This window comes from Anaerolinea thermolimosa (assembly GCF_001050195.2).
In the GTDB taxonomy this organism is placed as follows: domain Bacteria; phylum Chloroflexota; class Anaerolineae; order Anaerolineales; family Anaerolineaceae; genus Anaerolinea; species Anaerolinea thermolimosa.
On record NZ_DF967965.1, the window covers coordinates 3,350,892 to 3,408,562 of the forward strand.

50 protein-coding genes and 1 pseudogene (1 of these 51 only partly in view) are annotated in these 57,671 nt (G+C 60.4%); 19 read left to right on the forward strand and 32 right to left on the reverse strand.

The annotated features are described in order from the left end of the window. From ATHL_RS15040 to hutU, 3 genes are all read right to left on the reverse strand, one after another. The coding region (locus tag ATHL_RS15040; protein ID WP_201797992.1) for a hypothetical protein at window positions 1-461 on the reverse strand (461 nt) is incomplete at its 3' end. Beyond that, a complete protein-coding gene (locus tag ATHL_RS15045) occupies window positions 458-853 on the reverse strand; it encodes a hypothetical protein (RefSeq protein ID WP_062195566.1) in 396 nt (131 codons plus the stop codon). The genes ATHL_RS15040 and ATHL_RS15045, both read right to left, overlap by 4 nt. A 1-nt stretch (window position 854) precedes the next feature. Continuing rightward, window positions 855-2,513, reverse strand: a complete 1,659-nt coding sequence (hutU, locus tag ATHL_RS15050; protein ID WP_062195568.1) for a urocanate hydratase — start codon at window positions 2,511-2,513, stop codon at window positions 855-857. A gap of 109 nt (window positions 2,514-2,622) precedes the next feature. Between hutU and ATHL_RS15055 the strand changes: the two genes are divergently transcribed. Beyond that, window positions 2,623-5,037, forward strand: coding sequence for an endonuclease MutS2 (locus tag ATHL_RS15055; RefSeq protein WP_062195569.1), 2,415 nt, complete (start codon window positions 2,623-2,625; stop codon window positions 5,035-5,037). Between the two features lie 197 nt (window positions 5,038-5,234). Here the strand turns inward: ATHL_RS15055 and ATHL_RS15060 are convergent, their stop codons facing one another. From ATHL_RS15060 to ATHL_RS15100, 9 genes are all read right to left on the reverse strand, one after another. Continuing rightward, entirely contained in the window at window positions 5,235-8,741 is a 3,507-nt protein-coding gene (locus ATHL_RS15060; RefSeq protein WP_062195571.1) for an ATP-binding protein, read from the reverse strand. A 2-nt stretch (window positions 8,742-8,743) separates the two neighbouring features. Further along, window positions 8,744-10,483, reverse strand: a complete 1,740-nt coding sequence (gene recN, locus ATHL_RS15065) for a DNA repair protein RecN (protein WP_062195572.1) — start codon at window positions 10,481-10,483, stop codon at window positions 8,744-8,746. 7 nt (window positions 10,484-10,490) lie between these two features. After that, window positions 10,491-11,033 carry a B-box zinc finger protein gene (locus tag ATHL_RS19180; protein WP_062195574.1) on the reverse strand — a complete coding sequence of 181 codons (543 nt, stop codon included), beginning with the start codon at window positions 11,031-11,033 and terminating at the stop codon, window positions 10,491-10,493. After that, window positions 11,033-11,905: an NAD(+)/NADH kinase gene (locus ATHL_RS15075; protein WP_062195576.1), complete on the reverse strand. Its 873-nt coding sequence runs from the start codon at window positions 11,903-11,905 to the stop codon at window positions 11,033-11,035. Before ATHL_RS15075 ends, ATHL_RS19180 begins: the two co-directional genes overlap by 1 nt. 129 nt (window positions 11,906-12,034) lie before the next feature. Then, window positions 12,035-13,060: an ABC transporter ATP-binding protein gene (locus ATHL_RS15080; protein ID WP_062195578.1), complete on the reverse strand. Its 1,026-nt coding sequence runs from the start codon at window positions 13,058-13,060 to the stop codon at window positions 12,035-12,037. Beyond that, the gene (locus ATHL_RS15085; protein WP_201797993.1) at window positions 13,057-14,073 is read right to left on the reverse strand and encodes an ABC transporter ATP-binding protein; all 1,017 of its coding nucleotides are present in this window, start codon (window positions 14,071-14,073) and stop codon (window positions 13,057-13,059) included. The genes ATHL_RS15080 and ATHL_RS15085 overlap by 4 nt, the downstream gene beginning before the upstream one ends. Before the next feature lie 2 nt (window positions 14,074-14,075). Further along, a complete protein-coding gene (locus ATHL_RS15090; protein WP_062195579.1) occupies window positions 14,076-15,332 on the reverse strand; it encodes an ABC transporter permease subunit in 1,257 nt (418 codons plus the stop codon). Between the two features lie 23 nt (window positions 15,333-15,355). Then, on the reverse strand, window positions 15,356-16,378 hold the full coding sequence (locus ATHL_RS15095; protein ID WP_062195581.1) for an ABC transporter permease: 1,023 nt from the start codon (window positions 16,376-16,378) through the stop codon (window positions 15,356-15,358). A 146-nt stretch (window positions 16,379-16,524) separates the two neighbouring features. Next, the gene (locus ATHL_RS15100) at window positions 16,525-18,231 is read right to left on the reverse strand and encodes an ABC transporter substrate-binding protein (RefSeq protein WP_062195583.1); all 1,707 of its coding nucleotides are present in this window, start codon (window positions 18,229-18,231) and stop codon (window positions 16,525-16,527) included. 498 nt (window positions 18,232-18,729) lie between these two features. Between ATHL_RS15100 and ATHL_RS15105 the strand changes: the two genes are divergently transcribed. The 11 genes from ATHL_RS15105 (at window position 18,730) to ATHL_RS15155 (ending at window position 30,777) form a co-directional block, all read left to right on the forward strand. After that, window positions 18,730-19,761, forward strand: a complete 1,032-nt coding sequence (locus tag ATHL_RS15105) for a Gfo/Idh/MocA family oxidoreductase (protein ID WP_062195585.1) — start codon at window positions 18,730-18,732, stop codon at window positions 19,759-19,761. Then, the gene (locus tag ATHL_RS15110; protein ID WP_062195586.1) at window positions 19,758-20,831 is read left to right on the forward strand and encodes a zinc-dependent dehydrogenase; all 1,074 of its coding nucleotides are present in this window, start codon (window positions 19,758-19,760) and stop codon (window positions 20,829-20,831) included. The genes ATHL_RS15105 and ATHL_RS15110 overlap by 4 nt, the downstream gene beginning before the upstream one ends. After that, on the forward strand, window positions 20,828-21,442 hold the full coding sequence (locus tag ATHL_RS15115; RefSeq protein WP_084001549.1) for a glucose-6-phosphate isomerase family protein: 615 nt from the start codon (window positions 20,828-20,830) through the stop codon (window positions 21,440-21,442). Before ATHL_RS15110 ends, ATHL_RS15115 begins: the two co-directional genes overlap by 4 nt. After that, window positions 21,442-22,410 carry a phosphoglycerate dehydrogenase gene (locus ATHL_RS15120; protein ID WP_062195588.1) on the forward strand — a complete coding sequence of 323 codons (969 nt, stop codon included), beginning with the start codon at window positions 21,442-21,444 and terminating at the stop codon, window positions 22,408-22,410. Before ATHL_RS15115 ends, ATHL_RS15120 begins: the two co-directional genes overlap by 1 nt. 41 nt (window positions 22,411-22,451) lie before the next feature. Then, window positions 22,452-23,450: a shikimate dehydrogenase family protein gene (locus ATHL_RS15125; protein ID WP_062195590.1), complete on the forward strand. Its 999-nt coding sequence runs from the start codon at window positions 22,452-22,454 to the stop codon at window positions 23,448-23,450. 15 nt (window positions 23,451-23,465) lie between these two features. After that, window positions 23,466-25,001, forward strand: a complete 1,536-nt coding sequence (locus ATHL_RS15130) for a xylulokinase (RefSeq protein ID WP_062195591.1) — start codon at window positions 23,466-23,468, stop codon at window positions 24,999-25,001. A 66-nt stretch (window positions 25,002-25,067) separates the two neighbouring features. Beyond that, window positions 25,068-25,826, forward strand: a complete 759-nt coding sequence (locus ATHL_RS15135) for a GntR family transcriptional regulator (RefSeq protein WP_062195593.1) — start codon at window positions 25,068-25,070, stop codon at window positions 25,824-25,826. Between the two features lie 237 nt (window positions 25,827-26,063). Next, window positions 26,064-26,855, forward strand: a complete 792-nt coding sequence (locus tag ATHL_RS15140; protein WP_062195595.1) for a Yip1 family protein — start codon at window positions 26,064-26,066, stop codon at window positions 26,853-26,855. Window positions 26,856-26,865: 10 nt separating this feature from the next. Next, window positions 26,866-27,588 (forward strand): ABC transporter ATP-binding protein, encoded by a 723-nt coding sequence (locus ATHL_RS15145; protein WP_062195597.1) that lies wholly within the window; start codon window positions 26,866-26,868, stop codon window positions 27,586-27,588. Window positions 27,589-27,606: 18 nt separating this feature from the next. After that, window positions 27,607-29,445, forward strand: coding sequence for a COG1361 S-layer family protein (locus ATHL_RS15150; RefSeq protein WP_062195598.1), 1,839 nt, complete (start codon window positions 27,607-27,609; stop codon window positions 29,443-29,445). A 9-nt stretch (window positions 29,446-29,454) separates the two neighbouring features. Beyond that, a complete protein-coding gene (locus ATHL_RS15155) occupies window positions 29,455-30,777 on the forward strand; it encodes an ABC transporter permease (RefSeq protein WP_062195600.1) in 1,323 nt (440 codons plus the stop codon). 81 nt (window positions 30,778-30,858) lie between these two features. Here ATHL_RS15155 and ATHL_RS15160 read toward each other — a convergent pair whose 3' ends face one another. Genes ATHL_RS15160 through ATHL_RS15170 form a run of 3 tightly spaced genes read right to left on the reverse strand, consistent with a single transcriptional unit; the run spans window position 30,859 to window position 32,715 of the window. Then, entirely contained in the window at window positions 30,859-31,410 is a 552-nt protein-coding gene (locus tag ATHL_RS15160; RefSeq protein WP_062195602.1) for a phosphoribosyltransferase family protein, read from the reverse strand. 48 nt (window positions 31,411-31,458) lie between these two features. After that, entirely contained in the window at window positions 31,459-31,707 is a 249-nt protein-coding gene (locus ATHL_RS15165; protein WP_062195603.1) for a GIY-YIG nuclease family protein, read from the reverse strand. 3 nt (window positions 31,708-31,710) lie between these two features. Then, window positions 31,711-32,715 carry a prephenate dehydrogenase gene (locus tag ATHL_RS15170; RefSeq protein WP_062195605.1) on the reverse strand — a complete coding sequence of 335 codons (1,005 nt, stop codon included), beginning with the start codon at window positions 32,713-32,715 and terminating at the stop codon, window positions 31,711-31,713. Window positions 32,716-32,904: 189 nt separating this feature from the next. Between ATHL_RS15170 and ATHL_RS15175 the strand changes: the two genes are divergently transcribed. The 6 genes from ATHL_RS15175 to ATHL_RS15200 all read left to right on the forward strand — a co-directional run bounded on the left by ATHL_RS15175 (window position 32,905) and on the right by ATHL_RS15200 (window position 40,835). Continuing rightward, window positions 32,905-33,531, forward strand: a complete 627-nt coding sequence (locus ATHL_RS15175; protein WP_062195607.1) for an NfeD family protein — start codon at window positions 32,905-32,907, stop codon at window positions 33,529-33,531. Window positions 33,532-33,533: 2 nt separating this feature from the next. After that, window positions 33,534-34,448 carry an SPFH domain-containing protein gene (locus tag ATHL_RS15180; protein ID WP_062195608.1) on the forward strand — a complete coding sequence of 305 codons (915 nt, stop codon included), beginning with the start codon at window positions 33,534-33,536 and terminating at the stop codon, window positions 34,446-34,448. 18 nt (window positions 34,449-34,466) lie between these two features. Next, a complete protein-coding gene (locus ATHL_RS15185) occupies window positions 34,467-34,931 on the forward strand; it encodes a GNAT family N-acetyltransferase (RefSeq protein WP_062195609.1) in 465 nt (154 codons plus the stop codon). Window positions 34,932-35,074: 143 nt separating this feature from the next. Next, entirely contained in the window at window positions 35,075-35,302 is a 228-nt protein-coding gene (locus tag ATHL_RS15190; RefSeq protein WP_062195610.1) for an SWIM zinc finger family protein, read from the forward strand. Window positions 35,303-35,526: 224 nt separating this feature from the next. Next, window positions 35,527-37,863 (forward strand): putative bifunctional diguanylate cyclase/phosphodiesterase, encoded by a 2,337-nt coding sequence (locus tag ATHL_RS15195; protein ID WP_062195611.1) that lies wholly within the window; start codon window positions 35,527-35,529, stop codon window positions 37,861-37,863. Window positions 37,864-38,009: 146 nt separating this feature from the next. Further along, a complete protein-coding gene (locus ATHL_RS15200) occupies window positions 38,010-40,835 on the forward strand; it encodes an FAD-binding and (Fe-S)-binding domain-containing protein (protein ID WP_062195612.1) in 2,826 nt (941 codons plus the stop codon). Between the two features lie 3 nt (window positions 40,836-40,838). Here the strand turns inward: ATHL_RS15200 and ATHL_RS15205 are convergent, their stop codons facing one another. Then, a complete protein-coding gene (locus tag ATHL_RS15205; protein ID WP_062195614.1) occupies window positions 40,839-41,162 on the reverse strand; it encodes an MGMT family protein in 324 nt (107 codons plus the stop codon). 154 nt (window positions 41,163-41,316) lie between these two features. On the opposite strand from ATHL_RS15205, the gene mscL reads away from it, so the two are divergent. Beyond that, window positions 41,317-41,763, forward strand: coding sequence for a large conductance mechanosensitive channel protein MscL (gene mscL / locus ATHL_RS15210; protein WP_062195616.1), 447 nt, complete (start codon window positions 41,317-41,319; stop codon window positions 41,761-41,763). 19 nt (window positions 41,764-41,782) lie between these two features. On the opposite strand, the gene ATHL_RS15215 is transcribed toward mscL, so the two are convergent. From ATHL_RS15215 to murI, 16 genes and pseudogenes are all read right to left on the reverse strand, one after another. Further along, the gene (locus tag ATHL_RS15215; RefSeq protein WP_062195618.1) at window positions 41,783-43,630 is read right to left on the reverse strand and encodes a histidine kinase N-terminal 7TM domain-containing diguanylate cyclase; all 1,848 of its coding nucleotides are present in this window, start codon (window positions 43,628-43,630) and stop codon (window positions 41,783-41,785) included. Window positions 43,631-43,766: 136 nt separating this feature from the next. Next, window positions 43,767-44,342, reverse strand: a complete 576-nt coding sequence (locus ATHL_RS15220) for a ribonuclease HI family protein (protein WP_062195619.1) — start codon at window positions 44,340-44,342, stop codon at window positions 43,767-43,769. A gap of 228 nt (window positions 44,343-44,570) precedes the next feature. Next, window positions 44,571-45,275, reverse strand: coding sequence for a cyclase family protein (locus ATHL_RS15225; protein ID WP_062195621.1), 705 nt, complete (start codon window positions 45,273-45,275; stop codon window positions 44,571-44,573). A gap of 16 nt (window positions 45,276-45,291) precedes the next feature. After that, window positions 45,292-46,902, reverse strand: a complete 1,611-nt coding sequence (locus ATHL_RS15230) for an L-lactate permease (protein WP_062195622.1) — start codon at window positions 46,900-46,902, stop codon at window positions 45,292-45,294. 8 nt (window positions 46,903-46,910) lie between these two features. Next, window positions 46,911-47,828: a radical SAM protein gene (locus ATHL_RS15235; RefSeq protein WP_062195624.1), complete on the reverse strand. Its 918-nt coding sequence runs from the start codon at window positions 47,826-47,828 to the stop codon at window positions 46,911-46,913. A gap of 63 nt (window positions 47,829-47,891) precedes the next feature. Continuing rightward, window positions 47,892-48,743, reverse strand: coding sequence for a DegV family protein (locus ATHL_RS15240; protein WP_062195625.1), 852 nt, complete (start codon window positions 48,741-48,743; stop codon window positions 47,892-47,894). A gap of 33 nt (window positions 48,744-48,776) precedes the next feature. Then, window positions 48,777-49,634, reverse strand: a complete 858-nt coding sequence (locus ATHL_RS15245) for a DegV family protein (protein ID WP_062195627.1) — start codon at window positions 49,632-49,634, stop codon at window positions 48,777-48,779. Window positions 49,635-49,795: 161 nt separating this feature from the next. Next, window positions 49,796-51,082 (reverse strand): Glu/Leu/Phe/Val family dehydrogenase, encoded by a 1,287-nt coding sequence (locus ATHL_RS15250; protein ID WP_062195629.1) that lies wholly within the window; start codon window positions 51,080-51,082, stop codon window positions 49,796-49,798. Window positions 51,083-51,327: 245 nt separating this feature from the next. After that, a complete protein-coding gene (locus ATHL_RS15255; RefSeq protein ID WP_062195630.1) occupies window positions 51,328-53,040 on the reverse strand; it encodes a tetratricopeptide repeat protein in 1,713 nt (570 codons plus the stop codon). Between the two features lie 4 nt (window positions 53,041-53,044). Next, window positions 53,045-53,884, reverse strand: coding sequence for a dihydropteroate synthase (gene folP / locus ATHL_RS19775; protein ID WP_174233941.1), 840 nt, complete (start codon window positions 53,882-53,884; stop codon window positions 53,045-53,047). A gap of 123 nt (window positions 53,885-54,007) precedes the next feature. Beyond that, window positions 54,008-54,391: pseudogene (folK, locus tag ATHL_RS19780) on the reverse strand (2-amino-4-hydroxy-6-hydroxymethyldihydropteridine diphosphokinase); the annotation flags it as partial. A 3-nt stretch (window positions 54,392-54,394) separates the two neighbouring features. Further along, window positions 54,395-55,021 (reverse strand): hypothetical protein, encoded by a 627-nt coding sequence (locus ATHL_RS15265; RefSeq protein WP_062195632.1) that lies wholly within the window; start codon window positions 55,019-55,021, stop codon window positions 54,395-54,397. An 8-nt stretch (window positions 55,022-55,029) separates the two neighbouring features. Beyond that, window positions 55,030-56,061, reverse strand: coding sequence for a homoserine dehydrogenase (locus ATHL_RS15270; protein WP_062195634.1), 1,032 nt, complete (start codon window positions 56,059-56,061; stop codon window positions 55,030-55,032). A gap of 43 nt (window positions 56,062-56,104) precedes the next feature. Next, window positions 56,105-56,824 (reverse strand): SCO1664 family protein, encoded by a 720-nt coding sequence (locus ATHL_RS15275; protein WP_062195636.1) that lies wholly within the window; start codon window positions 56,822-56,824, stop codon window positions 56,105-56,107. An 89-nt stretch (window positions 56,825-56,913) separates the two neighbouring features. Next, window positions 56,914-57,471 carry a DUF3090 domain-containing protein gene (locus tag ATHL_RS15280; RefSeq protein WP_062195637.1) on the reverse strand — a complete coding sequence of 186 codons (558 nt, stop codon included), beginning with the start codon at window positions 57,469-57,471 and terminating at the stop codon, window positions 56,914-56,916. 31 nt (window positions 57,472-57,502) lie between these two features. Beyond that, a protein-coding gene (gene murI / locus ATHL_RS15285) for a glutamate racemase (protein ID WP_236822378.1) crosses the window boundary here: on the reverse strand, window positions 57,503-57,671 show its 3' portion. The gene runs 653 nt beyond the window's last position; 169 of the gene's 822 nt are visible here — the last part of the coding sequence; its start codon lies beyond the right edge, outside the window — the gene reads right to left on this strand; it ends in the stop codon at window positions 57,503-57,505.

The window sequence follows — 57,671 nt, forward strand, 5'->3', positions numbered from 1 at the left end:
GTGGGGGTCTGCACTGCCGCTTCAGCCAGGCGCGTCGCCTCGGCGGGGGGTAATTCCGTCGCGGGGTTGGGCGGCAGGGTTGGCTGGTCGCCGCTGGCCGGGGTAGAAACCGCCACCTGCTCCACCCCACTCAACGCCGCGGCCAGTGCGGCCAGAGCGCGCGCCTCATCCGGTGAACCGCCCTCCCCCAGCACCCGTTGAGCCTGGGCCGCCAGCGCCTGGCGGGGGTCGGCATCCTGCAGCAGGTTTAACCGCTCGCGAGCGCGCGGCAGGTTGCCATCTGCCTGATAGGCCAGAGCCACCCACTGACGAAACTCATTTTTATAACGCTCCGCCAGGGCCGCCGGTTCGGCATCCACATAACGAACCGGGCTCAACACCAGCGAAACCAACAGCCCCAACACCAGCCCCAACACCAATCCCGTAAGCAGGTACCAGTGCCCGCGCCGCTCCTCGTTCATGGCGTGCCCTCCGGGATGATCATCGTCTCCTGCAGGGCAGGGGTTTGCTCTCCGCCTGTAGCCTGAACAGCCCGCGCCAGGTTCGAGAGCGCTTCCAGGTCTGGCGGGGGATAGTCCAGCTCGCGTGCGGTCAACAACGCTTCGGCCACCAGCAAAGCCGGGGGACGATCAGGTGCGAGGATCGAGAGCCGCCGCAGCGCCTGTGGCAGGCGGCCATCTGCCTGGTAAATCTCAGCCACCATCAACACTGCATCGGCGCGAAAATCGGCGCGCAAACTGGCAGGTTCAAGGTCACGGTACGGCGGCGGGCTGAACACCCAGCCGTAAGCCAGCCCGGCCCCCACTCCGATGGCAATACTCAAAAAGAAAAGGATCACTCTCCCGGCGCGCATCTCACTCCAGCATGGGGATCTTCACCCCGTGTTTCCGCGCGGCGGCAATCGCCTCGGGGTATCCAGCATCGGCATGACGAACAATACCCATCCCGGGGTCACTGGTGAGCACCCGTTCCAGCCGCCGTGCGGCCTCAGGAGTGCCGTCGGCCACAATCACCATCCCCGCATGTTGACTGAAGCCAATTCCCACCCCTCCGCCGTGATGAAATGAAACCCACGTCGCCCCGTTAGCCGTATTGATCAGCGCATTGAGAATTGGCCAATCGCTCACCGCATCTGAGCCATCGCGCATTCCCTCCGTCTCGCGGTTGGGTGAAGCCACCGAGCCGGCATTGAGGTGATCACGCCCGATGACGATTGGCGCCTTCAGGATACCCTGAGCCACCATCTCGTTGAACTTCAACCCGGCGCGGGCACGTTCGCCGTACCCAAGCCAGCAAATTCGGCTGGGCAGCCCCTGGAAGGGCACCTTCTCACGCGCCATTCGCAGCCAGCGCTGCAAATGCTCATCCTGAGGGAACAGCGCCATCACCGCCTCATCGGTGCGGTAAATATCCTCCGGGTCACCCGAAAGCGCCACCCAGCGGAAAGGCCCCTTGCCCTCACAGAAAAGCGGGCGGATATACGCCGGCACAAACCCCGGGAAGGTAAACGCATCCTTCACCCCCTGGTCGAAAGCCCGCTGGCGCAGATTATTGCCATAATCAAACACCTCACTGCCACGGCGTTGGAATTCGAGCATGGCCTCCACATGGCGTGCCATCGAATGCAGTGAACGCTTTTCGTATTCTCCGGGGTCATGACGGCGCAGTACCTCCGCCTCTTCCACACTCATCCCGGCCGGTACATAACTGAGTACATCATGCGCGGGCGTCTGGTCGGTAACCACGTCGGGCACCACGCCGCGTAGCACCAGTTCGGGGTAGACCTCGGCGGCATTACCAATCAGCCCAATCGAACGCGGGCGTTGCTGTTCTATGGCCTCCTCCACCAGCGTCATTGCTTCTTCCAGAGTATCCACCACCACATCCACATAACCGATCTCATGGCGGCGACGCGCCCGGGCAGGGTCAACCTCCACAATCAGCCCAACTCCTTCGTTCATGGTGATGGCCAGCGGCTGGGCACCGCCCATACCTCCCAGGCCCGCCGTGAGCACAAAGCGTCCACGTAGCGACCCCCAGCCGCGTTTCCGCGCCAGCGCACCGAGCGTCTCATACGTCCCCTGTAAAATGCCCTGCGTGCCGATATAAATCCATGAGCCAGCCGTCATCTGCCCGTACATCATCAGCCCTTTACGCGCCAGCTCATCGAAGTGTTCCTGCGTGGCCCAATGCGGCACCAGGTTACTGTTAGCGATCAGCACCCGCGGCGCATCCGGGTGGCTGCGGAACACTGCCACCGGCTTTCCAGATTGAACAAGCAACGTCTCGTCGTCTTCCAGCTCGCGCAGGCAACGCAGAATGGCGTCGAAAGCCTCCCACGAACGAGCCGCCTGACCGCGCCCCCCATACACCACCAGGTCTTCGGGCTTTTCGGCCACTTCGGGGTCGAGGTTGTTCTGAATCATGCGGTAGGCGGCTTCGGTCAGCCACGATTTACACGAAAGCTGCGTGCCGCGAGGAGCGCGCACCACACGAGGACCCGATGTACCCATAACCAGCCACCTCCTCCGGAGAAATACTGCTGCCTTCCTTCCTACAAATTATAACCCGAAGCCTCCACAGCCTCACCGGAATCGCACTTCATGGTACACTTGACCCGCAATGGACGAGAAGACCACCGTCACCCTGGAATTTCCTAAAGTGCTTGAGCGGCTGGCCGGATACGCTTCCTTCAGCGCCTCAGCTGAGCTTGCGCGCAACCTTCATCCGGTGAAAACCCTGGAAGAAGCCCTGCGCCTGCAAAAAACCACCAGCGAAGCCCGTTTACTGCTCAGCCTCAACCCCGACCTCACCGTAGGCGGAGCCACCGATATCCGCCCGCTGGCCGAGCGCGCCGCCCGCCACGGCGTGCTGGAGCCCTCAGAACTGCTCGCCATCAAAGACACGCTCATCAGCGCGCGCACCCTGACACGCATCTTTGAGCGCGCCGCCGCCCAGTATCCTCACCTGGCCGAAATCGCCGCTGGTTTTCCTCCGCCTCCCGGCGTTATCGACGCCATCTCCCGCGCCATTTCTGAGCGGGGAGAAATCCTCGACCAGGCCTCCGAAAAACTCGCCCGCATCCGTCACGATGTGCGTATCGCCTACGAACGCCTCATGGCACGCCTGCAAAAGATGGTCACCGACCCTAAAATCGCCCCCATGTTGCAGGAAGCCCTGGTCACCCAGCGCAACGGCAGGTACGTCATCCCGCTCCGTTCCGAATTCAAAAGCCAGGTGCGTTCCATCGTACACGATCAATCCTCCTCAGGCGCCACTCTTTTTGTGGAACCCCTCGCGATCGTGGATTTGAACAACGAATGGCACGAGCTCCAGCTGGCTGAGCGCGATGAAGAACGGCGTATCCTGGCCGAATTGACCGACCTCGTCGGCGCAAATATCGAAATTATCCGGCGCCTGGTTGATGCCCTGGCCCGCTTCGACTTCGCCCTGGCCTGTGCCAGATACGCCGAAGACCTGCGCGCCAGCGAACCCCTCCTGGTGGCTTACCGCCCCACCACGCGCGAGCACCCCGGCAGTACCATTCAACTCATCCAGGCCCGCCACCCCCTGCTCGACCCGGCCAGTGTGGTGCCCATCGATCTCGAACTGGATGAGCAGACTTTTTGTGTGGTCATCACCGGACCCAATACCGGCGGGAAGACCGTGACCCTTAAAACCGTGGGCCTCCTGGTGCTCATGGCCCAGTCGGGTCTGCACATCCCGGCACGGTCAGGCTCGGCATTGAGCATCTTCGAGAACGTCTTTGCCGATATCGGTGATGAACAATCCATCGAACAGTCGCTTTCCACCTTTTCCGGGCACATCAAAAACATTGTGCGCATCCTGCGCCGCGCCAACCATCACACCCTGGTGCTCCTCGATGAACTGGGCGCCGGCACCGATCCGCAAGAAGGTGCGGCCCTGGCGCGCGCCATCCTCGCCGACCTGGTGGAGCGGCGCATCCCCAGCCTGGTCGCCACCCACTACCCCGAGCTTAAACTTTACGCCCACAACACCCCCGGCGTGATCAACGCCAGCATGGAGTTCGACCTGCACACCCTGCGCCCCACCTACCGACTCACCCTGGGGCTACCGGGGCGCTCCAATGCGCTGGCCATCGCCGCCCGGCTGGGGCTGGACCCCAAAATCATCGAAGACGCCCGCAAAGAGATCAGCCCGGAAGAACTGCGCGCCGAAAACCTGCTCAACGAGATCCACCGCCAGCGCGAACTGGCCCGCAGGGCGCGCGAAAAAGCCGAGCGCGAACAGCGCGAAAGCGAAAAACTCAGGGCCGAACTGGCCGCACGTCTGGAAAAGATCGAAGACGAGCGGAGAACACTCCTTGAAAAAGTGCGAGCCCAGGCCGAAGAAGAAACCGAAGCCCTGCGGCGCGAGGTAGAAGAAGTGCGCCGCCAGCTCCTGCGTGCCCGCCAGCCCCTGGAAGCCCTCAGGCCCCTTCAGGAACGCGCCGAATCCCTGCTGAACCAGGTGCAGGAACCGGTCGTGCGGCAGCCCGTGCCCGAAAGCCCCGAAAGGCGCGCCCTCCAGCCCGGCGATAAAGTACGCGTGCGTTCCATCCAGATGGATGGGGTGGTTACCGCCATCGGAGAAGGCGATGTAGAAGTCCAGGTGGGCAATTTGCGTGTGCGTGCCCGCCCCACCGACCTGCTTCGCAAAGGGGAGCTGGAGCCCACCCCCACCGAAGAACCCCGGCCAGCGCAGGCAAAAGGGAAGACCACCCTCGCCAGTGCGGCCTTACGCCCCACTACCCCCTTCTACGCCTCTCCAGGAATGGAAATTGATCTGCGGGGACAGCGCGCCGAAGATGCCCTCGAAGCCCTCGATCGCTACCTCGAGTCAGCCTACTTGGCTGGGCTTCCCTTTGTGCGCATCATCCACGGCAAAGGCACCGGAAGACTCCGCCAGGTGATCCGCGAAGCTCTCAGCGCTTCTCCCCATGTAAAGCACTGGGAAAACGGCCTGGAGAAAGAAGGCGGAGATGGCGTTACCGTAGCTCATCTGGCGGTTGACTGAACCGGCCCGGAAAACGCTGGATCTTAACCTAAAAAGCCGAGCGCAAAAGGATTCCCCCCTCCTTCGCGCTCGGCTTTCTGCACAAGTCCCCTGATTGCTTGTGCCCCATCATCGGTTGTCGTACTGTCCTCATTGTACCGATGGGGCGTTGACAAAACATTGCCAGAAACCCCTCCCTGATCGTGGGGCAGAAGCAGCTACCCTCCAAGAATATCTGCTTTACGCTTTTGAAAGAGCTCCGCCAGAGCCGGAGAGCAGGCCCGTTCCTCAAGCCGGGCAACCAGGCTTTGCAACCGGGTTGAAAAGGACGTGGAATCAACCCCCAGATTCTGACTGGCCAGAATCACCAGCCGCAGAGCAGTAGCCTCAACCAGCGGGCTTGTTCCGCCGGGAATCTGGCTCAGCAAAGCCAGCGCCTTCTGGCGGGCATCATCGGCCTGCCCGTTTGACAGGGCTATCTCCGAGAGGAGCCAATAAGCCAGCTGGTAGTACCAAACCAGTTCCCGCTCGGTGGCCCGGGCTGCCACCTGAGACGCCAGCCCACGCGCCTCCTCCCCCTGGCCGAGAAGGTACAAACCCCGCGCGCGAGAGAGCAGTCCCGCCAGGTAGAATGCCCCCAGATCATGTTCTCGGGAAAACGCCACCGCCTGATCGATGAACGACAGCCCTTCTTCCACCCGCCCTCTTTGCACCAGCAGCAAACCGAGCCGATGCATGGCGTCTGCAGAAACATACGTGAGCACACCTTCGATACTTTCTCGATACCGCCCCTCAGCCCGTTCGAGATCACCCAGCCAGTGCAGAATCATTCCCTGAATCATGCACGCCTGTGAGCGCACCCGCCCAAATGCCAGCCCCTCCACCAGGTCACCCGCTTCAACCGCATGTTGCCAGGCATCATCCAGGTGCCCCAGCGCCATCTCTGCCTGAGCCAGAAACGTAAAAATCGTTCCCTGCAGACGTGGATTGCTCGTAGCCCTGGCCATATCCAGCGCCGTCAGGCCATACTGAAGCGCCTCTCTAAAACGCCCACGGAAAAACTCCACCGCCACCAGGCTGGTCAGAGCGCGCAGACTGCCCAGCCGGTTAAAAGTCAGGCGGCTTTCCTCGTAAGCCCGGCTGGCATGCTCGAACCCCCTCGCCGGCAGGCCGAGGAGCTGGTAAATCAGCGCCAGCCGATAGCGAATGTTATGACACCATTCTATCTGCCTGGCGTCTCTGGAATCCTCCAGCAAACGCAGAGCATATTCAAGTTCCCGGGCAGCCTCGTGGTATTGATGCCTGAGTACCAGGAACACTCCCCGCTCATAATAATACCGCCCCCAGTCAGACGGATCCGGGTTGATCGATAGGTAAGGGAATACCGCTTCCAGGTCACGCAGGCCTTCATCGGCATCCTCACAGAGGTCCGCGGCAACCGCCAGCCCCAGCCATCCACGGCGGATCAAGGCCACATTCTCACGCGCCTGCCCCTGAGAAAGCAAAGCCTCGGCCGCAAAACGCACTTCAGAAGACTGAGCCATGTCAAAACCGTACTCGATCCAGGCAGTATAGAGCTCCATCACCTGCGCGTCCGGGATTTGCCCCCCGAGCGCATCCAGCAGATGAGCCGCCCGTTGGAAAGCCGCCCTTGCCTCCGGTGCTGAAGACAACCGCCGGGCGTAACGGGCAGCCTCCAGCCAGTAACCGAAAGCCAGTGCGCCTTCACCGGCTTCCTCATAATGGCTGGCCAGGGTTGCCGCCAGCCCCGAATCCATCACCGGGAACATCTTCTTGAGCGCCTCGGCAACGCGCAGATGAACCAGCCTGCGGCGGGCCGGGCTCATCTCTTGCAGAAGCACCTCACGGATACGCTCCTGAACGAACTCATATTGAATCAGGGTTTCGCTCGACTGCACCACAATCAGGTACAGGCGTTCCAGTTCTTCCAGTGCGGCCAGTACTTCTTCCGCGGCGAGGCTGCAGGCGCGTTCCAGCACGTCCACTCTGAAGCTCGTTCCAATGGCCGCCGCCACACTCAACACATACTCCGCCCGGGGAGAAAGCCCCTGCAAACGCTGACGAACCAGCGCCTGCCAGCTCCCCGATACAGGCAGAGAAGTCAGCCTGGCGGGGTCTTGCAACAGAAACGGAAATGCCAGTAATCCGCGCAGGCTTTCGAGCAGGAAAAGAGGGTTGCCACCACAGGCCTCCTTCAGACGCTCAACTGTCTCAGGCGGAAGCTCCCTGCCGCAGACAAAGGCCGCAAGCTGAGCCACTGCCGTCGTCGAAAGCGGCAGGAGGCGCACTTCATCCATGGCCTCACCCTCCGAGCATTGAGACGCAAATCGAAAAAGGGCCGGGGTAGATTCCGCAACCCGGGCAGTGACCACCAGTACCCCGCGCTGCTTGAAAAACCCGTGATCTTTCAGGTAAAGCAATGCCGTCAGGCTGGTCTCATCGCTCCAGTGAGCGTTTTCCAGCAGGAAGAAAAGCCGCCGCCCCCGGCTGAAGAGAAGCAACGCCTGGTGAAGCGCCTCAAAAATCAGGGAGGGGGCAAAGGACGGCGCAACCTCCTGAGGCGAGATTTCACGGAACATCACCTTCAGTTCGGGCAACAACAGGCTGAGCACGCTCAACCAGGTTTTGGGCAATTCGCGCCACTCTTCGGCAGCCACCTGAGAACGGAGCATTTCAATGAAAGGTTGAAAAGGCAATCCGCCTTCCAAGCGACGGGCTGTCGCAACCATCAAACGGGGCGATGGAGTGATGGAATGATAAAGCTCCCGCACCAGGCGTGTCTTACCGCTCCCGGCTTCCCCCCAGACGAAGAGCACCCCTCCCCTGCGCCAGCCAGCCTGAAGCAGGCGCAGTTCGGCCTCCCGTCCGAAGAGGGGAATCTGCGGCAGGCGCTCAGAAGACCACACCGCCGCATTTCGCTCACGCGGCGAAAGCAACGCCTGTCGAAAGCGCCGATCGGCCCTTTCCAGCACCTCGGGCGTTTCATCCAGCCCTTCCTGCTGATACAGAGCACGCACCTTTTTCAGGTAACTTAATCCTCCGGTGAAATCCCCCAGTCTCTCATACACCTGCACCATCCGCTCATGGACAGCGTCATTGAGCGCATCGATGATTGTAGCCGTCTCCAGCCAGTGCCGCGCCTTCTCCAGGTTTCCCAGCGCCAGGTCATGATCGGCCAGCCGCTCCAGCAACACTCCGTAGCGGTGCTCCAGCTCCATGCCGAGGCGACGATGCCACTCCTCTAACAAGACTGAACCCGGCAGGCGGGCCCCGGCGAGGAAGGTCGGCGCCCGCCAGAGGTTGACGGCTTCTTCGATCTTCTGGTAAACAGGTGCAGGTAAGGGGTTGGCAGCCGGGAGCTGGGCCAGCGGCAGAGAGACTTCCTCTGCCTGCCTTTGAAACAGGCGAACATCCACAAAGAGCCCTTCTGATTTCAACCAGACCTGCTCGCTTGAGGTTTCAAGCAGATCCCCATCCAGCGCCTGGCGGAGCCGTGTGAGGGTTTCTCTCAGGCGCTTGCGGGCCAGCTCCTCAGACGAATCAGGCCAGAAGAGGCCAATCAGCTCATCCCTTGAAACTGCTCTATCCTGGCTGGCCAGAACATAAAGCAAAGCACGCACTTCACGGCGGGGAATCTCTACCCTGGTTTCGCCCCTGAATACTACCGGTGGGCCTAACAGAAGGATGCGCACCGGTTCGTTCATGATCAGCGGTCCTGCAACTGGCGAGCACGAGCCTGAGCCCAGGTGAGGGTTTCACGGGCAGCGTTGAGGTTTGCCTCGCCCGGGCCGCCGAGCATCAGCGCCAGTTCCTCCAGGCGTTCCGCACCCTCCAGGGGCTTTACCTGGGTCAGCGTGCGCCCCCCCTTCACCAGCTTGCGCACGCTGAAGTGCTGGTCTCCAAAGGCGGCCAGCTGCGGCAGATGCGTCACACACAGCACGGCATGGCGCCTGCCAAGCATCCACAACTTTTCACCTACCACGCCGCCCACCCGGCCGCCAATTCCCTGGTCAATTTCATCGAAGATGAGCGTGGGGATAAAATCGGCCCGGGCAAGCACATTTTTCAAAGCCAGCATCAGGCGCGAAGTTTCGCCGCCTGAGGCAATCTTTACCAGCGGCTTGAGCCCCTCTCCCGGGTTAGGTGCAATGAGAAATTCCACCCGGTCACAACCGGTAGCATCGAAAGCCACCCGCTCTCCTCCCGGCCAGGGCAGACCTTCGGGGAGAGGTTCGGTACGGAAGTCCACCGAGAACCGTGCTCCGGCCATGCTCAGCTCGGCCAGTTCCCGCTCCACACCCTCTTCCAGGCGGTGGGCGGCCTCCTTGCGCTTTTCAGAAAGAGCCAGCGCCGCCCGGCCAAGCTCTTCCAGCAGGCGGGCTTCTTTTTCCTCCAGTTCGGCAATACGCTCGGTGGCGTGGGCGATTGTCTCCAGCTCTTCGCGGGCCTTTTGAGCAAAAGCCAGCACCGCCTCGATCGAGCCGCCATACTTCCGCTGGAGCTTGATCAGCAAATCGAGGCGTTCTTCCACCTGAGCCAGCCGCCGTGGGTTAAATTCGATCTGATCGAGGTACGAGCGTAATTCGTGCGCCAGGTCGCCAGCCAGCTCGGCAATGGTGTCGGCCTGTTCGGTGAGCGATTGCTGGCTTGGATCGATTCGGCTGATCCCGCTGACCAGTTGAAGCACCTGCCCGGCCAGATCGGTCAGTGCGGGAGCATCGGGCGTGCCTTCGTCAAGCAGAGCGAGAGCCTGCTGTGCGCTGGACGCCAGGTGCTCGGCATTGGCCAGGCGATCGCGCTCCTGGCGCAGGGCGGTTTCTTCGTCGGGTTTGAGGTGAGCCGCTTCAATTTCCTGCAGCTGATAGGTTAACAGGTCGGTGCGGCGTTCGGCATCCTGCTCGGCCAGGCGAAGGCGATGCAACTCACGGCGAACACCCTGCAATTGCCCGTAGATCGATTGATACACCTCCAGCTCAGGCTGGCAGGCGGCGAAGCGATCGAGCAGGTGGATATGCTGGCGTACATTCAACAACGAGAGGTGTTCTGACTGGCCGTGAATATCTACCAGGTGCGCCCCCAGCTCTCGCACCAGAGCAAGGTTGGCCGCCCGTCCGTTGATGCGCGCCACACTGCGGCCTTCACGCCTGATCTCCCGGCTCAGGGTGAGCTGATCAAGCTCATCGAGCAACCCTTCACGCTCCAGAAGTTCCTGAACGTCGGCCTGAGTCTCAGGGGTGAGGTGAAAGCTGGCCTCCACCAGGGCGCGCTCAGCCCCTGCGCGGATCATCGTGACATCCGCTTTACCACCGATCACCGCGGCGATCGCATCCAGAATGATAGACTTGCCCGCCCCCGTTTCACCGGTAAAGGTGATCAACCCGGGCCGGAAATGCAATTCCAGACGGTCAATGATGGCAAAGTTTTCGATGCGCAGTTCAGTCAACATAATCTCGTCAACGGATTTGAATGCCACTCAGCCGGTAGAACGTGGTGCTGGTCACCAGAAAGGCATACAACCCCATCCACAGAAGCCCCCAGAGGCCACCCAGCCCGCCGCCGCCACTTAACGCCGCAATCACACCGATCAAATGAAACCCCAGCAGGGGCAATGCTCCAACGGCGGCGCCAACCGCCGCCAGTCTGTAGAGCGCCTGGGAACGGCGCTTCCCAACCGCCCAGCGCACCGCCTCAGAGATGAACACCCCGACAATCGGCGCGATGAAGATGGTAAAGAAGCCCAGCGCCCCGGCAATGAAGCTCCCGCCCAGCGAAAGGCCCATGGCCAGGAACAAAGCCACCGGGTAATCGTGCCACAGGGCCGTCTCGAAGGCCTTCTGCTGTCCACGGACACATTCCTTACAGCGATAACCGGTAGGGGTCAGCACAGCACATTCCGCGCAAATGGGGCGCTCACAGCGCGCACAGCGCAGCATGGTTTCACGGTCGGGGTGACGGTAACAAAAAAGCGGAGCGGAGTCAGAGGGGGGAATGCTCATCAGCGGCTACCTGCAGAGGGGTTTTGTTCCATATAGGCGGTAATGTTCCGATAAAAATAACCAGCTTCTTTGAAGCGCACAAAACGCACCGAAAGCTCACTGGCTTCCACGCGCACTTCATCACCATTGAGCAGAGGGATGGGCGTTTGCCCGTCCACACTCATCACGGCTTCATGGTCAGTATAGGTAATAAAGGCCACCTGAGCGCCCTCCGAAAGGATGATGGCGCGATCCATGGTGAGGTGTGGCGCCACCGGGATAATGAGGATGTTGCGCAATTCAGGCGGCATGATCGGCCCACCGGCGGCCAGCGCATACGCCGTGGAGCCCGTGGCTGTGGCCGCGATCACCCCATCGGCCACGTAATGGGTAAGGGTGTAGCCATCGATGCAGGCCTTCACCCTGATCGGCCTGACGAATTGCCCACGGCACACCACCACATCGTTGATCACCTGCCAGTGCCCAAGGCTCTTCTCGTTGCGAAAATGCTCCGCGCGCAGCATCATCCGTTCTTCGATGCGGTACTGCCCATCAAGCAGGCGTGTGAGGCCCGCCTGCCACTCCCCCCGCTGGATTTCGGTCAGGAAGCCGAACCGCCCCAGGTTGATCCCCAGTAGAGGAATCCCCAGAGGGGCGCAAAGATGCCCGGCACGCAGCATGGTGCCATCGCCACCCAGGGCAATCATCAGGTCAAATTCGCCCGCTTCCACACGCTCCAGGAGCGGCCGATCGAGGAAGCTCCCCGCCGCCACCTGGCGTACACCCTGCCCTTTGAGGAAGGACGCGATCTCATGCGCCTGCTCGGGGCCTTCGGGCGTACCAGGATAGGCCAGAATGACAATTCGTTCCAGGGGGACTGCCTGTGTTTGCATGATGGAGTTAATTATACAGGCGAAGCGCCTTCAGCGGGAACATTCACCCGGAACCCCCGGAGAAAACAGGGCCGGATGAGCATATCCGGCCCCGCCATATAGCCCGCCCGCTGATGGACAGGGTACGGTTCATCCCATGAATTGCTCGGCAAAGTGACAGGCCACCCAGTGCCCCGGGCGTAACTCGCGCTGCTCTGGCTCCACTGTCGAACATTCAGCCCGCGCGTAGGGGCAACGCGGATGAAAGCGGCAGCCCGAAGGGGGATGGATGGGGTTGGGAATTTCCCCTTCAGGCATGGGCATCGTGCGGCGCTCGTGCGGGTTGGGCACCGGTACAGCGGCCATCAACGCCTGGGTGTAGGGGTGCAACGGATGCGCATACACCTCTCGCAGTTCGCCCACCTCAACCAGCTTGCCCAGGTAGAGGATGCCAATACGGTCGCAAATGTATTTGGCCGTCGCCAGGTCGTGAGTGATGAACAGATAGGTAAGATTGTATTCGCGCTTCAGCTGAACCATCAAATCCAGCAACAGAGCACGCACCGAAACATCCGCCATGGCGATCGGCTCATCGGCCAGCACCAGCTCTGGATGGGTTACCAGCGCACGCGCGATGACCACCCGCTGACGCTGCCCGCCAGAAATTTGGTGAGGAAATTTATTGAAAAAGAACTGGGGGGGTGTCAGGCCAACCCGCTCCATCACTTTCATGGCCGTCTCACGATGCGAATCGGCGGACTCGGGGAAGTGAATCTTGAGGCCCGCCATCACCGCTTCGCCCAGCGACATGCGCGGGTTGAGCGAGGCCATCGGGTCCTGAAAGATCACCTGCATTCGTGCGCGCAAACGGCGCAGTGATTCGGCATCCAGTGAAGCCAGGTCAATGCCGTCAAATAAAACCTGCCCCGCGGTGGGCTTCTCCAGGCCGATCACCAGCCTGCCGATGGTTGACTTTCCGCTACCGCTCTCACCGGCCAGCCCAAAGGCTTCGCCCCGCCGGATGGTAAAGCTCACCCCATCCACCGCCCGGACGTAATCAACCCGCCCGGCCAGGAACTGGTCGAGAAAACTTTTCTGCACGGGGAAATACTTCTTCAGTTGATGAACCTCAACCAGATTCTCGGTTTTTTTGGGAGTAGAAAGGACCTCGCTCATTCGGTCACCTCAAGGGTTGGCGATTCTTTTTCGGGGTGATCCTGATACAACCAGCATTGCACCCAGTGGCCGGGGGCAACCTCGCGCAATTGAGGTTGAGACTGCGAGCAAAGACCCATCCGGTCGGGGCAGCGGGGATGAAAACGGCAACCCGAAGGCGGGTGAGTGAGGTTGGGCGGTTCACCCGCCATTTTATAAAGCTCTTCCTGATCATCCAGCTTGATGCTCGGCACCGAACGAAGCAGTCCGCGGGTGTAGGGGTGCAGGGGATGATCGAAAATCTGGTAAACCGAGCCCATTTCCACCAGATGACCGGCGTACATCACCGCCACCCGATCTGCAATTTCGGCCACCAGCGCAATATTATGGGTGATCACCAGGATCGATACCCCGTACTGGTCGCGGATCTCGCGCAACTGGTCAACCAGCTTGGCCTCCACGATCACATCCAGCGAGGTGGTGGCTTCATCGGCAATGATCAGGTTGGCATTGAGCACCAGCCCCAGCCCGATCATCACCCGCTGGCGCATCCCGCCGGAGAGCTGATGCGGATAATCGTGGATGCGCCGCTTTTGAATGCCCAGCCTTTCGATGAGGGTGGCCACCCGTTCGAGCACGTTCGCGCGATCCACTTTCTGCTCATGGACTTCCACCGCTTCCACCAGATGATCTTCCACCCGCTGCACCGGGTTGAGCGAAGTCATCGGATCCTGAAAAATCATGCTGGCCTTGCGCCCGCGAAAATCACGCAGGCGGCGTTCATCGAATGTGAGAATATCTTCCCCTTCGAAGAGAATCTGACCGCCGGTAATTTCAGCCGGGGGTGCGATCATCCGCAGGAGCGCCTTACCCAGCGTGCTCTTCCCGCATCCACTTTCACCCACCAGCCCCAGAATTTCGCCGCGGCGGATATCGAAGGAAACATGATCCACCGCGCTCACCGGCCCAAGGCGGGTGTGATAGGTCACTGAAAGGTCACGGATTCGAACGAGGATTTCATCACGATCGTTCATGGCTATAACTCCGCCAGGCGGGGGTTGAGGATTTCAGAAAGGCTCTCTCCCAGCATTGAGAAGGCCAGCGTCACCAGGGTGACCATCAACCCGGGGAAAGTGATCAACCACCAGGCGCGCTGGAGATAATCTTTGCCCCGCGAGAGATCGATCCCCCAGTCGGGGGTGTCGGGGGGCAGGCCCAGCCCCAAAAAGCTCAGACCGGCTTCGGTGAGAATGGCATCGGCAACATTGACCGAGAAAATAATCACGACCGATGGGATGACGTTGGGGAAAATATACCGCCAGAGAATATCCCACGGGCGTGTGCCCAGGCTGCGCGCCGCTTCCACATACAATTCCTGCTTCACCGAAAGCGTCTGCCCGCGCACCACCCTGAAGTAGGTGGGAATGTAAAGCACAGCAATGGAAATGATGATGTTGCCAATCCCCGGTCCCAGCACCGCCGCAATGGAGATGGCCAGAATCAGGCCGGGGAAGGAATAAAGACTGTCCATGAGCAGGGTCAGCAAACGATCAATGGGGCCACTGATGAACCCGCTGACCAGCCCCAGCGGCACACCGATCACAAAGGCAATCACTGCCGAACTGAGCCCCACGATCAGGGCAATGCGTGTGCCCCAGATGATGCGCGAAAGGATATCCTGACCGATCTGGTTGGTGCCCAGCACGAAGCCGCGTGTGCGCGCTTCATTGAGACCGCCTTCCAGCACAGTGACGTTGGCATATTTACCTGCCACTGCTTCAAGTTCAGCCGGGGTGGCCACGAAAGCATCCAGCTTACCGGCATCCAGATCGGCCAGGCCTTCTTCCAGGGTGTTGTACCGGCGCGGGCGCGGTTGATAACGAATGCCCTCGCGCTGTGCCTCTTCGGACTTATTCAACCGGTCAACCGCCTCACGCAGAGCCTGGCTGGCCGCACTGCCCACCACAAAGCCGATGCTGTTCGACGAACGCCCGATATCTTTGAGCGATTCCACCCCGCTGCCCTTCTGCACAGCCAGCACAAAGTCGGCGGGCACTTCTCCAGGAGCCAGCAGGGAAGGCCCCACCTCGGCGCGCGGGTCGTAAGGGGCAAACGCCTGGGGAAACAGCCCCACAATAATCACAAAGAGCAGCAAAATGGCGCTGATCAGCACAAACCACCAGTCGCCGCCGTACCATTTGCGCGCCAGTAAAAGACGGCGGACAAACCCCGCCTGATCGATATCGATCTGCCACTGGGGCACCATCTGAGGTGACTTTTCATCTTGTTGCATGGTGAATCCTCACTTTCAGGTACCTAGTAGCGGATGCGGGGGTCAATGAATGCATACAACACATCCATCACCAGGGTAATCAGCCCCACAAACAGCGCGAAAACGCCAATGGTGGCCTGTACGGCGGTGTAATCGCGCAGCTGGATGCGTTCCACCAGGTAACGCCCCATTCCCGGCCAGGAGAAGGTAGTCTCAGTGAGCACCGCCCCCGCCAGAAGGATGGCAAATTCCAGGCCAATGAGGGTCATGATCGGGATGAAGGTATTGCGCAGGGCATGCCGGTACACCAGCCGCGGCTCTGGCAGGCCGCGCGCGCGTCCCGCAGTGATGAAATCGGATTGCAGCATCTCGATCATATTGATGCGCGTCAGCCGGATGTATACGCCCGTCAGCGCAAGCCCGAGTGTGACCGAAGGCATCACCAGGTGCGCCAGCGCCGAACCCAGCGCGGGCCAGTTGCCGGTAAGGATCGAATCGATCACGTAAAAATTGGTGATCGGCTTAAACGAAGTCAACAGAAGCGTGTTCATCCGCCCGGCCAGCGGAAGGATGGGAAGCCGAACGGAAAAAATAATCTGGAAAATTAACCCCATAAAAAAGATGGGGATGGAATAAATCACGATACTGAACAATCGAATGGCAAAATCGATGGGCTTCTTACGGTTTTTGGCCGCAAATGCCCCCAGCAGGATGCCAAACGTGGCCGTAAACAACATGGATGGAATGGTCAATTCCAGCGTGGCTGGCAGCCGCTCCCCCAGCTCATCCTTGATCGGCCGTTCTCCCTGAGTCAGAGCGGTGCCAAAATCCAGCCGGATCATTTTCCAGAGGAAGTCAAAATACTGCTGATACAGGGGGCGGTTCAATCCCAGCCGTTCGCGCAGTTCATTTGCCTGTGCCTCGCTGATTTTGGGGCCAAGCTGGGATCGAATGGGGTCTCCCGGCAAAACGCGCATGATGATGAACACCATGGTTATCAGGATCAAGACCATGGGGATAGTTAACAGAATGCGGGTGATCAAAAAATTACGCAGAGAAGCGGACATGCAAACGCTCCAGAGAAGATAAGCCGTTGTCTTCAGGCCACCGGAAAAATGGCTGTGGGGGCAAGGTCGCCCTCGCCCCCACAGGGATCAGGCTCATCCGGAAATCGCCTCCCCGACTCGCCAGGTCGGAGGTTTACAGGCCCGGATTACTGGCCGCCACCCACCATGTAGGTATGGTTGAAGACCAGGTAGCGCAGCGCCGGGGCATTGATGGTGGTCACCGTCAGGCCCTGAACGCTCTGAAGGCGCACTGCTTCCACGGGGCCAACCGTGCGCCAGGCAATATCGATGGTGCCGTTCTCCACCGCATTCGCCATGGTGGTCGGGTCAGCAAAGTATTTGATGATGACCGTCTTGATCTTCGGCTTGTCCGCACCGGTGTAGTAGGGGTTAGCTTCCAGCACCATCTGTTCGCCGACCTTATGCGAGACCATGCGGTAAGGGCCGATGCCGTTGAGGGTTTCGGGGAACTGCACGATCTTATCATCGGGGAAGTCAGGCGGAACGGGGTTGAAGGGGGCAGTTGCCGCCAGCGCCGGGAAGAAGGCGAACGGAGCTTTGAGCTCATAAACCACAGTCAGGTCATCGGGAGCGGTGACGTTGGCCACATACCCGGTAATCAGACCCTTCACCTGGCCGTCAAGCTTGTTCAGGCGTTCCCAGGCGCGGAGGTAGTCTTTCGAAGTCACGGGCGTACCATCGGCGAACTTGAGATCACTGCGCAGTTTGAAGGTGTACGTCTTGCCGTCTTCGCTGATGGTGGGGGGTTCCGCAGCCGCACCGGGCACCAGATCAGCCGTGCCGGGCACGTAGCTCATCAGGGTAATGCCGGTGTTCTTGATGATCTCCCAGTCATGCGTGGCGTAAGCATCGGCGGCGTCCAGGCTGTTGACCTCATCGGTGGAGCCGATGATGATCGTGTCGGTGCTGCCGGAAGCCGGTTTGGCATCGGGGCCAAAGCTGAGAATGTTATAGTTGAATTCGAAGGGCGCGCCAATCTTGATGCCCTCTACACCGGGGCGATTGATGATGAACTCGGGCTCCCAGAAGAGCGGGATGGTGGGAACTTCCTCGGCGTACAGCTCACCGATTTGCTTGTAGAGCTCAGCGCGCTTGTCGTGGTCGGTGGTAGAAGCCGCCTCAAGCAGCAGCTTGTCCATTTCGGGGTTGCAGTAGTTAACGCCGTTCCCCGGAGACTGTTCGCAGGAAGCGAAGGGGCTCAACCAGGTTTCGGGGTCAACAAAATCTGGGAACCAGCCCAGGATGAAGACGGGCAGTTTCCCGGCCACGAAGCTGTCAACGTACTCGGCCCAGTTCTGGCTCTTGAGGTTCACCTTCATCAGGCCGGTCTCTTCAAGCTGTTCCTTGATGATCTGCATCACATCGGCGGTGGTGGTGCCGTAATGCTCCGGTGGGTACCACAGGTCGAAGGTAAAAGGCTTATCCGGCGTATAACCGAGATCGGTCAGCAGTTTCTTGGAAAGCTCCAGATCGCGCTGGCCGTATTTATCGAGGAAAGGTTCGGTGGCGAAGGGATAATCCGCCGGGACCATGTGATAAGCGGGGGTGTTGCGGCCCTCGAAGACGCGGTCCACAATGACCTCACGGTCAATGGCCGCGGCGATGGCCTGCTTCAGCTCTTTGTTCCACAACGGCTTGGGAGCTTCAGTAGCGGCCTCGGTGGGGGTTGCCTCGGCTACCGTGGCGGTAGGTTGCGGGGCAGTGGTTGCCGTTGGCTCCACCGGCGCCTGCGGCGCCTGAGTGGTGGCCTGCTGAGCAGGCTGGCAGGCGGTCAACGCGAACGCCAGCACCAACAGCGATGCAAAAACAGCATACACAAACCTGGATTTCATACGAACACTCCTCCTTTTGACGATCCTTGCAGGGATTTAGGATGGACAGAGACTCCCCTGTGAAGCCAGAGACAGCGCTCCAAAACAGAAGGCTGTCCTCCGGGGTCGGTTGGCGAATCCGCCCCCCAATGCCTCACGATGGGTTTGATTATACAACGCCTAGCCTATTTGTCAATTGTTCCAAAATACTGTTCCATACCGGCGCGAGAGTCACCCCCTTGCTCTCTTTGCCCCCCGGAAAAAGAAGAGGGGATAACAGGCCACAAGGATGCCATGGGTTGCCAGACGACCATGAGAAGCCCTCAACCCACCCCGGGCAGAAGCAAAGTTTCTTGTGTCGAAAAGACGGCAGAAAAAGGGACTTTTTCTAAAACCCGAATGGATATTTAATAGAACAGGGTTTTCCTCTTGAAGGTTTTCCTCAAACACTTTATAATGATGTAATAACAGGATTACACTAAAACAACGTTCATTCCCATACCCACGAGGTTCTATGCCATGAAGCTGATCCGAATCTGTCTGGTGGGGGCCGGGCGAGCCGCAAAAGTCCATGCCGCTTCCCTCACCCGCCACCTCCCTGCTGGAAGGCTGGTGGCCATTGTGGACCCCCACGCCGAAACCCTGCAGGCCACCGCAGATGAGTTTGGGGTCGAACAGCGCTTTGCCACCCTCGAAGAAGCTCTCGACCACATCGAACTGGATGCCGTGGTGATCACCACACCCACCTTCACCCACGCTGCGCTGGCCGTCACCGCTGCCCGCGCCGGTAAGCACATCTTCCTCGAAAAGCCCATGGCTCTCACCCTGGAAGAATGCGACGCCATTGCCCGGGCCGCCGCGGAGAACCATGTTTTCCTTCAGCTGGGGTTCATGCGCCGCTTCGACCCCGATTTCTCTGCCGCCTTCGAACGCATCCAGGCGGGAGAAATCGGCCAGCCGCTGATGGTCAAATCGCTCACGCACGGGCCGGGGCTGCCGCCTCCCTGGGCGCGCGATCTGAAGACCTCCAACGGCAACCTCGCCGAGGTCAACAGCCACGACTGGGACTGCATCCGCTGGCTGATGGGCTCTAACCCCCGGCGGGTGTACGCCGAAGTGGCAAACCTTAAAGGCTCTGCGCGGGGGGTGACCACCGAGCATTTTTACGATCACGCTCTGGTAACCGTGCGCTTTGAAAACGGCACTCTGGGGAACATTTCCAGTATTTGCCCGTGCGACTACGGCTACGACGCCCGGGTGGAAATCATCGGCGAGAAGGGCATCATGCAAATCGGTGAATTGAAAGGGCAGGCGGTGGTGGTGTGTACCGACCGCGACCACGGCCTGGTGACGCCCATCTTCCGCACCTGGCCGCAGCGTTTTGCATGGGGATACATCCGTGAGATGGAGCACTTCCTGCACGCCATTCAAACCGATACTCCCCCAAAAGTGGGCGCTGAAGACGGGCGCTGGGCAGTAGCCAGCGTGCTGGCGGCCACCCGTTCCTTCCTGGAAGAACGCCCCGTCTTGCTCAGCGAGGTGATGGCATGAGCCAGACCATGCTCGCCGCCGTCTATTACGGCCCGGAAGACCTGCGCGTCGAAGAACGCCCCATCCCCGCAGTTGGGCCGGGCGATGTACTCATCCGCGTCGTCAGCACCGGGATTTGCGGCACCGACCTGCGCATTTACCACGGCGGGCACCGCATGTATGCCCCGGGAGTGGTGCGCATTCCCGGCCATGAAGTGGTCGGAGATGTGGCCGCCCTGGGAGCGGATGTGGAAGGGTTAAAAGAAGGCCAGCGCGTCTTCGTGGCCCCCAACTTCGGCTGCGGCCACTGCCGCCAGTGCATCACCGGTAACAACAATCGCTGTGCCCATTACGGCGCGCCGGGTATCACCCTGGATGGCTCCTTTGCCGAATACATGCTCGTTCCGGCGCCAGCCATCCGTCAGGGTAACCTTATCCCCATTGATCCGGCGGTAGACCCTGCCGGCGCGGCGCTCATTGAGCCTTTCGCATGTGTGCTGCGCGGGCAACAGGCTCTGAACATCGCCCCGGAAGATGTGGTACTCATCATCGGCGCCGGGCCGATCGGCATCATGCACCTCATGGCAGCCCGATTGCAGGGCGCGCGGCGCATTATCCTGAGTGAGATCAACCCCGAGCGCGCCGCACAGGCCGCGTCCTTCGGGGCCGACCGCGTGATCAACCCCGCCAGTGAAGACCTGAACACCGCGATCCTGGAAGAAACCCACGGTGAAGGTGCCGACGTGATCATCGTCGCCGCGCCGGCCCATCGCGCGCAGGAAGCCGCCCCCCGCCTGGCTGCCATCGGCGGACGGATCAGCTTCTTTGGTGGGCTCCCCAAAGATCAGCCCACCATTCAACTCGATGCCAACCTGGTACACTACCGCGAATTGATCGTCACCGGCAGCACGGCTTCCAGCACCTTCGATTGCTGGCGGGCGGCTTCCATTGTGGCAGCAGGTCGGGTAGACCTGAGCCGCCTGGTCAGTGCGCGTTTTCCCCTGCGTCAGGCGGTGGAAGGCCTGCGGGTAGCCGAGTCTGGCAGGGCACTGAAAGTCATCCTTGAACCCCAGAGAGGAACCCCGCAATGACCCAGCCCGCCTCATCGCTGCTCGCCCATGTGCCCTTCACCCTGGAGATTCTCCAGGGGGCCGAAATAACCCTCAGCCGCTTCGATCATCACATTGTGCGCCGCCTCTCTTCAATGAAAGGCCAGTTTCTGGACGTCTCCGCCTACCAGGAAATGCTCGCCCGGGAAGACGTGATTCTCTACGAAGTGCTGGAAGTGGAACGCCCCGAACACCCCGGCGAATTTCGCTTCGGGTTGTCCATTGTCCACCCCGGCAAGGTCGGTGCAGAATACTGGATGACCAAGGGGCACTTCCACGCCATCCGCGACACTGCCGAACTGTACTACTGCCTGCGCGGCGAAGGGATGATGGTGATGGAAACTCCCGAAGGGGAGTGGAGTGTGGAAGAACTGCGCCCGGGCAGGCTGCTCTACGTGCCCCCGCGCTGGGCACATCGCTCGGTCAACACCGGCCATCATGAAGACCTGGTCACCTACTTTGCCTACCCCGCCCATGCCGGCCACGATTACGCCAGTATTGAAAAACAGGGCTTTCGCAAGTGCATCGTTGAGCAGGAAGGCAGGCCGCAGATCATTGACAACCCCCGCTGGTTATCTCCGGAGGAACGTTGATGCCCAAACCGCTTTATCAATGCCGTGTGCTGGTCACCGCTACTTCGTACGGGGTGCACGACCCGGCCCTGAAAACCACGCTGGAGTCTCAGGTGGGAGAAGTGGTCTACAACCAGAGCGGTAGACCCTTCACCGCCGAAGAGCTGGCGGCTCTGATCCCCGGCTTTGACGCCTGCATTGCCGGCCTCGACCGCTTTGACCGGCAGGTGATCGCCCGCGCCGATCATCTGCGGGTAATCGCCCGGTACGGCACCGGTGTAGATAATATAGACCTCGACGCCGCCCGCGAGAAGGGCATCATCATCACCAATACCCCCGCCGCCAACGCCGATTCGGTCGCCGAACTCACCGTCGGGTTGATCCTGGCGCTGGCGCGCAACATCGTCGTTGCCGACCGTGAGACCCGCGCCGGCCTCTGGCCGCGCCTGCAGGGCATCTCGGTCAACGGGAAAACCGTGGGGTTGATCGGTTTTGGCGCCATCGGTCGGCGTGTGGCCCAAAAACTGAGCGGCCTGGGGTGCCAGATTCTGGCCTTCGATCCCTACACCGACCCGGCCTCTGGCGAGGGGCTGGCGCACTTCACCAGCCGCGAAGAGGTGATCGCCAGCGCCGACTTCCTCTCCCTGCACTGCCCGCTTACCGGGCAAACGCGCGGCATGGTAGACGCAGCCTTCTTGAAATCCATGAAGCGCGGAGCCTTTCTGATTAACACGGCCCGCGGCGAACTGATCGATGAAGCCGCCCTGATTGCCGCCCTGAACGAGGGGCACCTGCGCGGCGCCGCCCTGGACGTGTTCACCCGTCAGCCGCCTGGTGCCGATCACCCTTTGCTGGCCATGCCGCAGGTGATCGTCACCCCGCACATGGGCGCACATTCTGACCACGCCGCCAATGCCATGGGCTGGGGCGCGCTGAACAACTGTCTGGCTGTGCTGCGCGGTGAAGAACCTGAAAACCGTGTGGTGTAAACCGCGTCAAGACGTATTCCTGCGACAGGAAGGATCATCCGATGAGCTCTCAACCCTATCCCATCGTAACCAAAACCCAACCCACGTTTTACTTCGTCGGAGTCACCACCACCCGTTCGGCCATCATGCGGGTTTTCCCCCGCTGGATGGAAGCGCTGGGCCGGCCCGAGGTGGTCATCGAGGGCATCGACCACCCCATTCACGACGCTCCAGAAGCCTATCGCCGCACCGTGGCTCAGATCAAATATGACCCGCTTTCTCTGGGAGGGCTGGTGACCACCCATAAGATTGATCTGCTCGAAGCCGCGCGCGATATGTTCGACGTGCTTCACCGCTCAGCTCAACTCACGGGCGAGGTTTCCAGCATTTCCAAGCGCGATGGCCTGCTGGAGGGCTGCGCGAAAGATCCGCTGACCTCAGGCATGAGCATGGACGCCTTTCTCGGCCCGGGGTACTTCGGGCGCACCGGCGGGCATGTGCTTTGCTTCGGCGCGGGAGGATCGGGCAAGGCCATGGCTTTGCATCTGATCGGTAAAGCCGACCCCGCCGATCGGCCACGGCGCTTCATCGTGGTCAATCGTTCTCCTGAACGGCTGCTGGCGATGAAAAAAATGGTCGAACAGATGGATACCGACATCACCTTTGAGTACATTCATAACGCCGACCCGCGCGTTAACGATCAAATTATGGAAAGGCTCCCCGAGGGCAGCCTGGTGATCAACGCCACCGGCATGGGCAAAGACACCCCCGGCTCGCCCATCACCGATGCCGGGCGCTTCCCCATGCACGGCATCGCCTGGGAGATTAACTACCGCGGCGAACTGGATTTCTGGCACCAGGCCATGGCGCAGAAAGAATCGCGCGGTTTGCGCGTCGAAGACGGCTGGCTGTACTTCTTACACGGGTGGACACAGGTCATCGCCGAGGTACTGCACATCTCCATTACGGAGCATTTCAACCGGCTGGCCGAAATTGCCGAAGAACTGCGCCCGCCGCTGGTGTACGTGCCCCGCGCCGAGAGGTCAACCCGCACAGAATAATCAGGGAGGTTCAGGGTGAAGCAAGCCTATCTGATCGGAGTAGACCTGGGTACCAGCAGCACGAAAGCCGCACTTTACACCACCGAAGGCAGGCTGGTCGCCGAAGTCACGCTGGAAGTTCCACTTTACTACCCCCGCCCCGGAGTGGTGGAACAGGAAAACGATGACTTTTACACCACCGCCGCTCAGACGGTGAAGGCCTGCCTGCAACAGAGCGGCATTGACCCGCACCAGGTGGCGGCTATCGCCTTCGACAGTCAGATGGCCGGTATCGGGGCTGTGGATGAAGACTACCGCCCGGCCATTCGCTTCGATTCCTGGCTTGACATGCGTTGCCAGCCTTACATTGATTACCTGAACGCCCACCATGCTGAGCAGATCACCCGCCTGACCGGCTGCCCTCCCACCTGTGATCACGGCCCCAAAATCCTCTGGTGGAAAGAAGAACAGCCCGAAGCCTACCGCCGGATCGTCAAATTCCTCACCCCCTCGGCTTACGTGGCCGGAAAAATGGCCGGCCTCCGCGGTGAAGAGGCCTTCATGGACGTAACCTTCCTGCATTTCACCGGCTTCAGCGATGCTCAACGGGGGGTCTGGTCGGCTGAGCTTTGCAGCTTGCTGGGTGTTGACCAGAACAAGCTTCCGCGTATTGTTGAACCCTGGCAGGTAATCGGCGAGGTGAAGGAACAGGCCGCGCAAGACTTCGGGCTGGTCGCAGGCACGCCCATTGCCGCCGGGTGCGGAGACACCGCCGCCAATGCACTGGGTGCGGGAATCACCCGGGCGGGCATGCTCTTCGATGTGGCTGGCACGGCGGCGGTGCTGGCCGGTTGCACCGATCGCTTCGTGGCCGATACTGCTCACCGCGCCCTGCTGACCATGCGCTCGGTGATCCCCGGGCTGTGGCACCCGCTGGCCTATATTGCCGGGGGCGGCCTAGCCCTCCGCTGGTACCGCGATCAGTTCTACAACACCGGGCGCGGCCAGCCGCTTCCGGCTGAAAATGACCTCTACGCCGCGATGATCGCCGAGGCGCTCAAGGCTCCCCCCGGTTGCGACGGCCTGTTCTTTTCACCGCATCTGGGCGGGCGCATTTGCCCCGCCGCGCCAGAAATGCGCGGCGCCTGGCTGGGCTTTTCCTGGGGGCATACCCAGGCGCACTTCATCCGCGCCATACTGGAAAGCGTGGCCTACGAATATGCCTATTACCTCTCCATCCTGCGCGAACTTGTCCCCGGCCTGCAATGGCAGGAAGCCCGCGTGGCTGGCGGCGGGGCGCGCAGCGGGCACTGGAATCAGATCAAAGCCGATGTGCTGGGCGTCCCATACCGGGCCTTACAGGGGAGCGAATTTGGCGCATGGGGCAGTGCGTTGATTGCCGGGAAAGCCGCGGGGCTGTTCACCGACCTGGCCGCAATGGCCGAAAAGCACGCCCGGCTTATCGAACCGGCCTGCCTGCCCGACCCGGAACGCCATTCTCTCTACATCCCGCTGGTGGAGCGGTACATCCACTGGCAGGAACGGCTGGATAGGGGATTTCGTACCTCTTAAGGGGTTGTTTTTTTTGACAGCTCCCCTATAATTTGTAATAACAAGCATACAACCCGGAAGGCCTCCATGCCCCGAACGATTGACTTCAACAGCTACGTTCCTTACTATATCCAGCTCATCGATATTCTCAAGGAAAAAATAAGCTCCGGTGAGTGGCGGCCGGGCGATCAAATCCCCAGCGAGCCCGAACTCTGCGAACTGTATGGCGTCAGCCGCACGGTGGTGCGCCAGGCTTTACAGCAAATGGAATACGACCAGCTCATCCAGCGCAAAAAAGGGAAAGGCACCTTCATTGCCGAGCCCAAGATTAATGAGAGCCTGATTCAAAAACTGACCGGTTTTTATCAGGACATGCGCGATCGGGGTCACAACATCACCACCAACGTCCTGCGCAATGAGATCATCCCCGCCCCGCCTAAAGTCGCCCGGTTTTTGAACATCAATGCGGAGGATAAAGTTCTGTGCATCGAGCGCCTGCGCTTTGTGGATGACGAGCCCATCGTGCTGGTGACCACCTACCTGCCCGATGCTCTCTGCCATGAGGTGGTTCGTTTCGACCTCAGCAAACGCTCGCTCTACGACATTCTGGAAAACGAGCTGGGTTTTGAACTCTCTCACGGGCGGCGCACCATCGAGGCCGTACGCGCCAACAAGCGCGAAGCCCTGCTCCTTCAGGTCAACGAGAACGACCCCATGATTCTGCTCGACAGCGTCACTTACCTGAAGAACGGCACTCCCATCGAGTATTACCATGCCATCCACCGCGGTGACCGCTCGCGCTTTGAGGTGGAACTTTACCGCGTGCGGCCCGATCAGCTTCCCTGATTGCTTCCCTTCCTTTTTAACCATCCTCCCCGCGTGCTTTCCGGCCAGCGCAACCTCTGAAAGCACGCGGCCTTTTGTTATTAAACTCCCCCATTCTCTTCAAATTCCAAACCGTGTACAATTCCAGTAACCTTTGGTTCTTTCTGGATTAAGCCTGCATTTTAGGGAACCAAAAGACAAGAGTGTACGTCTTCTTCTTGATGCATTTCAAACCCGAGTTTTTTTGAGGTCAATATCATGGCAAATATCGAAGAAATAGAAGAGATTCAGCAACCAAAGAAACCCCTGCGGTTTGACTGGGTTCTGCCGGTGCTCTTTCGTCCGGCCAGAGCCCTGCGCGAAGTAGTGCAGTCCGAATCTTCCACCTGGCTGACCCCCCTGCTGATCCTCAGCCTGCTGGCCATCATCTCGGCGCTGGTTGCAGGCCCCATCCGCACCCAGATTGCGCTGAGCAAACCGCCTGAGCTCCCGGCAGACTTCCAGTACTGGAGCCCTGATGCCCAGCAAAAGTACATGGAAGCCAACCAGCCCAACACCAGCCCGCTGTTCATGGTGGTGTTCCCGGCGCTGGGTGCACTGGCGTGGGTGTGGATCGGCTGGTTCCTGCTGGCGGCCATTCTGCACATGATTCTCACCCTCAGCGGCAGCCGGGGGTCACGCTCAGCCGATTTCAGCCTGGCGGGTTGGAGTATGCTGCCTTATGCCATCCGCACGCTGGTACAGATCGTGGCCATGCTCGTCACCCACCAAATGGTCACCCGCCCGGGGCTTTCGGGATTCCTCCCGGCCGACGCCACCGGCGGGCTGGCTTACCTGGGGGCATTCCTCGGGCTGATCGATGTGTACCTGATCTGGCAAATCGTGCTTTTGATCATCGGGGCAAGCGCTGGCTCTGGCCTGCAGCGCGCACGGGTGAGCGGGGCCGTGCTGGCCACCCTGCTCATCTTTTTAGCCCTCGAAGCCTTGCCCGGGTTTATCGGCGCCCAGCTCAGCACCCTCACTGTCAACCGTCCCTTCTTCCTGTTCTAGAGACACCTCAATGGCGGAACCTTCAGCCTTCATTGTTACACGTAATTTGCGAAAGACCTTCGTCATGGGGCGCACCCGCGTACATGCGCTGGCAGGGATAGACCTGGACATCCCCGAAGGAACCTTCACCGTAATCATGGGGCCTTCCGGTTCGGGCAAAAGCACCCTGCTGTATCTCATCGGCGGGCTTGACCGCCCCACCAGCGGCACCCTGCTGGTCAACGGGCAGGACTTGAACATGCTGGATGAAAATGCCCTGGCAGTCTACCGGCGCAACACCGTGGGGTTTGTCTTCCAGCAATTCAACCTCATCACCAGCATGACCGCCCTTGAAAATGCCGCCTTTCCCATGCGCTTTGCCGGTATTCCCGGCAAAGAACGCGCCCAGCGCGCCCGAAAGCTGCTCGAACTGGTGGGGCTTGAAACCCACCTGCGCCACCGCCCGGTAGAAATGTCTGGTGGGCAGCAACAACGGGTAGCCATCGCCCGCGCACTGATCAACAACCCCCGCCTGATCCTGGCCGACGAGCCCACCGGCAACCTGGACACCACGACCGGCTTCGGCATTATGCAATTGCTCAGCAACCTGCACCGGGATGGACGCACGGTGGTGGTGGTCACCCACGATCCGCGCATGTTGCGTTTTGCCACCCACGTGCTCTACCTGCTGGATGGCAGACTGGTGAGCCGTGAAGAATACGAAGCCAGCATTCAAACTGAACCAACGGGGTAACCCATGGAGGAATCGTTTATGTCGAAATCATCTCTGCTCCGCATCCTGACCATTTTCACCCTGCTGATCGGGGTGCTTGCCCTGGCCTGGCCGGGCGCCACCGTGCAGGCCGTCGAGCCGCAACAGACCGCCACTCTGGAGGTCTCTGTAGACCAGACGGCAAAATCGGGACTGCCCGGCAGCTCGGTGCTTTTCAATTTTTCGGTGAAAAATAACAGCGCCGTGGATGTGAATGTGACGATCTCGGCCACCCCCAGCGGGCTGGGGAACGTCTCTGCGCCGGGCAGCGTTTTCATCCCCGCAGGCGGCACTCAACCGGTGCCGGTAGCAGTTAACCTTTCCGTTTCGGCTCTGCCGGGCAGTTCAGAGGGAATCACCGTGACCTTCACCCCCGCCGATCCAACCATCCCGGCGGTTTCCAAACTCGTTTCCGTCTCTGTCAGCGCTCCACCCACCGCACAGCCCACCATTCCCCCCGGCGCAGCACGGCCACTGGTGGTGGTGAGCGGCTATTATCTGGATAAAGACACCATCGCCGTAGGCGATTCCTTCAAGCTCTTTGTGGAACTGCGCAACAACGGCTCCCTCAACGCCAGCAACCTGATCCTCTCCTTCGTCAACGAAAGCTTCCTCCCGCAGGATACCGGCGGCGTGGTGGCTCTGGGCAGCCTGGATGTGGGCAGCAAGCGCGAGGTCTCTCAGCGCTTCCTGGTAAGCTCTGCCCTGGCCGGCCAGGGGGTGGGCATTGTACCCGTTAAGCTCACGTACACCGATGCCAACGGCACCGCCTACAACGAAGCCTTTTCCATCACCCTCCAGTTGCGCGTCTACTCCGGGGCGGCCGCGCCGACCCCCACCCCCACCCCGGCCCAGATCTTCCGCCCCCAGCTGGTCATCGCCTCGTATCAAACCGATGTTGACCCCCTGCAACCGGGCACCCAGTTCAACCTCGACCTGGAAGTTGGCAACCTGGGCAACGCAGATGCCCGCTCAGTGACCATGGTGCTGGGGGGTGGCGTCACTCCAGATGCAAGCGGCACCCCCCAGCCGGGAGGTGTCTCAGGGGGCAGCGGCGACCTGACGAACTTTGCCCCGGTAGGTTCTTCGAACCTGGTCTACCTGGGCGATCTGCCAGCCAGTGCAACCGTAAAAACCAGCACCCGGCTCATCGTCAACGTCTCAGCCAACCCGGGGGCTTACACACTCAAAATTTCCTTTGTCTACACCGACCCCAAAGGCAACCGCCTGGTGGATGATCAGGTCATCACCCTGCTCATCTACCAGCTCCCATCCGTCGAAGTCAACTTTTACCGCGATCCCGGCCCCATCTATGCCGGGCAAATGGCCACCCTGCCCCTGCAGGTGGTTAACCTGGGGCGAAAGCAGGCCGTGCTCGGCAACATGACCGTCACCGCCGCCGGGGCTGAGGTGCAGAACAACACCACCCTGGTGGGGCCGCTCGATCCGGGCGGGTTCTTCACCCTCGATGCCATGCTCATCCCGCCCCAGCCGGGCTCTCTGGAACTGAACGTGGCCATCAACTATACCGACGACTTCAACCAGGCCCGCCAGATCAACCAGACCATCACTCTTAACGTATTGGAGGGTGCCCCCGTGGGCCCGGAAGGCCCCGGCATGAACGGCACCCCCGGCCCTTCCATGCCAGACGTCACCCCGGTAGTCGAAGAGACCTTCTGGCAGAAGGTGCTGCGCTTCCTGAAGGGGCTCATCGGGCTGGACAGCGCCCCGCCTCAGCCTGAGACTTTCCCCGGCGGGATGGAGGGCACCCCCGTCGAAGGACCGGTTAACGCCCCGGTGGAACAGCCCGTGATCATCCCCCCTCAAAAGGGGCCGTGAGAGGCAACCATGCGTTTGTTTGATCTCCTTGCCTTGATTTTTTACAACCTCAGCCGCCGCAAGGGACGGGTGGCGCTCACCGCCATCGGCGTGGTGATCGGCACTGCGGCAGTGGTGCTGCTGGTGGCTCTGGCCACCGGCCTGCAACGCAACGCCACCCGCAACTTCGCCGGAATCACCGACCTGACCATGGTGCAGGTTTACCCCAAATATGGCGGCGAGGGAAATATCATGATGGCTAAGCCCGGGGGCGGCGCAGAACAGCCTTCTCAGACCAAACTGCTCACCACGCAGGCCATCCAAGAGCTGGCCGGGCTGGAGGGCGTGCAGATGGTTATCCCCCGCGACTCGCTTCGCTGGCCCGGGCGGGTGAAGGTGGGCAAACTGGAAGCCTATCCCTACGTATTTGCGGTGGATACCGAGGATCTATCGGTCATGGGGTATGAATTGCTCGATGGCACACTCAAGCTCGAACGCGGCACAGCGCTGATTGGCGAATCCGTGGCGAAAAGCTTCAACGACCCCAACTGGCGCCCCGGGCAGCCCCAGCCCGAACAGCCCCAGCTCCTCGGCCAGCAGGTGCGCTTCATCCTCACCCGCTGGACTCAGGAAGGCACCACGGTAGAAAAGACCATCCCCCTGCGCATTGTGGGCATCCTCAAACAAAAGATGGGCGAAACCGATTACGCCATGGTGGTGCGCATGGATGACCTGACCGCCTGGAACGAATGGGGCAACGGCAAGCGCATCAACCGCAATAAAGAAGGATACGAAATGGTGATGGTCAAAGCCAAAGACTCTCGCGACGTCACCAAACTGGCCGATACCATCAACAATCTGGGGTATCAGGCTTCCACGCCCATGGAATTTGTGCAGGGCATCAACAACTTTTACACCATCATCCAGATTGTTTTCGGCGGCATCGGGGCCATCGCCCTCCTTGTGGCAGCCATTGGCATCGCCAACACGATGACCATGGCCATCCTCGAGCGCACCCGCGAAATCGGGCTGATGAAAGCCATCGGCGCCACCAATCGCAACGTGATGACCATTTTTCTGGGAGAGGCCGCTGGCATCGGCCTGATCGGCGGGCTGGGCGGAGTGCTCCTGGCCTGGGGGCTGGCGCAGGTGGTAAACGTGCTGGCCGCGGGCTACCTGGCCAGCCAGGCGGCCATGATGGGCGGACAGGAAGCCGGACAGGCGGCCTATATTGCCCCCTGGTTGCCGCTTTTCGCCCTGGCGTTTTCAACCCTGGTGGGGCTGGTTTCCGGGTTGTACCCGGCCCTGCGCGCCGCCACCATGGTGCCGGTGCTCGCCCTGAAATACGAATAAACCCTAATTTTGCAAAACGCCGCGGCAACCCCGGGCCGTCCATATAACTGGCTCAGGGTTGCCGTTCATTTCAGGGACGATTCAATCGGTGAAGACGGGCAGGTGGCCGAGCGAGATGATCGAGGCCCATTTGGCGCGTTCACCCTCGGTGAGGATGGCCGCCTCGGCCACCACCTGAGCACCGGCTTTTTGCAGTAACATGCGCATTCCCTGCAGGGTCGAACCCGTACTGATCACATCATCCACAATAACTACCCGCTTACCGGCAATCAGCTGGCGGTCTTTCTCATCCAGGTAGAGGGTCTGCGGCTGGCCGGTGGTGATCGAAAGCGTTTCGGCGCGCAGAGCATCGCCCATGTAGGGTTTGTACGATTTACGTAAAATCACATAGGGCTTGTGAGTCTCGTACGACAGGCCGTGCGCCAGCGGGATACTTTTGGCTTCAGCGGTCACCAGAATATCATAATCTACCGACGCCAGTTTCTCGGCCAGCGCCTTTGAGCAGGCCGTGACCAGTTCGGTATCGCCGAGGATATTCAAAATGGCGATGCGCAGGCCGGGCTTGATCTCGAACAGGGGCAGTTCGCGATGCACTCCGGCAATATCGATGGGATACGTTTCTCGTTGGGTCATTGTCAACCTCTTAAAAAGGGAATTACCCTCCACCCGCCCTGAGCAAGGTCACCTCTGGCTTTCGGCCAGCGCCTTTTTCTGGGCATGGGTAAGGTTTTTCAACTGGCGCTCACGCCGCATGGCCGCGGCGCGGTCAAATTGCTCTTCCACATAAACCAGGCGCACCGGACGGCGCTGACGGGTATACCGCGCACCCCGCCCGTCGTTATGCTGAGCTTCGCGGCGCCGGGGGTCGGTAGTCCAGCCGGTGTAATATGTGCCGTCGGCACACTCCAGGATGTAGCAAAAGCAGGTCATCGTCTATCGATCCCTGTTGCGCTTTTCCTGCTCACCCTTCGGACGGATGCCAAACAGGCGCCCGAGCGTCTCGCCGAACGAAGGCAGAGAGGCTGGCTGGGGGCCTTCTTCCCATTTACCTGAGGTGCGCTGGCGGAACCAGGCGGCATGGAGCTGACGGGCACGTTCCAGCCGCTCGTGAAAGGTAGCCTCGTTGCCGCTGGCCAGGGCTTCGCGTATTTCGTAAAGCTCACCGATCAGATTGTCCAGCGCGCGAAGGGTGTTCTCACGGTTTTGCAGGGCCTCTTCCCCGGGCCTTTTTCCGCCGCCGGGGTAAGCCGCCAGGTCGGCAATGCGCGCATACCGGGCATTGGCGATCTTTCGCCCGTCATTCCAGCCGGGCATACCGGCGGTGACGTTGACCAGTGCCGCCGCAATGAGGCCGGGCAGCACATGGCTGGCCGAAAGCAAACCATCCACCTCATACGGGTCGGAAAAAACCGGCGTACTGCCGATCAGTCGGGCCAGGTTTTCAGCCAGTTGCACTGCCGATTCGTCCACCCCCGGCGCGCTGGTGATCATGATGATGTTGTCCTTGAACAGGTCTGCATGCGCCGAGCTCGGGCCCCGGTCCAGTTCTCCCAGATAACGGGCATTCGCCGCCGGAGTAAAGGTCAGGAAGTAGCACTCAGGAGAAGTAAGCAGCTCCTGCGCCCAGCGGGTGGACTGCACCGTGGCGGAAGAAGTATCCAGCACCACCACCCCCGGCTTGAGATGAGGTGCAATGGCCTGGAGGGTGGAACGCACCTCATCCACTGGCAGTGCCAGAATGACCACATCTGCTCCGCCAACCGCATCGGGCAGGGAGGGGGCAATCCGATCTACCACATTGAGCTTCTGTGCCTGTTTGAGGACTTCCGCTTCCCGGTCGTTGCCCACGCGCGTAATTTGATCTCTGGCCGCGGCCAGCGCCAGGCCGATGGAAGAACCCACCTGGCCCAGCCCCAGAATACTGATCTGAACGGTCATCTTGCTTCTCCTTCCAGTGAACTGCAACGCACCTTTAAATGTTACCACCAAGCCCGCCGGATACCAATATACGCAGACGTTTCTTCAGGCAGGGGTTCTTCCTGCCACCCGGCGGATTCCCGAAAATTGATACAACGTTGAGATGAAACCGGGTATCCCTCATGTATAATGAATAAGGGATGGTGACTTATGATCAACAACATTCTGTTGGATCCGAACGTCGGTTTTGTGCTCCTGGTGGGAGGGTTTGTCTTCGCCATTCTGGCTCTTTTTTCGCCAGGGACGGGCATCCTTGAAGTGGGAGCACTGTTTGCGCTGCTGCTGGCCGGTTACACCCTCGTCACCCTGCCAGTAAACGGCTGGGCCATTGTCGTGATGATCGTCGCCGTATTCCCGCTGGTATTTGCCGTACGTGGGCCGCGCGGCGGCGGCCAAGGAAGGTCGACCCTCTTTCTGATAGCCGGGATCGTCCTGCTCATCCTGGGATCAATCTTCGTCTTCCGCACCGAGCAGGGTGGCCCGGCGGTTAATCCCATCCTGGCAGTGATCATCTCAGGAGGTTCAGGGCTGTTGCTATGGTTCATGGCCCGCAAGAGCCTGGAAGCCGCCCTGGCCACCCCACGGCACAACCTCGACCGGTTGATCGGTATGACCGGCACGGCTCGCACTGACCTTCGCCCGGAGGGCACCGTATATGTGGGGGGAGAAGAATGGACTGCTGTCAGCAGTAGTTATATCCCCAGCGGGGCTACCATCCGCGTGATCGCCCGCCAGGGGTTGGTTCTCACCGTTGAACAAGTTAAACCGGAGGAATAACCATGGAACCTGTTTCATCTTCTTTAACGCTCCTGTGTATTGTCGGAGCTATCATCCTGGTCGTGTTGATCTTCCTGGTCAATGCGATTAAGGTCGTGCCGGAATATCAGCGACTGGTGGTGTTCCGCCTCGGGCGGTGCATCGGCGACCGCGGCCCCGGCCTGGTGCTGTTAATCCCGATCATTGACCGCGCCGTGCGGGTAGACCTGCGCGAGCAGGTGCGGGAAATCCCACAGCAAACCTCGATCACCAAGGACAACGCTCCCATCTCCATCGACTTCATCTGGTACTACAAGGTGCTCTCACCGACCGATTCGGTACTGCAGGTAGGGAACTTTGAACTGGCCGCCCAGGGTATGGCCACCACCACCCTCCGCTCGGTCATCGGCGGCATATTACTCGATGATGTGCTCTCAGAGCGCGAAACGATTAACTCCATCCTGCGCACCCGCCTGGACGAGGTCACCGGGCGCTGGGGGGTGAAGGTCACCAATGTGGAAATTCGCGAGATCATCCCGCCGCGCGAAGTGCAGGAAGCCATGAACCGGCAGATGTCTGCCGAGCGCATTCGCCGTGCGGTCGTCACCGAGTCTACCGGTACCCGCGAGGCGGCCATTAACGTGGCCGATGGTGAACGCCAGAGCGCCATCCTGCGCGCCGAAGGCGAGAAACAATCCGCCATCCTGCGCGCCGAAGGTGAAAAGCAGGCCCAGTTGCTGCGCGCCGAAGGGTTCGCCGCGGCGCTGGAGCGCATCTTTGCCGTAGCGCAAACCATCGACCAGAAGACGCTCACCCTGCAGTATTTTGAAACGCTCAAAGCCATGGCGGCCAGCCCATCGACCAAGTACATCTTCCCGATGGAGTTCACCAGCCTGATGAGCAATTTCCTGCAGGGACAGGCCAGAAAAGAGGAGTAAAACGCACTGATCGCTGAAGTGCAAAGCGGGTTTATTCTCACGGGCGCCGGTCTGGGTGATCTGAACGCGCTGCGCCGGTTGGAGCAGGAATGCTTCGGCGGGGACGCATGGCCGCTCTGGGACCTGATCGGCGTCCTGATTCTGCCCGGCTTGGTGCGGCTGAAAGCCGTCATCGGGTCAGAAATGATCGGATTTGTCGGCGGCGACCCCCATCCCGCCGAGGGGGTGGGCTGGGTGGCCACGCTGGGGGTACTGCCTGCCTACCGCCGGCGCGGGGTTGCCAGCGCCCTGTTGCAGGCCTGTGAAAAAGCCATGGGCATGCCCACCATACGCCTGAGTGTACGCCGCTCCAACCTGGCCGCCCTTCAGCTTTACCACAACCATGGTTACCATCTCGTCGATGTGTGGAACGCCTATTACTTCGACGGTGAAGATGCCCTGGTGCTGGAAAAGAAAATGCAATTTCCGCCAAAATCAGGTTGACTTTCATCAGAAGTGGTTATATACTCGATTCAAGATGCGAAAGGGTAAGATCAGTCTGAAGATTGAACAAAAGCACGCGGGTTTTCGCGTGCTTTTTGCTACCCGGCTTCTTCCCTTCAATTTTAGAAAAGGAGTTGTGCCCAATGGACTATGGCATGATTGGCAAAATTGAGAAGGCCAAGCGCTATGCGCAGGAAAAGGACCGCATCCATTTTAACCAGTTGACCGTCACCTTTGAAGGCGAAAACAATGCCCACACGGTTCATTACCAGACCGGCGAATGGAATTGCGATTGCGAATTCTTCCAGAGCCGGGGACGCTGCAGTCATACCATGGCGCTTGAAATGATCCTGGAAGGGATGCTTTCTTGAACTTAAAATAGACGAAGCCAATCCAGACCGGATCGCAGGAAAGCGATCCGGTCTTTTTTATCTCCCCGGGGAAAAACTGGCGCGATTCCTGCAACGATTCTCATGCAGCCCCGCCGTGCCGGGCAGGCTTCAGGCGGTGCACCTTCCCTGCGCCATGCCGGGCTGTCTGCGACCCAGCAGGCAGAGGCAGGTACGCCTATTTCACCGCTTCACTGGATGGTTTCATGCACAGAAGGCCGTCTTCCATTCGAAGAAGAATCACCACCCTCATCCTGATCGCTTCCCTGATCCTGACGGCTGTGAGCGCCCTGGCTTCTGTCCTCGTCCTGCTCAGCGAGTTTTCCCGGCTGGAAGAAAACCTGCTCCGCGACGATCTGCAATCGGTGGTCGCCCTTGTTCAATCTCAGAGCGAGCTTCTGTTACAGGCGACCCGCCTGGCCGCCCTCTCCGAAGGGGCAGGCGCAGCCCCACCCGGCCTGCCCGAATCATGGCTGGATACCCTCAGGATCGAGGTGCTGGCCTCGGTAGACTCATCCGGCAGGGTAGAACGCATCCGGTCATCGGGCGGCGGGCCTGCATCCCCCGCCTGGGTGGCCTTTCTTGAAGCCAACCCGCTCACGCCTGAGCAGGCCCGAAGCGGGCAAACCGGCCTGGTGATGCTGGATGGGCAGGTCTGGCTGGCGGCCACACAGCCCTCTGCAGAAGGCGCACTGATCGCGGCGCGCCGCCTGGATGAAGGCTTCTTTCAGCAGATTGCAAACCGGGTTCAGGGGGGTATTCGCCTTTACGGCTTCGATGACCCGCAACTGCCTGCCGATTTCGCCGCCGCGCGTGAAAACTTCCTCCAATCGGGGCAGGCGGCGCTTCAGACCCTCCCGGATCATTCCCTGGCAGCTTTTCACGTCTTCCCTGGCCTTAACGGGCAACCGGCGCTGATCCTGCAGCTGGTAAAACCCCGCAATGGCTTTCAGCAGGGGCGATGGAACATGGCCTTCTTTGCCCTGGCCACCCTGGCCGCCGGAGGATTGCTCGCTCTGATCCTTTCTCAGCAAATCGATCGACAGGTGACTTCACGCCTGGAAGAGCTTTACACCGGGATTCAACGCATCCGGGAAGCACGGGACTTTTCTCTGCGCCTGCATCTCTCCGGCGACGATGAACTGGCTCACCTGGCCGGTGGGATCAACGAAGCCATTCAGGCGCTGGAAACCTCCACGCTGGCTCTGCATGAAAACCAGGAGAGGCTTTCGTACGAGGCCACCCACGACGCGCTCACGGGCTTCCCTAACCGGCTGTTCTTCACCCAGCGGCTCAACCAGGCCCTCGCTCTGCTGGAAATGGGGCGCACCCCTCAGGTGGCCCTCTTGTTCATTGATGTGGATGCTTTCAAGTTAATCAACGAAAGTTACGATCACCCCTTTGGCGACCGTGTTCTGGTGCTTTTTGCCGAGCGGCTCAAGGGCTGTCTGCGCGCCGATGATGTCCTTGCCCGTCTGGGAGGAGACGAGTTCGCCGTGCTTCTGGAGAATGTCCACGAGCCCGAGGAAGCCGAACGCGTAGCCCGGCGCATCCTTGAAGAAACCCGCCGCTCCTTTGAACTGGAGGGGCATTCGTTGTTCCTCACCTGCAGTATCGGCATTGCCACCGCCTCACGGTTAATGCGCGGAGAAGAACTCCTGCGCAATGCCGACATGGCCATGTACTCGGCCAAAGAGCGCGGTAAAGCCTGCTACGCCCTGTTCGATGAGACCATGCATCATCAGGCCATTCACCGCCTGAACCTGGAAAACGACCTGCGCCGTGCCATCGAACGAGAAGAGTTCGTGGTCTATTACCAGCCCATCGTCTCCATGTTCGACGGGAGAGTCACCGCCCTCGAAGCCCTGATGCGCTGGCAACACCCGGAACGCGGCCTGCTCCTCCCGGAGTCTTTCCTCAACGTGGCCAAAGAAACCGGGCTGATCAATGCGCTCAATTTCATCCTTTTCCGGCAATCCTTCAGACAACTGCGGCAGTGGCGAGATCAGGGGTTCAAAGACATCCGCCTGGCGTTGAACATTTCGGCCCGGGTGCTGCCTGAGACCTCTTTCTGGGCACTGTTTGAGAGCGAACTGGAAGCCGCCGGGGTGCCGCCCACGGCCATCCAGATCGAAGTGGTGGAAAGTGAAATGGCCGCCAGCATCGACAACACCCTTCACGCCCTCGAAAGATTACAGCAAATGGGGGTGACCATTTCGGTCGATGATTTTGGCACGGGGTATTCCTCGCTGGCCTACCTCAAACGCCTGCCCATTCACAGCCTGAAAATCGACCGCACTTTTATAAAGGATGTGATCAACGACCGGGATGACGCGGCCATCGTCTCAGCAATGATCGTCATGGCCCATGTGCTTGATCTCGACGTGGTGGCCGAGGGGGTTGAAACCGAAAGCCAGTTCCGCTTCCTCCTCGATCAATCCTGCGAAAAGGCGCAGGGATTCCTGCTGGCCCACCCTCAACCTCCAGAGACGGTCACGCAACTCTTGCATTCAGGTAAAGCCCTGCTTCCCGACCAGGATTAATTCACCCGATTCGATATATACTATGCTTACCCGCAGACCGGGTGAGCCTCTCTTCAGCCCCACCGTTCACGCCACCCGGGCGGGTGAGCAATTTACCCCAAAAACAGCGTACCCCTGCAGGTTGAAACCATGCCCCCGGGAGGAGTATGAACCTCGACGCCGATTTACGTACCTTCCTGTCACCCAGGCAAATCCTCACCCGGCCCATTGATCGGGTGGCTTTTGCCAGCGACGCCAGTTTTTATCGCCTGATTCCGCAGGCAGTGGTCCAACCCCGCACCCTCGCTGAAGTCCGCGCACTTTTTGACTACAGCCGCAAGGTGCGCATCCCCCTGTGCTTTCGCGCCGCCGGTACAAGCCTGGCCGGACAGGCCATCACCGATGGCCTGCTGGTTGACATTTCTCGCTACTGGCGCAAGATCGAGGTGGAAGAAGGCGGGCTGAAGATTCGCCTTGGCCCGGGGGTGGTGGGAAGTGACGCCAACCTGGCCCTCAAGCCCTATGCCCGGCGCATCGGCCCCGACCCGGCATCCATCGACGCCGCCATGCTGGGCGGGATGGTGGCCAACAACGCCAGCGGCATGTGCTGTGGAGTGGTCGAAAACTCTTACCACACCTTGGCTTCTTTAACCTTTATGCTTCCCAGCGGTGTGACCATCGATACCGCCGCGCCCGATGCCCGCCAGCAGTTTGAAGAACAGGCGCCAGAGGTGGTGCGCGGCCTGCTTGAACTGCGTGATGAGATTCTGGCCAATCCTGACCTGGTGGAGCGCATCCGCGCTAAATATCGCCAGAAGAACACCACGGGATATTCTCTCAACGCCTTCCTGGATTTCGACTCGCCAGAACAGATCTTCGCCCACCTGCTGGTAGGGTCGGAGGGCACCCTGGGGTTCATCGCCGAGGTGGTACTGCACACCCTGCCAGCCTACCCCCTGAAGTATACCGCCCTGTTGCTTTTTGAAACCGTACGCGATGCGGCCGCGGCGGTCTTCCCTCTGCGCGATTCGGGCGCGCGGGCCATTGAGATCATGGACCGCGCCGCCTTACGCTCGGTGGAAAACGAGCCGGGTATCGCTGAGCTGCTCCAAGACCTGCCAGAAAACGCCGCTGGCTTACTGGTAGAATATCAAACCGAAACCCCGGCCAGCCTGGATTCTTTCAAAGAGGCGGCGGCAAAGGTTTGCGCCTCGCTCCGCCTGCTCAGACCGGCCAGCTTCACCACTGACCCGGCCCAGCAGGCAGTGCTCTGGAACATCCGCAAGGGGCTTTTCCCATCCATCGGCGGGATGCGCCGCCAGGGCACTACGGTGCTCATCGAGGATGTGGCCTTCAGGGTAGAACAACTGGCCGATGCCATTCTCGACCTGCAGGCGCTTTTCCAGGAACACCACTACCCCGAAGCCATCATCTTCGGCCATGCCAAAGATGGCAACCTGCATTTCGTGCTGACGCCTTCCTTCAACGATGAAGCATCGGTAGAACAATACGCGCGCTTCATGGACGCCCTCGTGAATCTGGTGGTGAATAAGTACGACGGTGCGCTCAAAGCCGAGCACGGCACTGGCCGCAACATGGCTCCCTTTGTGGAAGCCGAGTGGGGGCGCACCGCCTGGGAAATCATGGCGCGCCTTAAAAAACTGGTTGACCCCGAGAACCTGCTCAACCCCGGTGTGGTGATCAACCCTGACCCGCACTGTCATCTCGATCACCTTAAACCCTGGCCCATCGTGGAAGCTGAGGTGGATAAATGCATCGAGTGCGGCTTCTGCGAGCCCAAATGCCCCAGCCGCGACCTCACCCTCACCCCACGCCAGCGCATCGTGGTGCGCCGGGAGATCACCCGCCTGATGCAGTCCGACGGTGAGGCCGACCTGCTGGAGAGCCTGATTCGTGATTACCAGTACTCCGGGTTAGAAACCTGTGCCGTCGATGGCTACTGTGCACTCGCCTGCCCGGTGCACATCAACACGGGGTTGCTGGTCAAACGCCTGCGCGCCGAACACATCTCACCCCGCGGACACGCCGTTGCATCGGGCGTTTCCCGGCATTTCAAAGCAGTGGAGACCGGCCTGCGCCTGGGGGTGGGGCTTGGCCACGTCGGCGCCAGCATCATCGGGCACCGGGGAGTGGCGGCCATCACCCGCCTGGCCGAGAAAGTAGCCGGTACGGCCCTGCCCAAATGGAGCCCGGTGGTGCCGCGGCCCAACTTCAAACCGCTCCCCAGAGGGCAGCGGAAAGAAGCGGAGATCGTTTACTTCCCTTCCTGCATCGTACGGGCCATGGGAAGTTCACCCCGCAAAGGAGAGCCCACCCTGATCGAGGTCTTCACCACCCTCGCGGATCGCGCCGGTTTGAAGGTGTGGATTCCGGAAGACAGCCCCGGTAATTGCTGCGGAATGCCCTTCAGCTCCAAGGGGTACGTGCAGGCCTTCCGCGAGACCCTGCACCGCACCGTGGAACACTTCTGGGACTGGTCTGAAGAAGGGAGAAAGCCTGTGGTAATCGACTCCAGTTCCTGCGCTTATACCCTGCTCACCAGTCAGGATTACCTCGCCCCTGAAGACCGCTCCCGCTGGGAACGCATGACCCTGCTCGACCCGCTGGAATTTACCCGGCAGATGCTCCTGCCCCGCCTCACATTGAATCGCGTGCCCGGCGCAGTGGTACTGCACCCCAATTGCAGTGCCGTCAAGCTGGGATTGCAGGACGTAATGCTGAACATTGCCCGCGCCTGTGCCGAAGAAGTGGTGGTGCCGCAAAACCTCAAATGTTGTGGCTACGCCGGAGACCGCGGCCTGCTCTTCCCCGAACTCACCGCTTCAGCCTCAGCGCGCGAGGCCGCCGAAGTGCTCCAGCGAGAATACACCGGGTATTACTCCAGCAACCTCACCTGCGAGATGGGCATGGCTCAGGCCACCGGCCGACCCTACCAGTCGATTCTCTATCTGGTCGAAAAGGCCAGCCGCTGATGCTCAACCCGAAGGCCAGCCATATTTGGAGAGGTCAACGCAACCCTCAGCATCAAAAACCACCCCTTCCTCTTCCAGCAGCTGGCGCTGAATGGCACTGCCAAACCCGTATCCGTGCGGGCTGATCTTTCCTCTGGCGTTAATCACCCGTTGCCAGGGCACTTCCTGCCCTGCCGGGCGGTCGCGCAGGGCGGCCAGGGCAAAGCCCACCAACTGTGCCGAAATGCCCCCCACCAGGCGGGCGACCTGGCCGTAGGTGGTCACATGCCCGGGTGGAACCTGCCGCACCACCGCGTAGATCCGTTCATAAAGAGAGGTGTCGCTCATGGAAGGAGCTCCTGTCAGGCCTGCCGCCCCTGGTAGAAATCCTTTGCGAACCAGCCACAGCGGCCTGCAAATCATTCACTATTTTCATAAACGGAGGGTTCGTTTGTTGTACAATCATCACATACAGAAGAACCTCGCTCAAGGAGGGAAAAACATGCTTCAAGACTTCAAGGCCTTTATTGCACGCGGCAACGTGATCGACCTGGCAGTGGGTGTCATCATTGGCGGAGCGTTCGGGAAGATCATCAGCTCCCTGGTGAACGACCTGCTCATGCCGCCCATCGGGCTTCTGCTGGGCAAAGTTCAATTCACCAACCTGTTCATCGACCTTTCGGGCAAAGGCTACCCCTCTCTGGATGCCGCCCGCGCCGCCGGGGCGCCGGTACTGGCTTACGGCAACTTCATTCAAACCGTGGTCGATTTCCTCATTGTGGCATTCGTCATTTTCCTGGTGGTGCGCGCTTACAACCGCCTGGTAGGCCTTAAACCGGCTCCAGCCCCCGCCCCCACCACCAAAGAATGCCCCTACTGCTTCACCACCATTCCCATTCGGGCCACACGCTGTCCTAACTGCACTTCAGACCTCACCACAGCCAGTTAAAGGCCCCCTGCCGGGTTGTTCATTTTCCTGGCCAGGTTCCACCGTTGCGTTTTCGATACCGCGCCGCATACATGACGCTATCGGCGCGCTGGAACACCGTATCCAGCTCCACGGGATTTTCAGCGCTGGCATAACCGATGGAAAGCGAAAGCGCAGGCCCTGGCTGACGCATGTTGTACAGATTGACCAGTGAAAGGACACGGTTGATCACGTGCTCGGCGGCCTGTGCTTCGGCATGTTTGAGTAAAATACAGAACTCGTCGCCCCCGATCCGTGCCACCGTGTCGTCAGACCGGCACGCCCGCCGCAGAATATCCGCGGTCTGGCGGAGAATTTCATCTCCCACCGGATGACCATGCTGGTCGTTGATCGCTTTGAGGCCATCTACATCGGTGATGATGAGGGTGACGGGGAAGTTCCGCCCCAGTCGAAGGCGGCGTAATTCATTTTCAAAGAAAGTGCGGTTATTCACCCCGGTAAGAATGTCGTGGGTGCTGAGGTGGAGAAGCTCCTGTTCGCGCCGCGTCTGCTCGGTGTAGTCGGTGAAGGTCCAAATGCGGTAAACCGCGTCGCTTTGGGGCAGGACTGTGGTAAATGAGCGGCACTCCAGCCAGCGACCGTTGGCCATTTCGAGCATTTCAAGCGTCTCACCAGTAGATTGCTGGATGGTCTGGTCGAGAAAACGATGAAAACGCGCGGGGTCTTTCATCACCTGAGCCATCTGGTTGCGCCAGCCGAGCAGGCCCGTATCGAAGGCCCGTTCGGGCAGGTTGAACGTGCGCAGGAGATTGGCCGTGCGCAGAATGACCCGCCCGTTCGCGTCAGAGACCATCAACCCATTATGGTGGGTTTCGAGCGCCGATTCGAGCAGAGCGCGATCACGGCGCAGATCGGCATTTTCTTTAACAAAGCGGGTGTTGTCTTCCAGGGTGATCAGGCGGATGACCTGCCCATTTTTCCATGGTTCTTCGCTGAGGTGCAGGTGGCAGAAGCGCGGGGGAGTAAACTCGTTCAACGCCAGATCCAGATCGAGCGAGATCCCGCGGCGCGATTCGAGCAGAATGCGCCCGATCTCCCGGCTGTAATCGAAAACCAGGCGCCCGATCAGCCCCTGGCGGGCCATCCCCGCCCACAGGGCAGCGCTTTCGTTAATATCCACGATCCGCCCGCTCGAATCGATCGCCAGCACAGCGAAAGACAGCCGGTTGATCAGGCTATCTTCCGGCCCGAACACATTCCCCGGTTTGGGGAGTGGACTGGTGCCCGCCAGCATGGCAAAGAAAACCAGATTCAGGCTGAGGAGAAGGGGAGCGGCTTCAAGAATTTGCTGAAAATCTCTCACAAAGATCACCGCTAAAAGCGGCAGTACGGCGATGGGGAAGAGCCAGGTGCGCCGGGCAGGACGGTGCACCCAGACGTAGCGCACCAGCCCGTAAAGGGCGAAGAGAAGCAGGGGAAGGGCAAATCCCATCACGAACCCCAGCGAAGCCGGGGGCGCCAGGGATGAGACGCCCATGGCCGAAGAGGGGCCCTCGCCCCACGAAAGCGCCGTACCAAGCACCGGAACGCTCAAAATGCCGCCCCATTGCCAGCGCGGCAGACAGTGCAACTGACGGTTAAGGTCAAAAATACCCACCACCCCCAGCACGGGCAACGTTCCAAGCGTCACCAGTTTCAGGGCCCACCACAGCGCTTCAGGCGTCAACGCCGGAAGCCCTCCCTCCCAGGCTTCGAGCAAACACCAGAAAACCCCAAAACCGGCGATCCATGGGTACAGTCGGTAGCCGGGTAATCCTTTTCGAGACCAGACCAGGCGCAGCGACCACAGTACAAGAAACGCCGAGAGTACAAAGAGTACCGGGCTCAAGGATAACCCCTATCTACCCACCTTTTTCAGGCAGGTTGGCTGAAACGAGAGCGACTGAACTCCTTCGTCCCTCAAGGCGCGAACGAGCTTTAGATAAGTTTAATGGAAAAAGATTGGAAAATCAACACAATTTGGATTAAGAAATGAGCACTTCAGACATGCCGCCCGGCTGATAGATGCGCAAATCGAGCAGGGAGTGCAGGCGATGATGGTCCTTCAGCGCGCCCGAATCCACCCCGAGCACCTCCAGAGCGGCGCGGTAGCGGCCCGGGTTGGCGTAGATCTGCCGCATGGCCTTACGACTGAGCAGGTCAGCCCTGCGGTTCAACCGGCGCGGCGCCCACCGCCAGACCAGCCGTTGAAAGCGCCCCGCCAGGCGCATGGCGCGGCGATAGAGACGCCGGGTGCTGGCCGAATGCACCGCCACCACCCCCTGCATCTGATCGATCACCGAACGGGCATCGCCAATGATTTGAACGGTCTCACCTTCGCACCCCAGGTCTAAGAGAGCACTCAACCCTTCGATAAGAGCCAGATATTCGGCAATGTTCGAAGTGGCTTCTACCGCGCGCACGTAACCGCCGTGCCCGCGGGCAATCATCACTCCATCGCGCTCGATGAGCCAACCATAACACATCACTCCCGCCTGAGACCCCCGGGGGTGGGGTTCGGTCAGGGCCTGGTAGAGTCCGTCAAAGCACAGGGTGAGCATACCTCTCCTTCTGGGTCAACCATATTGACGTTAAAAGAAGCCGGTCGGCGCTGAAGTCGACGCCGACCGGACCGTTTGCGTTGGATGATCAAAGGGCTGGGTTGAGGGAAGTTGTATAGACCAGGCTGCATGGTTGATTCTATTATCTACCAAATTTCGCAGGGGTCAACTAACAAATGATTAACAACCGCTTAAAATCTCCTTCAGAATGGCCCCGGGCGGGGTTCTTCAGGGTAGAAAAGCCAGAATGGTCACCGGCGCTCCGGAGCCGCCCTCTATCCTCAACAGGCCGATGACCAGCGTAGCCCCCGAAGCAGGCAGGCGATCCACCCGGCACAGGTTTTCCAGGGCAAGAGCGTTGCGTTCCAGCAAATAACGATTAACGCTGAAGGCCTCATCCAGGCCAGGCTCCAGGCCGGGGCCATCACTGGCCAGCCCGGCGGCCCCGCACTCTTCGATTAAATATCGGGCCGACTCCAGAGAAAACCCCGGGAAGTGCAACCGTCCTTCCGAATCACCATTCCAGTAACGGATGGGCGCATCCCAGCGATCTTCCCATCCGGTGAAGAGGATGACCAGAGAACCGGAAGGTACACGGCCATGTTCTCTTTCCCACGCGTGCACCTCCTCCAGGGGCAGGGCAAAATCGGCATTCACCGCACAGGCGGCATGGACATCAATCACCACGGCAGGCAGCACCAGCCGTTCCGGGGGAAGCTGATCGACCGCCAGTCCCTGAGGCAGAAAGTGCGCCGGGGCATTCAGGTGGGTGCCGCTGTGCTCTCCCAGGTTCAGGCGGCGTAGAAAATACCCCTCCCGCTCCAGCCGTGCATGGTCTGAAATCTGAATGGGAGGGTCGCCCGGCCAGACGGGCACCCCCGCATGAAGCGAATGATGCAATTCAATGAAGGATGTAAAGGAAAGCGTGGGCACAGGTTGACCTTTTCGATCACAGAAAACGCGCCATGGCCATCACCACCAGCCCCACCAGTCCGGCCAACGCCAGGCTGTGGAAAAACACGTAGCGCAGGATTTGCCCCTCTCTGCCGCGCAGGTTGACGGCCGTCCCGGCGACCACCACACTTTGGGCATTGATCATTTTACCCATCACCCCACCCGAACTGTTGGCCGCGGCCATCAACACCGGTTGAATGCCCAGCTGTTCGGCTGTGATGCGCTGCAAACTTCCGAAGAGCACATTGGACGATGTGTCAGAGCCGGTGATGAACACCCCCAGCCAGCCAAGCAGGGTGCCAAAAAAAGGGTACAGCGGGCCGCTTCGCGCAAAAGCCAGCCCCATGCTTCCATCCATGCCCGAATAACGGATTACAAAACCGGTAGCCATCATGGTACAGATTGTCAGCAACGAAAGGCCTACCTGCCGGAAGGTGGCAGCATAACGCGTCAGCAACTCGCGCGGGCGATACCCCATCCAAACCCCGGCCACCACTGCCGCAAGGAGAATGGCCGTACCAGACGCAGAAAGCCAGGCCAGGTCGAAAACCGCCCCCTCTGGCCGCGCCGCGGCAACCACCGGCGGCATACGCATCACCATGCCATCCAGCCCCGGAACATGCACGCGCACCAGAGAAAAACGATCCAGAAAGGCCTTTACCCCCGGCAACCCCCAGACGAACATCCACAGGCTGAGCAACAGCCACGGCGCCCACGCCCTCAGTACCAGCGGCCGGGGATGCGCCGGAGAAGCCGAGCCCGCCCCTGCCTCTCCGGGCAGGTGCCACACCTCGGCCGGGCGCCACAGACGCAAAAAGAGCACCAGCGCCGCCATCGAAGCCAGCGCCGAAAGAATATTCACCAGCCACGGCCCGTGCCACCAGGCCACCGCCAGCTGCACCGCGGCGAATGTTCCTCCGGCCACCAGCAGGGCCGGCCACACCCCGCGCACACCCTTCCAGCCAGCCAGGGCCCAGACCATCCAGAAGGGTATGAGCACGTCGAACAGACTCAACTGCAGAGCCACCGTGCGCGTCAGGGCGTGCAGATCAAGCCCGGTAACGCCCTGCAAAGCGATGAGGGGTGTTCCCAGCCCCGCATAGGGCACCGGGGCCGTGTTGGCAATGAGCGAGAGCCCGGCCGCCGGTAGAGCCGGAAAGCCCAGCCCGATGAGAATGGAAGCCGAAACGGCCACCGGCGTACCGAACCCGGCCGCGCCTTCAAGAAACGCCCCAAAGCAAAAAGCCACCAGCACCAGCTGCAATCGCCGGTCTCCGCTCAGCTGGCTGAGGCTGTCGCGCAGGATGCCAAACAGCCCTTTCTCTTCGGTGAGACGAAAGAGAAAGATCACGTTCAACACAATCCAGCCGATGGGCAAAAAACCGTAAGCCATGCCATACACCGCACTAGACGCGGCCATGAGGGGGGGCATGTTGAAAGCCAGAACAGCCACCAGCAGGGCGGCTCCCAGGCCTGCCAGCGCCGCCAGGTGCGCCCGCATCCGCAGCCAGCCCAGGCAAACCAGCAGAAGCCCTGCCGGTAAAAACGCCACCAGGGTGGAGAGCCACGGAGCATGAAGGGGATCGTAAACCTGTTGCCAGGGCATAGCACGGATCAGGAAGGAGAGGTGATACCGTCCAGGCGAGTCAGCCCGGCGCTTCGAGCCGCCTGCAGGGCGGCCTCATACTCTTGCGGCGTGATCCGCCGGTTCAATTGCACAAAAGCCGCCGCCCGGTAAGCCGGGTGATACTGAGCCATCACATTCAGATAGGTATTCGGAGAAACTTCCTCTGCCAGGAAACGCGCAATCTGAGTCGTCCCCGCCAGACGGTTGGGCAACACCAGGTGCCGTACCAGCAGGCCGCGCACAGCCAGCCCTTCCTGATCCAGCACCAGATCCCCCACCTGACGGTGCATTTCCTTCACCGCGGCCCGATTGACGACGGGGTAATCTCTGGCACCGGAAAAGAGATGGGCTGCTTTCGCATCGGCATATTTCATGTCTGGCATGTAGATATCGATCACCCCATCCAGCAGTGCCAGAGCCTCGAGCGAATCGTAGCCACCAGAGTTATACACCAGCGGCAGGCGTAAACCGGCCTGCGCCGCCAGGAGCACACCGGCCAGAATTTGCGGCACCACATGGCTGGGCGACACCAGATTCACATTGTGGCATCCCATGGCCTGAATTTCCAGAAAAATGGAAGCCAGCGCTTCCGGTTCCACTTCGGGGCCGGCATCGGCCTGGCTGATTTCATAATTCTGACAAAACACGCAACGCAAATTACACCGGCTGAAAAATACCGTCCCCGATCCGCGCCACCCGCTCAGGGGGCGTTCCTCGCCATGGTGGGGGCCATAACTGGCTACCCGGGCTTTCTCTCCACAACGGCAAACCCCCAGTTCTCCCTTAAGGCGGTTGGCCCGGCAACGCCGCGGGCACAATGTACACGAAGCCAGCGCCGCAAAGGCCTGTTCAACCCGGTGTGCCAGTTCGCCGCTTGAGAGTAGAGAAAGATAAGCCGGGGGCATACCTCCATTATAGCCAATGGAGCTCAAAAGGGGGAGAAACCCTGATCGATCTTTTGAACAAGATCACTCCCCATACCCGCACAGCGCCAGCGCCCGCGGGCCGGTATTGAGCCCCAGCACAGGGCCGGTGAGGTGAACAAACAATTCCCGGGGTGCGAATGCTTCCCTGATGCGCGCTTCCAGCTGGCAGGCTTCTGTTTCGGCCATCCCGTGCATCACGGCCACATGCAACTGTCCTCCCGCTGGCATCCTCTCGAAGAAGCACCACACCATCCATTCAATGCTCCGCCGCCGTGAGAGTGCCATTCCTGCGGCCTCAACGATGCCGGTTTGATGATTGACGTAGATCACCGGCCTGGCATGCAGCAGGGTTCCCAGCAGACGGCGGGCATTCCCAATGCGCCCGCCACGATACACGTATTCCAGGGTATCCAGGCAGGCGTACACCTGCACCCGCTCGCGTACCTTCTCGGCGGCGGCGACCATTTCTGGCAAACCACCACCGGCCTCACGGGCACGGGCGGCGGCCAGCACCTGCCAGCCCAGGCCCATTGAGGTGCTGCGCGAGTCGTGAATCACGACCGGAAAATCCATTTCTTCAGCGGCCAGCCGCGCCGAGGCAAGCGACCCGCTGAATTGCGCATTAACCAGTACAACCAGCGCCCCTTCTGCCCCCTTTTCGCGCACCTGCCGAAATAGCGACACAAATTCTTCCCGGCTGGCCTGGGCCGTGGTCGGGAAGGTTGGACTCGAGCGCAGACGGGCATAAAACTCTTCCGGCTGGATCGTCACGCGGTCGCGGTATTCCTTTCCATCCCAGATCAATACATACGGCAACACCGTGATCTGATACTGCTCGATAAAACGAGAGGGAAGATCACAGGTGCTATCGGTGATCAGCGCAATGGGGTGCATGGAAAACCGGTAAACCGCTCTCTGAAGCGAGAATTACTCGCCAGCGTAACCACACAACGCCAGTGCCCGCGGGCCGGTGTTCACCCCAAGCACCGGGCCCGTAATGTTGATCAGTAATTCCACCGGTGAATACTGTCGTAAAATTCGCCCGGCCAGCTCTTCGGCTTCTTCCAGAACGTTCCCATGTAACACGGCAATATGCAGGGGCCTGGTCAGATCAATCATCGAGAAGAATTTTTCAACCATCAGATCGACCACTTTCCGGTGCGTCCGGGCGCTTCCCACCGACTCAACCAGGCCTGTCTCGTGGTTGATTTTCACCAGCGGCTTGATATTGAGGAGCGAACCCAGCCAGTGCGTGGCGTTGCCAATGCGCCCGCCCTTATACAGGTATTCCAGCGAGTCCATGCAAACCAGCTGCACCAGAGAACGGCGTACCTCATCCACCTTCTCCAGAATTTGCTGAATGGTGCGGCCCAGGTCACGCTGACGGGCGGCCGCCAGCACCTGCCAGCCCAGGCTCATGGTGGGGCCTTTCGAGTCCACCACATGGACGGGGACATCCACCAGGCCCGCCGCCTGCGTGGCCGCGTTGAAGGCTCCGCTCATCGCACTGCTCACGGTAAGCACAAGCACTTCACGGGCACCTTCTTCGGCGGCCTGCCGGTATGCGGCGGCAAATTCGGCTACCGACACATGCGCCGTGGAAGGGTATACCGGGTCGCGCGCCAGCCGCTCGTAAAAATCGGCAGGTTGCATATCGACTCGATCGCGGAACTGTTCATTCCCCCAGATAATAGTATGGGGAAGGACACGAATACGATATTGATCAATCAGCTCCGGCGGAATATCGCAGGTGCTATCAGTAAGGATGGCAATTGTGTCGCTCATAGGGAATATTTTAATCCTGATCGGGGCAAACAACCTGTGCCAGAGAAAAAACAGGGAGACTTTGCGCCTGTAAAAGGGTACAAAGTCTCCCTGTTTTCTTTCGTCCCATCCCCGTCGAGAGGGATCGGGCAAAGCGCAGACCGCACCCCGGGCGAGAGGTTTTAGATCCAGCCGCGCAACTGCATCGCCTTGACTACCCGGTCGATGGCCACCATGTAGGCGGCATCGCGCATGCTCACCTGCTGCTGGAGGGACATTTCCAGCACGCCTTCAAAGGCCGTGGTAATTTTGTCATCCAGCCGGCTGAGGGCTTCGCCCTTCGACCAGTAATAGTTCATGTCATTCTGCACGCTCTCAAAGTAAGAAACCGTCACCCCTCCGGCATTGCAGAGAAAATCGGGCAACACAAAGATTCCGCGTTCCCTGAGCACTTCATCGGCTTCAGGTGTGGTGGGGCCGTTCGCGCCTTCAGCCACCAGTTTGACGCGCTCGTGAATCAACTGGACGGTTTCGGCGTTGATCTGCCCTTCAAGGGCCGCCGGGATGAGCACGTCCGCTTCTTTACGAATCCACTCACCGCCCTCTTCGATCCTGTACCCTGCGGCTGAGGCCTGGCTTTTGTTAATCGTGCCATACTGATCCGTGATCGACATCAGGAAGCGCGGATCAATGCCATCTTCTTTCGATACGGTGTACGGACAGCGATCGTCACGATCCCAGTACGAAACACACACCACTTTTCCGCCAAGCAACTCGGTAAAACCAATGGCGGCGTATTGCGCCACATTGCCGAAGCCCTGAATGGCCGCCCTGCAGCGCGCAGGATCGAGCTTGAGGTGCTTCATCGCCTCACGTACCGTGTAGATGACGCCAAAGCCGGTGGCCTCGGTGCGTCCCATCGAGCCCCCGCTCCCCAGGGGTTTGCCCGTAATTACCCCGGGAGTATACTGCCCCACCAGCTTGGAGTATTCATCCATCATCCAGCCCATCATCTGCGGTGTGGTGCCCACATCAGGGGCAGGCACATCGGTGCGCGGGCCAAGGTTGCGCCACATCACGTCGATATAACCGCGGCAGAGGCGTTCTTTCTCCGGGGTTGAAAGAGTTGCCGGGTCGACGATTACCCCGCCTTTGCCGCCCCCCAGAGGGAGATCAGCCACGGCGCACTTCCAGGTCATCCACATGGCCAGTGCGCGCACGGTATCGATCGTCTCAGCCGGATGGAAACGGATTCCACCCTTATTGGGGCCGCGCGCATCGTTGTGCTGCACCCGGAAACCCTCAAAGACGCGAATCGAGCCGTCATCCATACGCACCGGAATGCGGAAATGAAATTCACGCATCGGCCAGCGTAAAATCTCGGCTACCTGTGGGTCGAGGTGAAGCAACCCGGCAACATGATCGAACTGTCGTTGCGCCATTTCAAAAGCGTTGGTTTGTCCTGCCATACGGTTCACTCCTGGTTAAGTGGAAAGACATGGAAATGAGAAGCCAAAAAATAAGCGGGCACGACGGATCGCGCCCGCTTGCTTTCGCTTCTATGGTCGGCTCGGAAGCTCATAATGCTCCTGCACCCTCCGTACTCTTTCCCTTTTACGATACCATCTTTGCAATGGTCTGACAATGGATGAACCTCCATGTTCTGGATGATGAGCATCGTAAAACTCGGGTGAAATGTCAGGTCTTGTAGATTTTAAGCGGTCAGAGCATCACACCGGGAAATTCTTTCCCGCAGGTCAAGAATGCGCGGATGGTGCGGCGGGAAGACCTGTGAAAGCACCTCCAGCGCCCCCGAAAAGGCCGCCCGGGCCTCAGCCCACCGACCCAGCGCCTGGAGAGCCGTACCACAGTTGGTTTGAATGCTGGCCTGCTCCACCGGCTGGCGGGCAAAGGCTTCACGCGCCCCTGCCAGCGCCCGCTCAAAAAAGCCCAGCGCCTCGGCGGCCTTTCCCTGAGCCAGAAGCGCCATTCCCACACCATTGAGACGGCTCACACAGCGGGGATGGGTTTCTCCAAAGGCGGGTAGCTCAATCTCCAGGGCCTGCCGGTAGGCAGCCTCGGCGGCGGCATATTCGTTGCGCGCCATGTGAATGCGCGCCAGGTTAGCATAACGCACGGCCACGTTGGGGTGGTTCTCTCCCAGCCTGGCCTGGTCAATCGCCAGCGCCCGCTCTACAGCAGCCTGCGCTCCGCTCAGATCACCGCTCCGGCGCAGCACCTCACCCAGGTTGCTGATGAGCGCGGCCACAGTGGGATGGTCATGCCCCAGGGCCGCCTCACAGACGCGCGCAGCGTGGTCAAGCGACATGCGCGCGGCCATCAGTTTGCCCTGCATCTGCATTACAGCCCCCATGTTGCCAATCACCAGCCCCACGCTGAGGTGCTTTGGCCCGTACAATCCCTGCAGGATCACCAGAGCCTGATTAAACGCGTGCAGAGCCTCGTCCAGCCGCCCCATTTGCTGGCAGGTATGACCCAGGTTATTCCACAACGACCCAACCAGGGGATGGCGTTTGCCAAACAATCCCGCAAAGGTCTCCAGCGCGGCCCGGGTCGCCTGCTCAGCGGCAGAGAAATGGCCCTGAGCGCGCAGAATCTCTCCCTGGTTGGCCAGGTCTCGTGCGGTGGCCGGGTGCCGGTCGCCAAATACCGTGCGGTCAATCGCCAGTGCCCGCTCCACCAGGGTCTGAGCCTCAGACAGCTCGCCCGCCGAGAGCAAAGCCACAGCCAGATCGTTGGCGTCACGTGCAGTGGCCGGGTGTAAAGGCCCGCGGTGAGCTTCATCGAGCGCCAGGGCCTGGCGGTGATGTTGAATGGCCGCATCGAGCTGGCTCAGATCGCGCTCCATCGTTCCCAGGTGGTTAAGCACGGTAGCCAGAAGCGGGTCGGCCGGAGCCAGATGAGCTTCGGCCAGCTCCAGCGCCTCCTGCAAGGATTGCAGGGCTTCTACCGGGCGGCCCTGTTCCTGCCGGAGCAGCCCTTTCTCGACCAGCCCCGAGATGCGCTCCGAAACACCCACTCTGCCGTGGGTTTCGATGCTCTCCCATGCACCATCAAACATGGCTTCAGCCGCGGCAAGCTCACCCAGTTCACGCAGGAGGGCGGCCAGGTAAAGGCGGGTTGAGGGAGTATCCGCCAGGTTGAAACTGCGTTCCAGGGCATTCCGTGCGGCCGGGAAATCCGCCACTGCCTGATACATCCGCCCGAGGCACTGCCACAGAGCCGCCGCAGCCGGGGGGTCTTTCTCTTCACCTGCCAGCGCATGGGCTTCCAACGCCGGCAACGATTCCCGGAAGGCGCAGGGCGTGGCCGACTCAACACACCCGCACACCACCTCCGCCAGCCGCGCCAGGGGCGGGGCATCGGCGGTGAGGAGTTCCTCAAGAGAAGGCTGAAAAGCACTCACAAAGTTACTTTACCACATTTTCTGCACCGGGAGCGCGCCGGATGGCGTCGGTCATCCGCGCAACCTGTACGATAAACCCCACATCGTGCACGCGCAGAATGTCGGCCCCGTGGAGAATTCCCACCACGCAGGCCGCGGCAGTGCCCGGCAGACGTTCGGCAGGGGGCACATTCAGGGTATACCCGATGAAAGACTTGCGAGACACCCCCAGCAACAGAGGAAAGCCAAGTGCCTTGACCTCATCCAGCCGGTTGATGAGCTCCAGATTCTGCTCCACGGTTTTCCCGAAGCCAATACCGGGGTCGAGGATGATCTGTTCATCGCGCACACCCGCCTCCCGCGCCAGGGTCACGCTTTCCATCAACTCGGCCTTCACCTCACCGAGCAGATCTCGGTAGGGCATACCCACGTAACGCCCTCCCAATCGTTCCTGCAATTCGGCATACGCCGGTTGACTGCGGTTGTGCATCAGCACGATGGGAACGCCGTACCGCGCGGCAACCTTCCCCAGCGCGGGATCTGCCCGCAGGCCCCATACGTCATTGATCCAGTCGGCACCGGCCAGCAGCGCCTCTTCGGCCACCCGCGCCTTGTACGTATCCACAGAAATGACGGCGGGGGTTTCACCGGCCAGGGCGCTGACCACCCGTAACACGCGGGCGAGTTCATCTTCGGCACTCACCGGCTGTGAGCCAGGACGGGTGCTCTCCCCCCCCAGGTCGAGGATATGCGCCCCGGCCTCCACGAAGGCGCGCGCCTGTTGCAGGGCAGCCTCCAGCGGGTTCACCGCCTGTAAGAGGCCATCGCCTGAGAAGCTGTCGGGCGTCAGGTTAAGGATGCCCATGATCAGAGTCTGCGCGCCAAAGTTCAGGCGCCTGTAGGGGCGCACGCCGCTTTCTCCGATGGCACTGGCAAGCTGTTCCACCGACTGCCCCAGGACGGGGTGCACGTAATCGGGCGCCAGATGACGCAGAGGTGTCAGGACAAAGGCACGTTGATGAAGCTGTGGGTGCGGAATTTGCAGGGCGGGGTCGTCCAGCACAAGATGGTCGTAAAAAAGAATATCCAGGTCAATGAGGCGCGGCCCGAACCGAAAGCTGGGGGTGCGCCCCATGGCGGCCTCGATGCCTTTGAGGTGGTCAAGGAGTTCCAGGGGGGGCAGGTCGGTTTCGGCCAGCAGGCATTGATTGAGGAAAGCCGGCTGATCGACATATCCCCAGGGGTCGGTCTCGTAGATGGGTGAAGCCGAAAGGACGTCAACCTGCGGCGCAAGCCGCTGAATGGCCCTCCGCAGGTTTCCAACCCGGTTGCCCAGGTTGCTTCCCAGGGCAAGCATGACTTTATGTTTCATGGGTTAAATCCTCTCAATCAGCACAGCCAGCCCACCCCTGCCTGTGAAGCCAGCCAGCAGGGCCGCAGCGGCTCTGCTCTCCTGCAGGGCACGCATCAACCGCGCCGCCAGCGTCAGATCGGCCTCACCGGGAACCAGAGCCGCTCCCGCGAAACCCTCGGGTAACCGTTCTTCGTTCAGCCCTTGAACGCCGACGAACGCGATGCGCGTCTCTTCTGGCAGGGTTTGCCCCACCTGACGCACCAGAGCGGTGAGGTAAGATTCCTGAGAGGGCCCGCCCGCCGGAAAAGGGGTGACTCGCCCCAGCGGAGGCAGATTCCAGCGTCCCACCACCGCCGGAGCCCCCATTAAAACCGCCAGCGCTCCATCAGAGCCGTTCTGCCCGAGGATGGCCAGCGTCGATGCGCCAGCCTGTAAAGTGCGCGCCAGGGCCTGCAATTGAAACAACGCCGCCAGTGGCACGGGCGGCCAGATGAAAACCGGGCACGAGACCGGCAGGCGCGGCAGATCATCCCCAAGCCAGTGGACTTCACTCAGCCACTCAGCGCGCGCCCCACCGGCCTGCAACACCGCCTGAACGGCGGCGGCAGGCTCTGCGGCTTCAGCAAAGGCAAAAAAATAGGCCTCCATAAGAAAGATTACACCCCGCGTAGCGCGTTGATCAGGTCAGCCAGCAGGCCAAAAGCGGTTGTCTCGGGGCCGGGGTCGCTTTCGACGATCCCCAGTCCCGGCAGCACATCCGTTTCGAACTGAACGTAAGAACTCGTCCCCCCGATGCTGTAAAGCGGCGAATCCGGGCCCACCCGCTGGGGGGCCACCCTGCCCGTGACCACTCCGCCCTCACGCCGGGCCGAACAGACCAGCTTCCAGCGTTCGCCCGAAGCGCGGGCCTCGGCGATCATTGCCGGGGTAATGCCACGTATGCCGGTGCGTTCTACCTGCTGGGGTTTGAGGGGTACCCCCATTAGCACCGTGGAAAGGGCCGCCACTTTGATCGCCGCATCCCAGCCATCCACATCGCCTGAGGGATCGGTTTCAGCAATGCCGATCTTCTGGCAGTAGGCTACCGCCTCATCAAAAGTTTTTCCCTCTTCCATCATTTCCAGGATCATGTTGGTGGTGGAGTTAAGGATCCCCCGAAAACCGCGCAATTCAGCCGCCGGGAGCGAGCCGCGGAAGAGGGAGAAAATAGGAGCACCGTCCATCACCGCCGACTCGAAGAGAAACCGCCGCCCCTTCTGAGCCGCCAGGGCGCTCAACTCGGCAAAGGCATGCACCACCGGGCCCTTGTTGGCCGTGATGGCGTGCATACCGCATTCGAGCGCCGTGCGCAGATGATCAATGGCTGGCTGGCCGGTTTCCACGTTGACAGGTGTATTCTCGAAGAGCACATCACCCTGGCAGGCGCGGATAAACTCAGAACGGCTGGCGGGCACCGGGAGCGCCGTGAGGGCCTCCAGGTTCTGGCCACTTTCCACCAGCGCAAGGGCGCGCTCCAGGTCAAGCCCGGCAGGATCGATAGCCGCGCCGCGCCTTCCGGTAGCAATGCCGTTCACCTGAAAGGTAAAACCATATTGATCGGCCAGCAGAGAGCGCTTGCGTAGAAGCAGGCGCGCCAGGGCGCGTCCCACATTCCCAAACCCGACCATAACGATGCGAATGTGTGTCATAAATCCTCCAGAAAACCAGTGATATCCACCACGCAGATTTGCTTCAGACCGGCGGCCACGGGTAGGGGCGACGGCTGGCCGGAGGATGAGGGAAATGCCCCCGCTCCAGCAGGCGATGCGCCCGTGCCCTCAGCGCCGCAATCTCCGCCGCGCTCAGGTGGCGTTCCAGCGCCTCACAAAGAGGCTGACCGGCGCCCAGTTTCTCTACCAGGCGCTGAAGGTCTTCCTGCAGGAGCGGTGGAATCTCTTCTCCGGCGAAGTCCCAGATTACCGTGCGCAGTTTATCCTCCACGTGAAAACATAACCCCTGATCAATCAACCAGATATGCCCGGAAGCGTCGATGAGCACGTGCCCGCCCTTGCGGTCGGCGTTGTTGGCCAGCAGATCAAAGAGGGCTGCCGGGCGCAGGCGTTGTTTTTCTTCCGGAGTGAAGTTAAAGTAATGGTGCTCGGGGTCGTGGTCAACAAAGTATTGCAGAGAACCCGGCCCCAGCGGAGCCTTGCGCCGGTAAACAGTGGGGGGCACCAGCTCCCAGCCCAGGGCCTCACTGAGCAGGTAGGCCGCGGCTTCGCGATGTGCCAGACTGCCGGAAGGGAAGTCCCACAGAGGTTGCTCGCCGCGCACCGGTTTATACACCACTTTAAAAGCCGCCTCTGCATGGTGCACCTCGCCCAGAAAGGTGTAATTGGAGCCGCTCAGGAACTGCCCCTGAAGCTCCACCTTTCCTTCTCGAAGGGCGGTCAGAATCAACCTCTTATCCATACGGATGATCGCTTCGTGCCTCTGCCGTAGCAGAGGGATGAGCCCACCGGCTTACGAAAACCAGCCTGTACTGCCAGCCAAAACGGCGATCAGTGCTTGTGACCGTTACGTTTGGGGCAGAAGTGCCCCGATGGGTCCATCGGCTGGCCACAGTAGGGGCAGATAGGCCGCCCCTGGGCCGCCACCTGCAGCCCCCAGCGGCACATGGCGCGCAACTGGGAACGCGTGCACCAGAGACGCACCACCCCCGCCTCCGATTCTTCTTCGGATTCCACATCCTCATCAGCGCGTTCTACTTCACCGGCGATGAGCTCACGGGCAATGAGCACGACCCGATCCTGATCGGAGTCGTACGCCAGGGCCAGTTCGCCGACCCGGAAAAGCGGATCAACCGGTGGATGAATCCGCATGCGGGCTTCGTCGTACTCGGGAGAGGCTTCAGGTAAATGGGGAAACTGCTGGGCAAGCTCCGCCAGAAAATCTTCCACGCCCAGAGCGAGGGTTTGAATTTGCACTTTTTCAACGATCAGGGTCACCGTCTCGGCACCTTTGGTAGCCTGAATGTAAAACACACGCTGACCGGGCTTGCCGATGGCGTCTGTGGTGATATGATCGACCGGGTTCAGGTCCAATTCAATACGTGGCATGGGTTCTCGCTCCTTGCGCTAAGTATACCAATCATTCCAGATGTTGATCTTTCCAGTGTACTACCTCAATCATGTCCGACGCCAGAGGGGGCAGCTCACCATCCAGCAAGCGGGCAATTTGTCCGGCAAACGGTTCGGCCTGGCCAGTGGTGAAAAACCTCACCGGCGCCGGGGGACCAGGTGGTGCCAGCCAGCCGCGC

Coding starts and splice junctions, on each gene's coding strand:
- ATHL_RS15045 (WP_062195566.1), bottom strand. CDS start 853: ATGCGCGCCGGGAGAGTGATCCTTTTCTTTTTGAGTATTGCCATCGGA.
- hutU (WP_062195568.1), bottom strand. CDS start 2,513: ATGGGTACATCGGGTCCTCGTGTGGTGCGCGCTCCTCGCGGCACGCAG.
- ATHL_RS15055 (WP_062195569.1), top strand. CDS start 2,623: ATGGACGAGAAGACCACCGTCACCCTGGAATTTCCTAAAGTGCTTGAG.
- ATHL_RS15060 (WP_062195571.1), bottom strand. CDS start 8,741: ATGAACGAACCGGTGCGCATCCTTCTGTTAGGCCCACCGGTAGTATTC.
- recN (WP_062195572.1), bottom strand. CDS start 10,483: ATGTTGACTGAACTGCGCATCGAAAACTTTGCCATCATTGACCGTCTG.
- ATHL_RS19180 (WP_062195574.1), bottom strand. CDS start 11,033: ATGAGCATTCCCCCCTCTGACTCCGCTCCGCTTTTTTGTTACCGTCAC.
- ATHL_RS15075 (WP_062195576.1), bottom strand. CDS start 11,905: ATGCAAACACAGGCAGTCCCCCTGGAACGAATTGTCATTCTGGCCTAT.
- ATHL_RS15080 (WP_062195578.1), bottom strand. CDS start 13,060: ATGAGCGAGGTCCTTTCTACTCCCAAAAAAACCGAGAATCTGGTTGAG.
- ATHL_RS15085 (WP_201797993.1), bottom strand. CDS start 14,073: ATGAACGATCGTGATGAAATCCTCGTTCGAATCCGTGACCTTTCAGTG.
- ATHL_RS15090 (WP_062195579.1), bottom strand. CDS start 15,332: ATGCAACAAGATGAAAAGTCACCTCAGATGGTGCCCCAGTGGCAGATC.
- ATHL_RS15095 (WP_062195581.1), bottom strand. CDS start 16,378: ATGTCCGCTTCTCTGCGTAATTTTTTGATCACCCGCATTCTGTTAACT.
- ATHL_RS15100 (WP_062195583.1), bottom strand. CDS start 18,231: ATGAAATCCAGGTTTGTGTATGCTGTTTTTGCATCGCTGTTGGTGCTG.
- ATHL_RS15105 (WP_062195585.1), top strand. CDS start 18,730: ATGAAGCTGATCCGAATCTGTCTGGTGGGGGCCGGGCGAGCCGCAAAA.
- ATHL_RS15110 (WP_062195586.1), top strand. CDS start 19,758: ATGAGCCAGACCATGCTCGCCGCCGTCTATTACGGCCCGGAAGACCTG.
- ATHL_RS15115 (WP_084001549.1), top strand. CDS start 20,828: ATGACCCAGCCCGCCTCATCGCTGCTCGCCCATGTGCCCTTCACCCTG.
- ATHL_RS15120 (WP_062195588.1), top strand. CDS start 21,442: ATGCCCAAACCGCTTTATCAATGCCGTGTGCTGGTCACCGCTACTTCG.
- ATHL_RS15125 (WP_062195590.1), top strand. CDS start 22,452: ATGAGCTCTCAACCCTATCCCATCGTAACCAAAACCCAACCCACGTTT.
- ATHL_RS15135 (WP_062195593.1), top strand. CDS start 25,068: ATGCCCCGAACGATTGACTTCAACAGCTACGTTCCTTACTATATCCAG.
- ATHL_RS15140 (WP_062195595.1), top strand. CDS start 26,064: ATGGCAAATATCGAAGAAATAGAAGAGATTCAGCAACCAAAGAAACCC.
- ATHL_RS15145 (WP_062195597.1), top strand. CDS start 26,866: ATGGCGGAACCTTCAGCCTTCATTGTTACACGTAATTTGCGAAAGACC.
- ATHL_RS15150 (WP_062195598.1), top strand. CDS start 27,607: ATGTCGAAATCATCTCTGCTCCGCATCCTGACCATTTTCACCCTGCTG.
- ATHL_RS15155 (WP_062195600.1), top strand. CDS start 29,455: ATGCGTTTGTTTGATCTCCTTGCCTTGATTTTTTACAACCTCAGCCGC.
- ATHL_RS15160 (WP_062195602.1), bottom strand. CDS start 31,410: ATGACCCAACGAGAAACGTATCCCATCGATATTGCCGGAGTGCATCGC.
- ATHL_RS15165 (WP_062195603.1), bottom strand. CDS start 31,707: ATGACCTGCTTTTGCTACATCCTGGAGTGTGCCGACGGCACATATTAC.
- ATHL_RS15170 (WP_062195605.1), bottom strand. CDS start 32,715: ATGACCGTTCAGATCAGTATTCTGGGGCTGGGCCAGGTGGGTTCTTCC.
- ATHL_RS15175 (WP_062195607.1), top strand. CDS start 32,905: ATGATCAACAACATTCTGTTGGATCCGAACGTCGGTTTTGTGCTCCTG.
- ATHL_RS15180 (WP_062195608.1), top strand. CDS start 33,534: ATGGAACCTGTTTCATCTTCTTTAACGCTCCTGTGTATTGTCGGAGCT.
- ATHL_RS15190 (WP_062195610.1), top strand. CDS start 35,075: ATGGACTATGGCATGATTGGCAAAATTGAGAAGGCCAAGCGCTATGCG.
- ATHL_RS15195 (WP_062195611.1), top strand. CDS start 35,527: ATGCACAGAAGGCCGTCTTCCATTCGAAGAAGAATCACCACCCTCATC.
- ATHL_RS15200 (WP_062195612.1), top strand. CDS start 38,010: ATGAACCTCGACGCCGATTTACGTACCTTCCTGTCACCCAGGCAAATC.
- ATHL_RS15205 (WP_062195614.1), bottom strand. CDS start 41,162: ATGAGCGACACCTCTCTTTATGAACGGATCTACGCGGTGGTGCGGCAG.
- mscL (WP_062195616.1), top strand. CDS start 41,317: ATGCTTCAAGACTTCAAGGCCTTTATTGCACGCGGCAACGTGATCGAC.
- ATHL_RS15220 (WP_062195619.1), bottom strand. CDS start 44,342: ATGCTCACCCTGTGCTTTGACGGACTCTACCAGGCCCTGACCGAACCC.
- ATHL_RS15230 (WP_062195622.1), bottom strand. CDS start 46,902: ATGCCCTGGCAACAGGTTTACGATCCCCTTCATGCTCCGTGGCTCTCC.
- ATHL_RS15235 (WP_062195624.1), bottom strand. CDS start 47,828: ATGCCCCCGGCTTATCTTTCTCTACTCTCAAGCGGCGAACTGGCACAC.
- ATHL_RS15240 (WP_062195625.1), bottom strand. CDS start 48,743: ATGCACCCCATTGCGCTGATCACCGATAGCACCTGTGATCTTCCCTCT.
- ATHL_RS15245 (WP_062195627.1), bottom strand. CDS start 49,634: ATGAGCGACACAATTGCCATCCTTACTGATAGCACCTGCGATATTCCG.
- ATHL_RS15250 (WP_062195629.1), bottom strand. CDS start 51,082: ATGGCAGGACAAACCAACGCTTTTGAAATGGCGCAACGACAGTTCGAT.
- folP (WP_174233941.1), bottom strand. CDS start 53,884: ATGGGCATCCTTAACCTGACGCCCGACAGCTTCTCAGGCGATGGCCTC.
- ATHL_RS15265 (WP_062195632.1), bottom strand. CDS start 55,021: ATGGAGGCCTATTTTTTTGCCTTTGCTGAAGCCGCAGAGCCTGCCGCC.
- ATHL_RS15270 (WP_062195634.1), bottom strand. CDS start 56,061: ATGACACACATTCGCATCGTTATGGTCGGGTTTGGGAATGTGGGACGC.
- ATHL_RS15275 (WP_062195636.1), bottom strand. CDS start 56,824: ATGGATAAGAGGTTGATTCTGACCGCCCTTCGAGAAGGAAAGGTGGAG.
- ATHL_RS15280 (WP_062195637.1), bottom strand. CDS start 57,471: ATGCCACGTATTGAATTGGACCTGAACCCGGTCGATCATATCACCACA.